Annotated in this window: 51 protein-coding genes; 10 read left to right on the forward strand and 41 right to left on the reverse strand. The window is 31.0% G+C overall.

Annotation, left to right across the window (positions count from 1 at the left end):
* Window positions 1–764 precede the first annotated feature (764 nt).
* On the forward strand, window positions 765–1955 hold the full coding sequence (locus tag KPL55_RS18705) for a macrolide family glycosyltransferase (protein ID WP_216308269.1): 1191 nt from the start codon (window positions 765–767) through the stop codon (window positions 1953–1955).
* Between the two features lie 453 nt (window positions 1956–2408).
* Here the strand turns inward: KPL55_RS18705 and KPL55_RS18710 are convergent, their stop codons facing one another.
* From KPL55_RS18710 to KPL55_RS18750, 9 genes are all read right to left on the reverse strand, one after another.
* Window positions 2409–2615 carry a spore photoproduct lyase family protein gene (locus tag KPL55_RS18710; protein WP_216308270.1) on the reverse strand — a complete coding sequence of 69 codons (207 nt, stop codon included), beginning with the start codon at window positions 2613–2615 and terminating at the stop codon, window positions 2409–2411.
* A gap of 347 nt (window positions 2616–2962) precedes the next feature.
* A complete protein-coding gene (locus KPL55_RS18715; protein ID WP_216308271.1) occupies window positions 2963–4096 on the reverse strand; it encodes an aldo/keto reductase in 1134 nt (377 codons plus the stop codon).
* Window positions 4087–4713: a hypothetical protein gene (locus KPL55_RS18720; protein ID WP_216308272.1), complete on the reverse strand. Its 627-nt coding sequence runs from the start codon at window positions 4711–4713 to the stop codon at window positions 4087–4089. The genes KPL55_RS18715 and KPL55_RS18720 overlap by 10 nt, the downstream gene beginning before the upstream one ends.
* A gap of 69 nt (window positions 4714–4782) precedes the next feature.
* Window positions 4783–5205, reverse strand: a complete 423-nt coding sequence (locus tag KPL55_RS18725; protein ID WP_216308273.1) for a MarR family winged helix-turn-helix transcriptional regulator — start codon at window positions 5203–5205, stop codon at window positions 4783–4785.
* A 115-nt stretch (window positions 5206–5320) separates the two neighbouring features.
* Window positions 5321–6025 (reverse strand): FAD-dependent oxidoreductase, encoded by a 705-nt coding sequence (locus KPL55_RS18730; protein WP_216308274.1) that lies wholly within the window; start codon window positions 6023–6025, stop codon window positions 5321–5323.
* Between the two features lie 16 nt (window positions 6026–6041).
* On the reverse strand, window positions 6042–6605 hold the full coding sequence (locus KPL55_RS18735; RefSeq protein WP_216308275.1) for a flavodoxin family protein: 564 nt from the start codon (window positions 6603–6605) through the stop codon (window positions 6042–6044).
* Between the two features lie 35 nt (window positions 6606–6640).
* Window positions 6641–7321 carry an MBL fold metallo-hydrolase gene (locus KPL55_RS18740; protein WP_216308276.1) on the reverse strand — a complete coding sequence of 227 codons (681 nt, stop codon included), beginning with the start codon at window positions 7319–7321 and terminating at the stop codon, window positions 6641–6643.
* Window positions 7322–7327: 6 nt separating this feature from the next.
* On the reverse strand, window positions 7328–8182 hold the full coding sequence (locus KPL55_RS18745) for an SDR family oxidoreductase (protein ID WP_216308277.1): 855 nt from the start codon (window positions 8180–8182) through the stop codon (window positions 7328–7330).
* Window positions 8182–8598: a MarR family winged helix-turn-helix transcriptional regulator gene (locus KPL55_RS18750; protein WP_216308278.1), complete on the reverse strand. Its 417-nt coding sequence runs from the start codon at window positions 8596–8598 to the stop codon at window positions 8182–8184. Before KPL55_RS18750 ends, KPL55_RS18745 begins: the two co-directional genes overlap by 1 nt.
* A gap of 523 nt (window positions 8599–9121) precedes the next feature.
* On the opposite strand from KPL55_RS18750, the gene KPL55_RS18755 reads away from it, so the two are divergent.
* Window positions 9122–9604: a nucleotide disphospho-sugar-binding domain-containing protein gene (locus tag KPL55_RS18755; protein ID WP_216308279.1), complete on the forward strand. Its 483-nt coding sequence runs from the start codon at window positions 9122–9124 to the stop codon at window positions 9602–9604.
* A 178-nt stretch (window positions 9605–9782) separates the two neighbouring features.
* Here KPL55_RS18755 and KPL55_RS18760 read toward each other — a convergent pair whose 3' ends face one another.
* The 10 genes from KPL55_RS18760 to KPL55_RS18805 all read right to left on the reverse strand — a co-directional run bounded on the left by KPL55_RS18760 (window position 9783) and on the right by KPL55_RS18805 (window position 23484).
* On the reverse strand, window positions 9783–10358 hold the full coding sequence (locus KPL55_RS18760; protein ID WP_216308280.1) for a recombinase family protein: 576 nt from the start codon (window positions 10356–10358) through the stop codon (window positions 9783–9785).
* A 638-nt stretch (window positions 10359–10996) separates the two neighbouring features.
* Complete coding sequence (locus KPL55_RS18765) at window positions 10997–12394, reverse strand: glycosyltransferase (RefSeq protein ID WP_216308281.1); 1398 nt, start codon at window positions 12392–12394, stop codon at window positions 10997–10999.
* A gap of 141 nt (window positions 12395–12535) precedes the next feature.
* The gene (locus KPL55_RS18770; protein WP_216308282.1) at window positions 12536–13624 is read right to left on the reverse strand and encodes a glycosyltransferase; all 1089 of its coding nucleotides are present in this window, start codon (window positions 13622–13624) and stop codon (window positions 12536–12538) included.
* Window positions 13625–13844: 220 nt separating this feature from the next.
* Window positions 13845–15314: a hypothetical protein gene (locus KPL55_RS18775; protein WP_216308283.1), complete on the reverse strand. Its 1470-nt coding sequence runs from the start codon at window positions 15312–15314 to the stop codon at window positions 13845–13847.
* A gap of 131 nt (window positions 15315–15445) precedes the next feature.
* Complete coding sequence (locus tag KPL55_RS18780; RefSeq protein WP_216308284.1) at window positions 15446–16561, reverse strand: clostripain-related cysteine peptidase; 1116 nt, start codon at window positions 16559–16561, stop codon at window positions 15446–15448.
* Window positions 16562–16720: 159 nt separating this feature from the next.
* Window positions 16721–19873 (reverse strand): hypothetical protein, encoded by a 3153-nt coding sequence (locus KPL55_RS18785; RefSeq protein WP_216308285.1) that lies wholly within the window; start codon window positions 19871–19873, stop codon window positions 16721–16723.
* A gap of 1284 nt (window positions 19874–21157) precedes the next feature.
* A complete protein-coding gene (locus tag KPL55_RS18790; RefSeq protein ID WP_246599651.1) occupies window positions 21158–21394 on the reverse strand; it encodes a DUF2922 domain-containing protein in 237 nt (78 codons plus the stop codon).
* A 56-nt stretch (window positions 21395–21450) separates the two neighbouring features.
* Window positions 21451–21675: a DUF1659 domain-containing protein gene (locus KPL55_RS18795; RefSeq protein ID WP_216308286.1), complete on the reverse strand. Its 225-nt coding sequence runs from the start codon at window positions 21673–21675 to the stop codon at window positions 21451–21453.
* A gap of 82 nt (window positions 21676–21757) precedes the next feature.
* Window positions 21758–22291 (reverse strand): sigma-70 family RNA polymerase sigma factor, encoded by a 534-nt coding sequence (locus KPL55_RS18800; RefSeq protein WP_216308287.1) that lies wholly within the window; start codon window positions 22289–22291, stop codon window positions 21758–21760.
* A 68-nt stretch (window positions 22292–22359) separates the two neighbouring features.
* On the reverse strand, window positions 22360–23484 hold the full coding sequence (locus KPL55_RS18805; protein ID WP_216308288.1) for a DnaD domain-containing protein: 1125 nt from the start codon (window positions 23482–23484) through the stop codon (window positions 22360–22362).
* Window positions 23485–23736: 252 nt separating this feature from the next.
* Here KPL55_RS18805 and KPL55_RS18810 point away from each other — a divergent pair, with 252 nt between their 5' ends.
* Together KPL55_RS18810 and KPL55_RS18815 are read left to right on the forward strand one after the other, a co-directional pair.
* Window positions 23737–24156, forward strand: coding sequence for a helix-turn-helix domain-containing protein (locus KPL55_RS18810; protein ID WP_216308289.1), 420 nt, complete (start codon window positions 23737–23739; stop codon window positions 24154–24156).
* A gap of 24 nt (window positions 24157–24180) precedes the next feature.
* Entirely contained in the window at window positions 24181–24603 is a 423-nt protein-coding gene (locus KPL55_RS18815) for an ImmA/IrrE family metallo-endopeptidase (protein WP_216308290.1), read from the forward strand.
* 226 nt (window positions 24604–24829) lie between these two features.
* Here KPL55_RS18815 and KPL55_RS18820 read toward each other — a convergent pair whose 3' ends face one another.
* From KPL55_RS18820 to KPL55_RS26610, 3 genes are all read right to left on the reverse strand, one after another.
* Entirely contained in the window at window positions 24830–25228 is a 399-nt protein-coding gene (locus KPL55_RS18820) for a hypothetical protein (RefSeq protein ID WP_216308291.1), read from the reverse strand.
* A gap of 128 nt (window positions 25229–25356) precedes the next feature.
* On the reverse strand, window positions 25357–25992 hold the full coding sequence (locus KPL55_RS26605; RefSeq protein WP_312887342.1) for an aldo/keto reductase: 636 nt from the start codon (window positions 25990–25992) through the stop codon (window positions 25357–25359).
* Window positions 25964–26362 (reverse strand): aldo/keto reductase, encoded by a 399-nt coding sequence (locus tag KPL55_RS26610; RefSeq protein WP_312887341.1) that lies wholly within the window; start codon window positions 26360–26362, stop codon window positions 25964–25966. The genes KPL55_RS26605 and KPL55_RS26610 overlap by 29 nt, the downstream gene beginning before the upstream one ends.
* Window positions 26363–26753: 391 nt before the next feature.
* On the opposite strand from KPL55_RS26610, the gene KPL55_RS26090 reads away from it, so the two are divergent.
* The 3 genes from KPL55_RS26090 (at window position 26754) to KPL55_RS18840 (ending at window position 28379) form a co-directional block, all read left to right on the forward strand.
* A complete protein-coding gene (locus KPL55_RS26090) occupies window positions 26754–27062 on the forward strand; it encodes a MarR family winged helix-turn-helix transcriptional regulator (RefSeq protein WP_246599655.1) in 309 nt (102 codons plus the stop codon).
* 16 nt (window positions 27063–27078) lie between these two features.
* Complete coding sequence (locus tag KPL55_RS18835; protein WP_216308292.1) at window positions 27079–27945, forward strand: SDR family oxidoreductase; 867 nt, start codon at window positions 27079–27081, stop codon at window positions 27943–27945.
* A 68-nt stretch (window positions 27946–28013) separates the two neighbouring features.
* Window positions 28014–28379, forward strand: coding sequence for a VOC family protein (locus tag KPL55_RS18840; protein ID WP_216308293.1), 366 nt, complete (start codon window positions 28014–28016; stop codon window positions 28377–28379).
* Between the two features lie 104 nt (window positions 28380–28483).
* Here the strand turns inward: KPL55_RS18840 and KPL55_RS18845 are convergent, their stop codons facing one another.
* The 18 genes from KPL55_RS18845 to KPL55_RS18935 form a co-directional block, all read right to left on the reverse strand.
* Complete coding sequence (locus KPL55_RS18845; RefSeq protein ID WP_216308294.1) at window positions 28484–30538, reverse strand: beta-galactosidase; 2055 nt, start codon at window positions 30536–30538, stop codon at window positions 28484–28486.
* A gap of 57 nt (window positions 30539–30595) precedes the next feature.
* Complete coding sequence (locus KPL55_RS18850; RefSeq protein ID WP_216308295.1) at window positions 30596–31432, reverse strand: carbohydrate ABC transporter permease; 837 nt, start codon at window positions 31430–31432, stop codon at window positions 30596–30598.
* A complete protein-coding gene (locus tag KPL55_RS18855; RefSeq protein ID WP_216308296.1) occupies window positions 31429–32382 on the reverse strand; it encodes a carbohydrate ABC transporter permease in 954 nt (317 codons plus the stop codon). The genes KPL55_RS18850 and KPL55_RS18855 overlap by 4 nt, the downstream gene beginning before the upstream one ends.
* Window positions 32383–32585: 203 nt before the next feature.
* Window positions 32586–33959, reverse strand: a complete 1374-nt coding sequence (locus KPL55_RS18860) for an ABC transporter substrate-binding protein (protein ID WP_216308297.1) — start codon at window positions 33957–33959, stop codon at window positions 32586–32588.
* Window positions 33960–34166: 207 nt separating this feature from the next.
* Window positions 34167–35210 (reverse strand): LacI family DNA-binding transcriptional regulator, encoded by a 1044-nt coding sequence (locus tag KPL55_RS18865; protein WP_216308298.1) that lies wholly within the window; start codon window positions 35208–35210, stop codon window positions 34167–34169.
* A 371-nt stretch (window positions 35211–35581) separates the two neighbouring features.
* Entirely contained in the window at window positions 35582–36208 is a 627-nt protein-coding gene (locus tag KPL55_RS18875; RefSeq protein WP_216308299.1) for a hypothetical protein, read from the reverse strand.
* A 60-nt stretch (window positions 36209–36268) separates the two neighbouring features.
* On the reverse strand, window positions 36269–36622 hold the full coding sequence (locus KPL55_RS18880; RefSeq protein ID WP_216308300.1) for a hypothetical protein: 354 nt from the start codon (window positions 36620–36622) through the stop codon (window positions 36269–36271).
* Between the two features lie 153 nt (window positions 36623–36775).
* The gene (locus KPL55_RS18885; protein ID WP_246599656.1) at window positions 36776–37261 is read right to left on the reverse strand and encodes a GNAT family N-acetyltransferase; all 486 of its coding nucleotides are present in this window, start codon (window positions 37259–37261) and stop codon (window positions 36776–36778) included.
* A gap of 504 nt (window positions 37262–37765) precedes the next feature.
* Window positions 37766–38206 carry a hypothetical protein gene (locus KPL55_RS18890; RefSeq protein WP_216308301.1) on the reverse strand — a complete coding sequence of 147 codons (441 nt, stop codon included), beginning with the start codon at window positions 38204–38206 and terminating at the stop codon, window positions 37766–37768.
* 50 nt (window positions 38207–38256) lie between these two features.
* Complete coding sequence (locus KPL55_RS18895; protein ID WP_216308302.1) at window positions 38257–38436, reverse strand: DUF4177 domain-containing protein; 180 nt, start codon at window positions 38434–38436, stop codon at window positions 38257–38259.
* Between the two features lie 273 nt (window positions 38437–38709).
* Window positions 38710–39150, reverse strand: coding sequence for a hypothetical protein (locus tag KPL55_RS18900; protein WP_216308303.1), 441 nt, complete (start codon window positions 39148–39150; stop codon window positions 38710–38712).
* A 103-nt stretch (window positions 39151–39253) separates the two neighbouring features.
* Window positions 39254–40360 (reverse strand): alkaline phosphatase family protein, encoded by a 1107-nt coding sequence (locus tag KPL55_RS18905; RefSeq protein ID WP_216308304.1) that lies wholly within the window; start codon window positions 40358–40360, stop codon window positions 39254–39256.
* A gap of 56 nt (window positions 40361–40416) precedes the next feature.
* Window positions 40417–40629 carry a hypothetical protein gene (locus tag KPL55_RS18910; RefSeq protein WP_216308305.1) on the reverse strand — a complete coding sequence of 71 codons (213 nt, stop codon included), beginning with the start codon at window positions 40627–40629 and terminating at the stop codon, window positions 40417–40419.
* Between the two features lie 50 nt (window positions 40630–40679).
* Entirely contained in the window at window positions 40680–41201 is a 522-nt protein-coding gene (locus KPL55_RS18915) for a P-loop NTPase family protein (protein ID WP_216308306.1), read from the reverse strand.
* Between the two features lie 58 nt (window positions 41202–41259).
* On the reverse strand, window positions 41260–41943 hold the full coding sequence (locus tag KPL55_RS18920; RefSeq protein WP_216308307.1) for a hypothetical protein: 684 nt from the start codon (window positions 41941–41943) through the stop codon (window positions 41260–41262).
* 124 nt (window positions 41944–42067) lie between these two features.
* Window positions 42068–42415, reverse strand: coding sequence for a hypothetical protein (locus KPL55_RS18925; protein ID WP_216308308.1), 348 nt, complete (start codon window positions 42413–42415; stop codon window positions 42068–42070).
* A 64-nt stretch (window positions 42416–42479) separates the two neighbouring features.
* The gene (locus tag KPL55_RS18930; protein ID WP_216308309.1) at window positions 42480–42683 is read right to left on the reverse strand and encodes a hypothetical protein; all 204 of its coding nucleotides are present in this window, start codon (window positions 42681–42683) and stop codon (window positions 42480–42482) included.
* Between the two features lie 41 nt (window positions 42684–42724).
* Entirely contained in the window at window positions 42725–42985 is a 261-nt protein-coding gene (locus KPL55_RS18935; RefSeq protein ID WP_216308310.1) for a hypothetical protein, read from the reverse strand.
* A gap of 309 nt (window positions 42986–43294) precedes the next feature.
* Here KPL55_RS18935 and KPL55_RS18940 point away from each other — a divergent pair, with 309 nt between their 5' ends.
* The 3 genes from KPL55_RS18940 (at window position 43295) to lpdD (ending at window position 45231) form a co-directional block, all read left to right on the forward strand.
* Window positions 43295–43915: a LysE family translocator gene (locus KPL55_RS18940; RefSeq protein ID WP_216308311.1), complete on the forward strand. Its 621-nt coding sequence runs from the start codon at window positions 43295–43297 to the stop codon at window positions 43913–43915.
* 124 nt (window positions 43916–44039) lie between these two features.
* Window positions 44040–44813, forward strand: a complete 774-nt coding sequence (locus KPL55_RS18945; protein WP_216308312.1) for a DUF554 domain-containing protein — start codon at window positions 44040–44042, stop codon at window positions 44811–44813.
* 40 nt (window positions 44814–44853) lie between these two features.
* Window positions 44854–45231, forward strand: coding sequence for a prenylated flavin chaperone LpdD (gene lpdD / locus KPL55_RS18950; RefSeq protein WP_216308313.1), 378 nt, complete (start codon window positions 44854–44856; stop codon window positions 45229–45231).
* Window positions 45232–45370: 139 nt separating this feature from the next.
* On the opposite strand, the gene KPL55_RS18955 is transcribed toward lpdD, so the two are convergent.
* The gene (locus KPL55_RS18955; RefSeq protein WP_216308314.1) at window positions 45371–45736 is read right to left on the reverse strand and encodes a RidA family protein; all 366 of its coding nucleotides are present in this window, start codon (window positions 45734–45736) and stop codon (window positions 45371–45373) included.
* Between the last annotated feature and the right edge of the window lie 142 nt (window positions 45737–45878).

A 45878-nucleotide genomic window follows, 5' to 3' on the forward strand; every position in this document is an offset into this window, starting at 1 on the left:
TTGCATGCCCAAAAATAATAGTTGTAAAAGAAAAAAGCCAATTAGAAGCATACATACTTTCAATTGGCTATAATTCTATTTGTCACAAGATGGTTAACTTAATGACATTGGTGTTAACCCCCTCTTACATTGTATTTTCTCCCGCCTCTTGCCCTCTATATAAGACAAGAAGTTGATAAGCATATTGTTTATGGTATAGGCTAGTTTGTTGCCTCTTGTGCTTACTAAAGGGGTATCAAGTATTATTATTTTATACCTCTTTCAAAGAAGCTTTATTATAATGTGTATCAGAAAACATATCAAGTCACATGATACACTTTTACAACCTATTGAGTGGGTTTATGACGCCTATTTTCTTTATTTATTCATGCATCATATAACTATAGTTTTTTGATGCACTCATTTTTCTATAACTTTTTGTTAAATTTGCAGTTAAATTTAATTGAATTCTTACTATATTTCTTCCCTTGCCTTACCTATTGACCTAAATATATAAACGCTTTACTTCTTTTATGAGTTAAAACTATTTAGTATTTCTAGGTCAATGTTTTGAAAAAAAGTCTTTTTGTAATAAGTGTCTTAACGTATGTATTCTGCGTTTTGCGAGCACTGCCTCAACAATCGATAAATCACCAATCATATGGAACACTTATTCTTAAATTTAAGTATAATAAACATTATACTTAATTATATTGATTAAGTACTAAGTCATAATTTTTTATACAAATTAGTATCACTGTAATAAGATAAAAAGGAGAAAAAACATGGTGAGAATATTAATAATAAATGTCCCATTTTATGGACATGTAAATCCAACAATTGCAATTACAAAAGAACTTGTTGATAGAGGATATAAAGTAACATATTTAATTTCAGAGGAATTTAGAGAAGAAATAGCACTTACTGGTGCAAGAACAATGCTTTATGATTATGACGAAAAAAAAGCAATGTCATTTAAAGGTATGAAATTAACTATGAGTAATATTTATGAAGCTGCTTTACGTATTGGTAAAAATTATGATTTAATTATTTATGAATTCATGTTTTTTATGGGAAAAAATCTAGGTGATATTTTAAAAAAACCAACAATACGATTAATTTCAATGTTTGCATTTAATGACAACACAATTAATCCTAAAAACTCTGGTAAATCATCGCTTCAACTTAAATTAATTCAAAATAAATTCGCAAGAAATATATTTACACAGTTGTTTTTTGGCAAAAAAAAAGTTAAAAATAATGATATATTTACGGACGTATTGGAAAATGTACCAGAATTAAATATAGTCTTTACTTCACGTAAATTCCAGATTCATAGTGAAGAATTTGAACATTCTAGGTACAAATTTATTGGTCCATCTATTATTAAAAGGGCAGTAAAAAATAACATTCCATTAAATAAGTTAAAAGAAAAAGTAATTTATATTTCTTTAGGCACTCTATTTAATAAATCATTAAACTTTTTTAGAATTTGTATAGAAGCTTTTCGTGATGTTGATATGACAATAATTATGTCAATAGGTAAAAATGTAAACATAAAGGATCTTGGAACTATTCCGGACAACTTTTTAGTCTATCAAATTGTTCCTCAATTAGAAGTTCTTAAACGTACAACTATTTTTATTACTCATGGGGGAATGAATAGTGTAAATGAAGCAATTTATTATGGAGTTCCAGTTATTACCATACCCCAATTCGCAGATCAGCCTGCTGTCGCTAGAAGATTAGAAAAATTAGGACTAGGAAAAGTAATTGACAAAAAAAATGTTTCAGTTGAAACTTTGAAAAAAGCACTAAATGATGTTCTTTATAATGCAATGTATAAAAAAAACATGAATATTATGAGCGAAGATATGATAAACAGTGGCGGCTATAAAGCTGCTACTACTGAAATAGAAAAATATATTGGTCTAAACTTTAGCATAGGCACTAAGTATAATACTTACTATACTTAGTATGTATTCATAGAAAACTTATTCCCTATAGGGTGACCAGAATGGTAACAAATATGTTGTGCTAATATATATGATTAAACAATATAACTTATAGTAGCCTCAGGCAAATATTTTTGAATTAATTCTCTAATGACTTCCTCAGCTGGATTTCTATATTCATTACGATATGTATACTTTCCTGGTCCCTTTGGTCACATCTTAACCTTATCAAGTAAATTTACTGCTTTTGGCATGCTTTCTGTATTAATAATATAATAATTAGGTAACCCATAGGTCATAAATATTACCTCTATAAATAATTGATTTTTAAGCTTAAATGATAAAGTCTCTTAACTTCCTTAAACATATTGTCATACACTATTTCCCATACGTTTTCCAAAATTATAGGGGTGATATTTAATCCTATTTTATATCAAGCTTCAAACATCTTATTTACTGCAATAATTCTCTCTTTTAGCTACTAGTGCCAAACTCTACTTTTTCTATAATCTCTTGTGGTTTAATGGAAATTCGCATTTGTGTGTGACCATTGTGATTCGCCGTTAATAAATCGTCCACAGCATTAAACTTTGTTGAAGAAGTGGCTATCGCTTTCTCTAGCTTTCCAAACTCCTCAATTGCCCATCTTGAATTTCCAGTAATAGTATTTTCAAGGACCATATCTGATAGTAGCATTGGTTATAAATTGGGTACAGCCGACATACTGTCGTGAAATTAGTAGATTGTTATATATAATATATGGCTATAGTAAATGTCGTGAAAAATACTTAAGATTTTACTATCAAATAATATTTACAAAAAAGGTGCTGAAAACCTTTTATTTCATATATATTTTGCCTTATTAATAGAATAACTAAATTAATATCTTGTTTCGTATTTGTGTTACTTTAACTTTATTTGGTAACGTTGGTTAATTGGAGTTACTGCATTTTTCAAAACATTCTACCTTTAATTATATTTGTAGTAAAAGGTCAATATCTAGGTGATCTATACCTTTAACAAAGACACTAATTGTAATTTTCAAAGTTTTTAGATGTTATATTTAAGTCATTCATAAATTTCTCAACGGCTCTTAAGTTTTTACGTATGGGAGTACTATGTGAACACTTTTTCTCGCATAATCCACAGTTTATACAAGCTTTTTCGATACTTCCTCCAACTTTATCTTGATATTCTTTAAAAACTTCAAGTGCAATGTTTGACATACCATATTGATTATAATAAGCGTAAGAATTAAAAATTTTATTTATTTCAATTCCCTTAGGGCATGGAGAACAATATCCGCAATTACAACATATAACACGAGGATTTGCTGGGTTAAATTCCGTTTGCTTGAAATACTTTTCAATTTCTGTATAGTCATATTTTTTCGAATTTCTAGAAACCTCGCAAACTATATCCAAGAAGTCTTTACTCTCTAATTGAAAGATTACCTCGTCAAAAACGGATTGTGACATAAAATACCTGGTTGCGAGCTCACTGGCAGTAATATTTTTAATCACATGTGATTTACTTAATATATTGTTCGGGAGTTGTTTATTTCCTGCATCAACTAGACCTCCGCCGACTATTGTTATACCAGAGTTTTTAAGTTCGCTCAGCAATTCTTTTTGAGCTTCAAGTGTGGGTATAAAGTAGATCATTACTGTATCTATAATATTATTTGTGCCTTTTAAAACTTCCTTTGCAGAAAAAAGATTAAGTGGAGTGAAAATAATTCCTATGTGATGCACTCTTCCTTCTTCTTTTGCCATTTTTGCTTGCATCAACTGTTGTGGCAGCAAGCCCTCCTCAACACTATCCGCATATAAATATAAACAATCTAAGTATTCCGTTCTTAGATCCATTAAAGAACGGCTCAAACAAAATTCAAAAGCATTTTCTACTGGTAACGTTTTATCAAAATAAGGGTAATTAGTTGACAGATTTATAAATTTTCTTACTGGTTCTAAAACCCTCCCTAAGAAACATTCACATGTTCCTCCTATATATTGAGGTGATGTTGTGAAGCTTCTAATGCCTTGAGAGTATGCGTCTTTTACTAAACTTTCTGCCAGTGGCTCATTCATTACTAACTTACCATTATCGTAGTAAAAAGGTAATGAAATTGTTGTTGCTGTTAATTTGTTGTTTATATGCATATTTCTACACCTCCCACTCTGTATTCTGTTAATTCATATCCAGGTTTCATATCTGAATAACTCAATCTTTTTACATTTACGCCTAACTCTGATGAAAACCATGATATTGAGTCTAATTCACCAGAGTTATTATAAGCATTAATCACATAGCATTCAAATTTACCTAGAGCTGTTGTGATTTGCTCTATCTTCTCTACAATATTATGCAAATTAACTTCTGTTAATTTACCTTTAGATTCTTGTACCTGAAATTTATAGTCCCATTCATATCCAACGGTATATAATCCTGGATAATTAAGACACCTACCCTCAGCAGGTTCTATTACCCATTCTTTTTTTATGATATTTTTTTCATTTACCGGCTCCTTTGAGAAGATACTTCCATAAAAATAGATATCATTATTTTCTTCTTGTTTAAATGCGAAATACATCATTGGCGATTGACCTACCATTCCAAGAGAATTTAGTAGAACAGTTTCTCCCTGTGGTGTAATAATTTGAACATCAGTCATTCTTTCATAGTAATACATTTCAACTGGAGATGTATTGTTTGTAAGTATTTGTCGGAACACCAGTTCATCACCTTTGTTTAATTTTTTTGTAACTCCTTTTTCCATATTATTATTCCTCCTTTGTTAACTAGGTTAACTATATTAAATATTTTAAACGGCGTTTACCACCGTTCGTTAATAATACTCATTCAATACATTATTTGCAAACTCCATTAAATGAATCAACTGTAGAAAATTATCTTCTCCCATTCCATTACTTAAAGCATTAATCAATTTATAATAATCATTGTCTGTTAATCCTACTAAATGTTTTGCTTTCGGTGTCAAGTGAAGGGTATAGCTCCTTTTATCTACTTTTGAATATTTTTTATAAACATATTCCTTTTCTACCAATGCCCTTATTTTTACCGTAACAGATGGTTTGGATATTTTCAAAAATTCTGTGATAGCATTGGGAGTAACTTCTCCATCATACTTGTCAACGAAAATAATAACACCCATTTCGCTATTTCTAATTGGCAAATCCCTTTTAACGTTTATATACATTCTACAAAATAAAGCAATAGTCTTAGCTGAATTGTCAAACCAATCTTTCATAAGTTACACCTCAATATAGTTAGCTTGTATAACTATATTGCACTAAGTAAATTGAAATTGTCAATTAAAGTGTTAATATTTTAAAATTATATTCACAAGCTTTTATTTCATACATTTAATATCCTAAAAATGTATCTACCCTAATATTTTTCTTATTGACAGACTGACCTAACAAAGTGGACTTTATAGAATCATTCATTAGCTTTGGTCCAGCTAAATAATATTTTATTTCCTTATTATTAATAGCAATTTCTTTTATACCTTTTGTCAACTCTTCATCATCTGTGAAAAAGTCAATTTGTATATGATCATCATTTATAAATGTCTTTAGCTCATTTTCATATAAAAACTTGCCTGTTCTATTAACATATAACAAATTTACTTTACCTTTAAAATCCTTTTCTCGCATGACTATATCCTTAATCATAGATCTAAATGGCGTTATACCTATACCTCCTGCTATTAAACAAATTGGTTTAGAAGTGTCCATATAGAAACCACCTATTGGGCCCCTAATTACCATTTTCATACCGCTTTTAATTTCTAATAATGCACTCTTATAGTCACTAGGCTGCTTACCTATTTTCATCGAAATCATGATTTTATTTTCTAAAGGACTGGATGCTATACTAAATGGTCTTATACCCCTTTTAATTTTTGTATGTTTAATAACAAACATAGCATGTTGACCTGCCTTCCACTTTAAAGGTTCACATGTATCAAATAGAAAAGTGTAAACTTCTTCACTCTCTTGAATTACTTCTTTAAAAATTATTTCTTTTGGCGTTAATACTGCTTTGATATCATTAAATAAACTCATAGTTCCCTCCATTTGATTAATTGTTTGCTAAATTCTTTCCAACATTATAGGCTTTGTTTAAAATTTTTTTTTTCTTTTGTATGGAATCTTTAGTAAAGGCACCAAGTACAGTAATTCTCTTAATAGGTTTTATCCCCATAGCTTTTAATGATTTTTCAGTATATCTAAAATATCTATTAAATATTAAAGGGATTGGTGCTGCTTGAGAATAAATAAAAATTGTTTTTTTAATACCAAACCGTGGTTTATGTTTTTCATTTGTCAATGGATAAAACCGATCCAGAAGGTTTTTAAGGAGTCCTGACATTTGGTGAATGTATACTGGCGAGGACAATATTAAGTAATCTGCTTCCTTTATTTCTGCATAGATTTGTCTAAGATCATCCTTTATTACACAATGATCATGCTCTGGTTCTCTACAATACATGCAAGCTTGGCAAGGTCTTATGGTCATATCATTAAGATAATAAATTTTAGTTTCAATCTGTTTTTCATTTGCACCTCTAATAACTTCTTTGACAACTGTGTCAATATTACCATTTTTTCTAGGACTTCCGACAAAAGCAATTAATTTACTCATATTTATTTTCTCCTTTTAATATCTAGTGTGCTACACTATATTCCTTTATCTTTCTCAAGCAGATTTTTAATTGAAGTGTCATCACAAACATCACCATGTGAATTATAAAATACCTTTGCCCCTTTGCTTAATAACATGTTAATACTATTTCTTAGGTCATTAATATTATTCCATATAAATGGGTACTTAGCTGTAGTAAATTTTTTCTTGTCTTTCCCACTAATCATATCCCCCACAATGGTTTCTCCGTTATTTAGTAAAACTGACAAGGAACCTGCAGTGTGGCCTGGGGTGTGAATAACTTCTCCATTTACACCAAACTCATTTAAATTAAAGTTATCTTCTATTAATAAATCAGCTTTAAAACTTTCTATTATTGGATCTTTCATTACTATAATTATCAATTTTGCAAAAACACTTCTAACCTGTACTGGAGTTGAAATACCTTTTTGAAGGTAATCTCCTTCTATTCTATGAATTAGGACTTTAGCGCCTGTTAAATCTTTCATTTGCATAATTCCGCCAGTATGGTCAATGTGGTTATGTGTCAGTATAATTAAAGAAATATCTTTAGGGTTTATTCCATTTTTAATGAGAAACTTCTTTATTTTTTCAAAGGATTTCGGTAATCCTGTATCAACTAAAATATATTTTTCACCTTTTATTAAGAAAGCTTTTACCATTCCCAAATTAATTGTAATTACCTGTTTATCCAATTATCTTTACCTCCATACTTCAATATGGTCTTTTATAAAGACATCTATTGTTCTAGGTTTTCTTTTTAATAGAACTTCAGCAGTATTCGTAACATGGTTTGCCATACCTAATTTTGTTGTAAGGTATAATATCATCATTACAGTAGCAAATTCTTTTTTGATCCCTCTATCAATCATTTCTTTTCTAAATTTAAACAAAGGTGGGTTTGAATATGTGATTTTACGTCCAAGTATTTTTGTCATACTATCTGCAACTTGCATATAAGTAATTGCCTCTGAACCTGTAATAGTATATGCCTTATTTCCATGGCCTTTTTCTGCGAGCGTCCTTCCAATTATTTCACCAATATCTCTTGTATCTATAAAACTAATCTCAGCTTTTCCTGAAGGTATGAAAAGGTCACTCCGCTCCTTAATATCTTCTGCATGTGTTGTGGATAGATTTTGCATAAAAAAACTGGGCCTTATAAAAGTGTAAGGAATTTTAGATTCTAAAATAGCTTTTTCAATTTTGTGGTGTGGTGGAAAAGGATTTTTCTCAGCTCCTAGTATAGATAAAAACACTATTTGCTCCACACCAGCTTTTTTGCATTTTTGAATAAAAGGTTTAAATATTCCATTAACATCTGTAAGTTGTGGTGGTCTTACTAAAAACACCTTTTTAACACCATGTAAAGCAGTTACATAGGTATCTATATCTTCAAAATTAAAATTAATGTATTCCATAGAATCATCTTTTTCAATGCTTTTTTTTATGTTTCTTACACCAGCTAGAAAGTCTCTATTTATGCTTTTTAAATAGTCAACTACTGCACTTCCTACATTCCCCGTTATTCCTGTTAATAAAATTTTTTCAACCATTATTCTTCAGTCCCTTCATTTAATTTACAAATCATTTCTGTAAGTTTCTCAGCTTCTTCATTTGAATAAATTGAAAATATATCAATTGTTAATTCATCACTTACTGTTTTCATTTTATCAACTAACTTATTATATTCTTTACATATCTCCAAGTAAGATGATCTTTTATCATTTGGGTTGGCAACTTTAAGCACTATACCTTTTTTCTGTAACCTATTTATAATCCCTGATATAGTTGGCCTATCTGAACCCAACAGCTTAGATATTTCTGCTGCTGTAATTGGAGCGTCTGAATAATGTATCTGAATAATAACTGAGAACTGCGCAGCAGTAATATCAAATTCCATTAATGCTTTATCTAGTTTGTTTTTTAGATGTCTTGATGCCTTAATTATAAGGTAAGATAAGTTCTGCATATGGTTCCTCCTTATATAATTAGTACACTAACCATATGATTAGTGTACTAACTTTATTTATATTTGTCAATTGTTTATTACAGTTTACATGTTTTAAACAAATTATAAAATTTTCTTAAATTTAAAGGGTTTTGCTCAATAATTTAACAATGCTACAAATATTGTCATAATATTGGTACAATAGTCGTATATTTGTACTTGAAGAGGTGAGAATAATGGCAAAAGTTTTATATATAAATGGTCCTGCTCATGGTCATATTAATCCAACTCTTGGTTTAGTTGAAGAATTAGTCCATAGAGGCAGAAAAGTCGTTTATTTTACAACGTAAAAATTCAGAGATAAGATTCAACAGAAAGGTGCCGAAGCAAAAACCTATAGAAAAGTAAATACCAATCAAAGTCGTGAAAAACATGGAATATATTTAATCTAGCTGCTGATGTTTCAAGGACAGCAAAGAAAATAATACCTGATATTTTAGATAAAATAACGGGTGAAAAGTTTGATTATGTTATACATGATGCTATGTTTGGTGCTGGAAAGCAGATAAGTGATATATTAGGGTTACCCTCTATATGCAGCTGTGCTGCATTTGGTCCATCAGAAACAGTAAGGAGATTTCTATCACGAAGCAAATTTAATATGTTTAAAACCCTTATAAAGGGCATACCTGGTTTAATAGAGTTTAAGGAAACTTCAAAATATCTTGAGGAAATCTATAAGAAATGCTTCGCTGCTTTTAGAGGCGAAAATGTGAAAGTAGTTCTTTCAATGGGAAGTATAGTACCTATCACAGCCATAGGAGAAATCCCCGAAAACTTCATAGTCAGAAAATATGTACCACAACTTGAATTACTAAAATATGTGAATTTATTTATTACGCATGGTGGAATGAATAGTGTAAGTGAAGGACTTTATAATAATATTCCATTAATAGTTATTCCCCAATTTGCTGATCAGCCTGCGGTTGCAGCAAGGGTGAAAGAGTTAGGTGCAGGAGTACTTTGAATAAAAAAAATATTGATCTAAATATTTTAAGAAATGTTGACGAAATATTAGCCTTTAGGGATAATAAATGTTGCTAAAAAAATTAGTATTTTAAGTGAAGTGATTTTAATGTTACAATTAAGCCACAAGGGGAGATTACGGTTAAAGGTCATTCACTTAATGTTGCAGCAACTTCGCCTTAATTACTCTCTTCATATTGATTAATTAATTTATAAAATGTAGTTTTCTTTAATTCCAATATTTTCATAACATCAATCGCTTTTATAGTGTTTTCCTTATACATCCTGTAATACTTATCCCATAACTTTGGTACCTCAATAGATTTACGTCCTTTATATTTCCCCTCTTTTACTGCAATTGCTATACCTTCTATCTGTCTATCTTTTAGATAGTCACGTTCAAGTTGTGCAACTGCTCCGAATATAGTTAACATAAACATGCCTGTTGGTGTGGTAGTGTCTATTGCTTCTTTAAGAGATACAAATATAATACCTTTATTATTTAATTTTTCTATTAATTCTATAAGATCTTTTGTATTCCTTGCAAATCTACTAATACTATCTACAACTAATTTATCACCACTTTTTAGTATAGCCATCATATTATTTAATACTGGCCTGTCTGTTACATTCTTACCGCTAACCTTCTCAATATAAACATGATTCAATGGAACATGATGTTCTTTAGCTTTTACCTCTTGTCTAATTGTATTTTGTTCTTTACTTGATACTCTAATGTAAAAATATATTTTCATATAAACACCTCATTAGGTAATTATATATAACGGTTCGTTTAAAGTTAATATCTTTACCGAACTGTTTTTAGGTGTTTTTAGCACGATATAATGCCCCTTTGAAGGCTATTAGTTAACGTTCGTCTACGGTATACTCCAGACGAACTAAATTTCAACTATTAGCTTGCTTTAGTTACTCAAAGCTTTGATATTATGTAGTTTAATTTACCATTCAGTACAGTTGAGTTATGGAACTAACAAATAATTCAAAAGTATTATATACTCATATTAAAGAACTAATTTAAGCTGAGATTATATTTTTTTACTTTCTATCATCCCTTATTATATTGAAGAACTTAGTATCTTCTCAAAGGGACTACGGAAAAGTTGGATATCTCCACTAACAATTGCACAAATATCCTTTAATGTGAACCAAGCAACATTTGAAATTAATAAATATAGCATGTAATTAGTATAAAAGCATTTATGATTATATACAAATTTAATACAAGATTTGAGGTTTGATCACACAATTTTACAACGTTCACTACAAAATTATAATATCCACATATGATCTTAATTTCCCAATGACGATTGGTCTGAACAGCATCTTAAATAGAACTTAATTTTTATATTATTCATCAGTTAATATCCGTACACTATAAAATTCTCTGGAACTTAGCTAAATATTTATAAGATAATGAGTTTTTTTTCATTTCTTCACCAAAAACATTACAAATATTATTTAATACCTTATCATCTTCCGATGTTAAATTAGTATTATAGTAATGAAATATAATTGGATTAATATATCCACATTCATCGAATATTCTATATATATCTGTTAAAGTAAAAAACTTATTATTGCTTCTATCTAAAATTGAGTTTTTATTGTACATAAAACTTCCACTTAATAGCCCTTTTAAAACTGAGTGGTGCATTATGTTAGGAATAGTCACAATTATATATCCACCAGGTTTTAGGAATCTTTTTATCTCTTTTAATAGTTTCCAAGGGTTTTTACTTTGTTGAAGTTTATTTCCAAGAATTATATAGTCAAAAAAATTTGTTTTGTCAGTTTTAAAACTCATATTATAATTCTCTTCAAAATCATAGATCATTAACTCTAATATTTTCCCACCTAAAATTGTTAGTTTCTCATTTGTCTCTATACCATATATATTAGAATTTGGATACATGTATTTTAGTTTAAATAATGTAGCCCCTAATCCACAGTCAAATTCAAGAATATTTAATTGTTTCTCTCTTGGCTCATTTATACGCTGTAATATGTCAAGTTTTAATGCACTAACTACGTTAGAATTAAAACCCCACTTATTTTCAAACTTTATACGATTTGAAGTTAAAATATTAATGAAATTAGTTTGGTCTTTATTAAAAGACGAACTGCCAAAATGATGTATGAAGCTATCATTGCAAAGCATCATCTTATATCCAGACTCTATAATTCTCATACATAAATCATCATCTTCAAAGTTTCCAGGTGTAAATCTTTCATCCATAATTCCAATTTTATTTAGGACATCTCTTTTTATAAGCATACAAAATGCTACAAGTCTTATTCTTTCCTCCCATTTCTGGGGATTTGAAATATTATTAGCATCAGCAAATGGAATCATATCTTCAATACCACTATAAGGAACACTTATAGATTGATAATTAGAGCAATAATTAGTGATAGAGCCCGTAGCTCCAACCTTTACATCGCTATAAATGCAAGCTTTAAGATTATCAAGCCATCTTGGAGTAACTACAGTATCATTATTTAAAAACAAAATATCATTCTCTTTGTCAGATGCAGCTATTCCAATATTACATCCCTTTGGAAAGCCTACATTTTCATTATTAAATATAGCCAAAATATCATCCTGATTTTTAAGCCATTCCTTTGTTCCATCAGTAGAATTATTATCCACTATAATTATTTCATAGGTATTCTCTTTAGTATATTTCCTTATGCTATCAACACAGATGTGATTATAAGTAAGATTGTTGTAAGTTAATATTATTATTGAAGTTTTTCTATTTTCAACCATTTTTTATCACTTCCCCTAACACTTAGTGCACTAATTATATTTAATTACATATTATTCGTAGTATTAAAAAGTGTACCTTCCTATTACCAAATGAATATTTAAAGTTTTTAAAAGTAATTGACATATTGATTGTAAAAACTTCTAAGGTTGTTTTCTTTCACAGTTTAATAAAGAATTAAAATATTTTCTATTATTGTTTACTACAAATGAATCTGGTTTAAACTCTGCAGCTTTTTCGTTGTATTTAATTGCTTGCTGAATGTTTTTAAGTTTAAAATAACATATACCAATTGATGCATATGGTATATAATCATAGAAATTATGTATAACTGCACCCAATGTATTTTCTGGTTTACTAAGTTTTGTAGCAATGTCATACCATGATATTGCCCGTTCATAGTCTTTCATCTCTTCATATTGAATTCCCAATTCACAGCATATTTCTGCTCGTAGCACTCCAAATTCAAAACATCTGAGCAATGTTTTGATTGCACTTTTTGTATCTCCTTTCTTAGTATATATTTTCGAGAATTCAATACAAGCATCCATATAATTTGAATAAAAGCCTCCTTCCTGAGATAAAAATTTTTCAAAATAAACCATAGCCTCATCATATCTTCCATTAGCATTAAGTTCCCTTCCATAATAGAAACAGTTTCTATGTGATAACTTCTCTCCGCTTTGTATCATTTTTTCAAATATCTCTAAATTTCTAGAAGATCTTTGTTTTAACTTCTTATGCGTGATACCAATACCCACAGTGATAATATTTCCAGTAGGTTTTATATACTCATGAACAGGATCATTCCATTTAAAATTTTTATTTCTCTTAATCAGCCGCTCCCTGTAATAAGTGCACGCAGCCCTCTCTTTGTTATCAACGCCAAGGTTATATTTCATCATCACCACATCTACAGATGGCTCCATATGTTCCTTCAAATATTTGAACTTTTTTCTATCTTCTTCTAAAAGTACATCATCTGCATCTAACCATAATATATATTCTTGTGTTGCTTTAGAAAAAGAATAATTCCTTGCTGCTGCAAAGTCATCTATCCATTTAAAGTCATAAATATAAGCAGTATATTCGGTTAGAATACTCTTTGTTTTATCAACTGACCCAGTGTCTACAATAATTATTTCATCCACAATGTCTTTTACTGTATCCAAACATCGTGCTATCGTTTCGGCTTCATCCCTAATAATCATACATAAACTGATAGTAATCAAAGTATCTCCTCCATGAAATATTACATTACATACTATTAATAATCTGCTTTAGTGGTGCCTGCTTTATTGATTATTATTTTATTTATCTGGATGTTTAACATATCATTAAACTTTAATTCTCAATAATTAAATAAGTGCCCGTTCAAATAAAATATAAATGAGCACCTATTTTAATTTATCCTTAGCTTAAATCGTGTTGTACAATTATTTAATAAGAAGTTTATGGCATCAAAATCTGTAAAATTTGATTTACAACAACAAGAATTGAGTCAACTTCCCCTTTAATTCCTGCGAGTCCAAACGTTGAGTTTAATACAGCACTCTCTATAGCAGCCACTTCTATTTTTATCTCAGCCAATCCATAGGTTGGACTTTCTATACTATTAATAATCTCTATTACTTCTGCTTTTATTTCAAAAATACCACCAGTACTGCTATTTATTACACTAGCTATCTGAATAATTTCTGTCTTTATTTCAGCTAATCCAAAAGTAGGGCTTAATACTGCACTTTCTATTGCAAATACTTCTGTTTTTATTTCCTCTAGTCCAAAAGTAGGACTTAAAACAGCACTCTCTATTGCAAATACCTCTGTTTTTATTTCTTCCAGTCCAAAAGTAGGGCTTAAAACAGCATTCTCTATTGCAAATACTTCTGTCTTTATTTCTTCTAATCCAAACGTTGGGCTTAATACAGCATTTTCTATAGCAGCTACTTCTGTCTTTATTTCCTCTAATCCAAAAGTTGGACTTAATACTGCACTTTCTATTGTAAATACTTCTGTTTTGATTTCAGCTAACCCAAACGTTGGGCTTAAAACAGCGCTCTCTATTGCAGCTACTTCTGTCTTTATTTCCTCTAATCCAAACGTTGGGCTTAATACAGCACTTTCAATTGCAGCTACTTCTGTTTTAATTTCTTCTAACCCAAATATTGGGCTTAGAACAGCGCTCTCTATTGCAAATACTTCTGTCTTTATTTCTTCTAGTCCAAAAGTTGGACTTAGCACAGCATTTTCTATAGCAGCTACCTCTGTTTTAATTTCTTCTAACCCAAATGTTGGGCTTAAAACAGCATTTTCTATAGCAGCTACTTCTGTCTTTATTTCCTCTAGTCCAAACGTTGGACTTAATACTGCGCTCTCTATTGCAAATACTTCTGTCTTTATTTCTTCTAATCCAAAAGTTGGACTTAGCACAGCATTTTCTATAGCAGCTACCTCTGTTTTAATTTCTTCTAACCCAAATGTTGGGCTTAAAACAGCGCTCTCTATAGCAGCTACTTCTGTCTTTATTTCCTCTAGTCCAAACGTTGGACTTAATACTGCACTTTCTATTGCAAATACTTCTGTTTTGATTTCTTCTAACCCAAATGTTGGGCTTAAAACAGCGCTCTCTATTGCAAATACTTCTGTTTTGATTTCAGCTAATCCAAAAGTTGGGCTTAATACTGCATTTTCTATCGCTGCAACTTCTTTTTTAATTTCTTTAAGCCCAAAGTATGGATTACACAATATATAATATATCGCCCTCAGTTCTTCATTTATATCATCTTTACATTTTGTTTTTTTACAATCACATTTCGGTTTTTCACAGCTCCATTTCGGTTTTTCACAACTCCATTTTGAATATCCACTTCCACTATCTCCCACACTACCCATACTCCTTTGTGATAATTTAATTTTATTCATACTTTTTATGACCTAACTAAATCCTATGATCGTTACATAATATGACCTTTCAAACAAAAGTTGCAATTTATGAATGCAATTGCATAAAAAAGTTACCTGGTTTATGCTTAATTGTTTCAATATATTACATATTAATTAATTTCACGAACTAATTTTACCCATCCGTTATCCCTGCAAAAGGACATTTCAATATATAAATTGTAATATTTAGAATATACTTGTGAGTTATGTGGAAGAAATAATTTAAGCCCTACATCTTTTACGTTTAACTCAGGATAAATAATAATTTTATTAAGAACTTCTAATAACTCAATCTGGATTTTGCCTAGACCGGGATAGTAGGGCGGAGTTTGATTAAGTAAATTTGATAAATCAATAAAGTCTTCATTTAGTTTATAAAACTCCAAATTTGTTATCCTACATTTAAACTTATTACTATCTCTTTTAAACGCTTCTGACATAGAATCTATTAATTTTTTTAGTATGATAAAATCGTCTTCTAAGAGATGGATTGCATGTAATTCACTATCGCTTTTATTAGAATTAACTGAAGTGGTTAGTAGTTTTATTATTTCATTAATGTTCAATTCATGTACATTCTCTCTTTTTATTATTTCTATAATTTCGTAATACGGCAACCCTTGTACCCTGAGGTTGTTTTTAGGTATTATAGCAAAATCAACAGCCGCATTTGAGTTTATCGCAATCTCATATAAGATTTCGATAGTATCCATAAAACACGTATCAAATACTAAAACATCAATTGTTTTCTTTGTGATTTTTTTAAAAACTGCCAATACTTCCGCGAATCCTTGAATCCCCATAATTGTTGCACCTTTATCCGTATTCTCCTTCATAATACCAACAAAGCCTGCACCGTGACCAGATAATATTAACATTATATTTCTTGATGGAAAGATACTTGACCCCCATATTAAAAAATCTAAAAGTGTATTAGGCCGTGACATATTAATTTCTCCCAAATCATTAACTAATACAGCAGTCTTATTTTTTATAATATAACGTCTAGTACCATGCCATACTTCGTTAATATCCCCTATATTATAATGCTGTTGTCCTACCCTTGGAGCTCTTGATATTTGAACTATTACATTTATATTTTCCGCATCAATTGAATTGATTATTAATTGAAATTGTTGATATATATAATATTCTAAATCATTATTACCAGCTGCATATATTAAGACAGTCCAATTGCTATGTGCATAACTTTGTTTATAATCCATTACACTCCTTCTTTCAACATAGGCTTTTATGTTTACCATATCTTATAAATATTCATAACGTTTAAATTATTACAATAATGATGTGTATTATAATATAAGTCCCAAGTACTATCCCTTGAGACTTATATTCTAATTTCTATTTTTTATCCAAGTAATGTTTTAAAAGCCTTTTTTAAATGCATCGTTGTTATTAAATGTCTCTATAATTATATCCTCGTTCATTAAATTCGATAAACTTAGACCCCTTACTCCTGCTTGAATTAAAATATTAACTATATTCGAGTTTTCAGGGGGATAAATAAATGTCAAATTTACATTTGAATACGAATTAGTTGTGCCAGTATTGAATAAATTTGCCCCAGGGGATGATCCTGGTTTAATACGAACTCTAAAAAGAAGTTGCAATGAATTTCCTACTGGCAAAAATGGAATGTTCCATTTTACTAAATTATTAACTACATCATAACTAGCTGTTGTTCCCATCGGTGCAACTATACTTCCACCTATAAAAGTTGTACCTGAATCTAATCCCCCAAGTTGATCAACTATTTGGATTATATAAGCATCCGCACTGCCACCGTTATTTGCAATTAATCTATATTCGATAACATCATTTGAAATAGCATTTGTGAAGTTTACAAATGTTGCTTCTCCGTTTGATACATTTCTGACTCCTTTTGAAAGAAGAACATGAGGATTTCTTACAAAAACATCTACGATACCATTTTCTTGCATAGGATCTGCATTAGGCGATGAATTATAATTTACCGTACCGATATTGGTTTGTATTTCTGTATATGGTGGTATAGAAACTGAACTATCAATATTAGCTCTAAATGAATATACAAGAGTTACTACGCCTCCTGTAGCATCAACACTCGGGATAGTGGGCCACGTAATGATCTGTCCTATAACTGAGGCAGGCAAAGGAGAAGCATTATTGTCGTATGATTGCCCTGTGGGAAGAACATCACTTACCACTACATTATAGGCTATAAGACCTTCTGGAACTGTAAAAGATATTGTGTAATTAACTTTATCTCCTACGACCCTATCATTAAAATCTACAACTTTGGTAAGAGGAGCACCGCTACTTGCTAATGTTACATCTGCATCACGTTCCAAATCAGGATATTGATAATTATCCCCAATAGGATCAAATGGTTGTGAGAATGGAGAGGTTGTATGTGCTTGATTTGTTAAGTTAAGTCCTGGTCCTATTCCTGCGTCTACAGTCACGGAATAAGTCACAGTTATCTCATCATCAGGTTTTAATCTCGTAATATGCATGGTAATTTGATTTAACGGGGTAAATACTGGTGGAATAAATACTGGTGTACCTCCTGTGGCTGTAGCAAGAAGAGTCCCTGGTGTGAATGTTAAGAAATTGGGTATTACGTCAGAAAAATCTAGGTCAAAAGCATCAACTACAGTACCATCGATGTTTTGAGGATTTTTTATTACCGCCGTATAGGTATAGCTCTGACCAGAAAGTATCGCATTTGGAGTAGGTCCTAAAACTGTCTTTGTTAAAATCATATTAGGTTCCCCAAAGTCGACAGGTACTTGATCTCTTGCACTAAATACTATTTCATTTGTATTTTTTATTGATAATTTTGATAGATTATTATCTATTCCTACAAAATTTACATTTGCCATTGGTACTCTAAAAATAACATTCCAGAAAGTCTGACCAGGAACAAATGGCGCCAAGAACCACTCTACTCCATCATTTCCAGTAGGTAATGGACCTGTTGTAGGCAAAAATGGATTGTATATGATATTTGTTATACCTGACGCTAATAAGGCTAAAGGAAAAAAATCATCTATAAAAACATCCTTTTGATCAGCAGAAAAATTAGCAACATAGGTTATAGAAAATTCAGCAAAATCACCTGGTGCAACTGCAGTTATACCAACTGGTTTTAATGTACCATCTTTATAATAAATGTTTAGCAACTGTTTTGTGATAATTGGTATAAATATTGGCCCTGTACTTAATGAATTGTCAGGAGTTGGCGTACTAAAATTATCATTAATACCATCAATATTAACGACATTGTTTATTATGTCTCCTGCTACTACTGGCCTATTTACTGGTGGAGCTGTGTAGAATGCATCTACTACTGTGGAAAAAGTTATACTACTTGAAGTCGAACTTAAAAGTGCACCCAGATCCCAAATTACAGTTGTTTCCCCTGTGAGTGGATTTTTTATTGATACCGAAGTTGGTGGAGGTGCCCCTACAACAAATGTTTGACCATCGCTAATTATATCTGTAACCACTACACTATTTAAACTATCATATTGATTAACTTTATATGCTAGCGTATAGTTAATGTTTATTCCTACATCAGCTGACGTAGGATTTTGGCTTTTATCTATTGTTAAATCCATAGCTAAAGTTGTTCCTGTTGAAACAAGTGGTCTTGATGCACCAGTCATAGTTACAACATTGTTCATAGGCGTTTGATGAAGTATACGGCTTCCTGAATTTTCGATACCTCCAACCGTATAATTATTCCAAAAGGCCACATCGTAGTTTACTATATCAACTGCTCCTGCACTTAAAGTGATATTATTCCAAGTTATACTTACGAAATCCTGTCCACCTGGAGTAGGAGTCACAACAACAGGATTTGGGGCAATTAATTGTATTGAATCAGGTCCAACAGCGGTTATGGGACCAATAACCCGAATTCCATTATCCATGATATCAATAATGTTTACAAGAGATGGCTGCCTCGTATTATTATCTATATTAATCATATGTGCAAAGGGCCATTGAGGACCTACTCCTAAAGGTATCCCTGCACCTTTTGGATATTTACCTGGAACCGCCTTACTAACTAAATAACGTACTGGAATTACACTTGTAGAATCAGTTTTAGTATATTGAATATTACCTGGTTCACCAAAACCTCTTGGTTTTGTATCAACAGTAGCACTTAAAGTAACTGGAGTAAGAGGAATATCAAATGGAACATCCAGATTAGGAAGTGCTCTAAACTTTTCATCTGCTTTCAAAGTAACTGGGAATGTGTACCCTGTTTGATTGGGTGCAAGATCAGTTATACTTACCCAAGTAAGAGTTATAGTGCTATCAAGATTAAGCACCTGACTTGTGGGAGGAACACCTGAACTATCAAAAGATACTCCATCAGGTATAGTCATTGTTAGTGTTAAATTATATCCCGAGTCACCAGGATTATTGTTTGATGCTGTAACAGTTACTGTGCCAGTTTTTCCAAGGACAATATTAACAGGTTGAGGACTTATATTTACTATAAATAAATTTGGATCGAATGCCATATTCTTCTCCTTTTATACAATAATTTTAAATAGATAATCAATTATTAATTACAATTGTAATCATATAATATTTTTATTTTTTATTACAGAACTATATTTTGTTGTCGCTATATATTATGGAATTTACAAATAAAAGTTACAATTCGTCAATTTCATATGTTAATAAATTGGATCAATATCCACGGTATTTTCAACAATAGTTATACTAAACTGTACGCAAAATGGTGTAAATATTCTCAACTACATATTTTAAGATTAATACCTACATTCAAACGCTTATAAATAAGCTGAAGATTAATAATCCAGAAAGTGTTTAAGGTGTAGTCAAAAACAAATGCTTTTGTGCACACTTAATTATTCACATATCTCACGTCATCTTATACTTACCGAAACTACAGTGCATTAGTTCCTTAAATCTCTTAACGCATTAATACTATTTAACAGAAAGTATATCAATACTTTAAAATGGTACCTAACCTAATTACAGGAACCACAAATAAAATTGATTAATATAATGGTTTTTCTAAAGTTTTCTTATTTGGTGATGAGTATTGTAACTCCCAACCTATTAAATTCGTTTTTTCTCAACTCTTACTATTTATAGAAGTTATTCTATAAATATACTAAAAACCCTTTAAGATATTATAAATCATCATAAAACATTTGAGTTTTTGTTAATAAAGTTTCAAAATAATATATTGAAACTACTAAATTCAGAAAGTTAACGATATAGTTTTAATTTTCTGCCTCGCACTTCCGAACTTCTGTAACTAATTTTTTAATCTACACACAAAAAAAACCAGTTTTAGTTCACTGAGATTTTAAGTGCTTAATGCTATGTTTGTCTTTAAATCATATTTATTATTCTAAGACTTTGAAAACTCATACAACTTATTTACACCTTCTGTTTGATTATAATTTTGCCTAAATATATTTCAATTAAAAAACTTATCCACTAAATAATTTATTACTTTTAAAAAAACCTACGTTATACACTTGTAACTCCATTTTTGTTAATAACTTATTAAATATTTCATCAAACTCCTTTAATTTAATCTTCATATGTTTTTTAATTAAAGCTTTTTATCTGATACCATACAACATATTGATTTCAAATACAAGTCGTTTAATTTCTACTGATGCAGCTGTACTCCAATTAATGTCTTCTATTAAGTATTTTTCAATATCTTTAGTATCAATTTAAAATAGTTTGTTAGCTAAATATAATTATTCTACCAAAAAAAATAGAGCCAGCAGATAATTATCCGCCGACTCCATATTTTTCTAAGCTACATCAACTATACTAGTATCTGTAGTAACTATTTTAGCATCTTTCTTTCCAGTTAAGTTACCATTCGCTGATGCGAAAATATTGTTTGTAATAACTAAATCCATAAGAGCATTTACCTCAGCTTCCGTTACTACTGGTACTCCTGACTCATCAGCTTTAATGTCATCAACTGTTAGAGTGAAATACTTACCTTCTATTGATGTTAAAAATCTTAAAACTAAATTATGCATAATACTTGTCCCCCTTTAAATTCTTTAATTTTAATTTTTAATTCTTAAGCTGCGAGCTATTCTGTAACTAGGCTGTATTGATCTTGTCTGTCAAGGCCGAATAATGGATAAGTTTTCATGTTAGAGATTGCTTGTCCTATTGCAAATATGTCATCGTCTGTTGCAGTAACTTTTAAGTTACCCATTGTTTTTGTTACAAATTTGTCTTTGCCATTCTCGTCAATACCTACCTTCATTGTAAGTTTTAATGCACTGGCTACCTTTGTGGATACAACTGCCATATCAAATCACTCCTTTCAATTTGTGTTCACTGAATATATATGATGTCTAGATATTTTGTGCGGGGGATTTAAGTATATATATCTACATAAGTACTTTTAATTTCCTAAGTGCTTTTTTCTTGATCCTTGCAAAATAATGGTAGCTTTTATTACTATCGCAAGCAATTTCCCCTAATGAATGTCCTAAAATATAAAACCTTTCTAGTATTGTGCGTTCAAATGGTTCAAGGGTTTCTAGAGAAAGATATAATTTCTTTACCTCCTCATGTGCAATGACCTCATCTTCTAAGGTGAATTCATAATTAGAAGCAGTATCAAAATCCAACATATCATTATTTGGAACTTCTCGGAAATGTTTTATTTCTCCTTTTAAAAGGGCTTTATAGTTCATTCTTATAGAATTTATGCAATAGGCGTTGAAGCTGTTACTACCAAGCTTATACATTGCTACAGCTTTTAAAATGCTTAAATATCCATGCTGAATAAGGTCCTCCACGTCATAACCTGGAATGTGGTACCGTGAAGCCTCTTTATATACGAGATATTTGAATTTTTCTATTATTTCCTGAGAAGCTCCATCTTTGCTGGTTTTTGCTTTTTCAACTAGCTTTTCCATAATAAAAACACCGCCTTATATAATTTATTTATAAGTTTTGATAAATAATATATTAAAGTAATTCACCTTTATAATTGACCTAATAGCCCTTTTTCTAAAAGATCAAAATCATAAGTTCTTTGTTCATAATCACAGAAGCCACCAGGTTTAACGGTTTGGGTAGCTGTACTTTTCTTTTTACTTGACCACTGTTTTTGATATTCTAGAACCTGCTGTGCTGTATTTATGCCGTTACTTATCCAGCTGTTTAGAATTTTAGATATATATTGCATGTTTTTCACATCAAAATTAACAGCCTCATCTATTGCCATAAGGATAACCTTATTACTTACATGTTTTGTAAATTCTAATATTTTTTCGTATATCAAAGGCGTGATAGCATGTACATTTTCTTCAAATACTTTAATCACACCTTTAATCCCATCACAATTACTAATAGCTGCAGATTTACTTAATACCCCTTTTTTACTTGTTACTACTTCTTCTTTATTTATTAGTTCTTGTTTTTTATTTATTACTTTTTCTTTCTTACTTCTTATTCTATTACTACCTAGGACCTGGTAAGGCCCTTGTAAATCTCCAGTAAAAGGTGCGTAAAGCAGGTAATTCCTAGATAGCTCTAATACTTCTTCTTTTCCAGAATTATTATTTTCTTGGCTTTTTTCATTTTCTGATTTTATGTCGCACTCCTCATTATCGCTATTTAATATAACATCTACAGGTAGCTCGTCCACTTTTATTAAAGAATCTACATCATCATTTTTATCGTTCTCATCTATAATAATGCCCTCAAATATTTTATCAACATCTAATTTAGTAACTATACATTTATCATATAAGATTTCAAGGAATTCTTTATATTTTACTCGTAGTAATTCTCTATTAACGCATATTTTTGCATTGATGTTATTGGGTACATTGTATTTCATCCAATTGAGTATCATGATCTCCTTTGTATCCGTGGAGTATAAAATTTTATTATACTCTTTGAATTTATTAAGTAACTTCTCAATAACTTCATTGCTAAGACCTGTTTCTAACTCTATAAACTTTTTGGATATTTCATAAATACCACTTTGTGTTGTTTTAGTATTTGTTAAAAGATATAAGTAGAAAAATTTTTCCTCGTGTGGTAATTCGAGCACAAAGCTATCGCTCCAGAATTCTGTATAAAGCTGTCTGTATTTTGCCATTATTATTCCTCCCTTAGCATTTAGTATTATTTTAGTGAAGGGTATTATTTCAAATATTTAATTCGGTGTCGCATATTTAAGACTTATTTTATATGTTTTGTAATTTTGTAGCATATTTGGTATAATATTATTATATAATCGCCTGTATGTTATTGTCAACCTAAATATGATACTTATTTTACCTATTTTTAAAATATTTGTTGCATAATTAAAATTATATGGTATAATATTACTCAAGAGGGAGGCTTTTATATGAAAAAAATAGAAACTAATGAAATAATAAAAAGAATTAAAGAGAGAAGGATTAGACTAAATTTATCTTACCAAGACTTAGCAGATAAAACAGGTATAAGTAAATCAACACTGCAGCGTTATGAAACCGGGTTTATTAAAAATTTACCCATAGATAAACTAGAAATATTGGCTTTTGCTTTAAATGCTTCACCTAGCTATTTAATGGGTTGGGAAAAAGAATCTGGTACTTCATCTTTAGAATTCAAAACTATAAAAAATCCCGAGGATGCTATTACGTTTATACTAAAACAACCAACATTAATGGCTTATGGTGGTTATGATATAAACAAAATGACAAATGATGAGATAGTTGATTTTGCAAACGAACTCTTAAGACAATTAGAGTTACTAAGCTATAAGTATAAATATAAGAAATAAACACCACTAAGGGGGATGTGCCAATTGACGGGAAATGAGATTGTTGAGATTGCTATTAAACTTAAAATAAAGTATAAGTCAACTGATCCGTTTAAAATAGCAGCAATGTTAAAAATTGATTGTAATTTTGTTTCTTTTAGTAAACATGTGGTACAAGCCTATATACTAAGACCTCATGAAAATCTAGAACCTTTTATATTTATAAACTCTAACTTTGATAAAAAATCACAACAGATTTTTTGTGCACACGAATTAGGGCATGCTATTTTACATAACAATCCCTGCAATCATTTTGATGGAAATCCCCTATCAAATTCAACTGAGCATGAGGCTAATCTATTTGCTATAGCTTTGCTATTTAATCCTCAATTATTTAATACCGATATAGAAGAAATGAATAACTATACACTGAAAGCTATCTTAGATCATAATGTTAGTTATACTTAAAATTAAGTATAGTGTAAACCTTGGCTTGATGAATTAAATATCTATGTAAAAGAAAACTATGAACTCTTTGAATCCTATATAGAAAAGAATACTTTATCTCATAGATAATCCACCTGAAAATAAGCATCAGCAGCTATTCAATAGCCACTAATGCTCATTCAAATTTTTTAGCTTCTCTGGAAAATTTTATACTCCTAAGGTATTTGTGAAGGATTGCCTAAGATTGCTATTTTTTAGATTCGTTAACATAGACCGCTGTAGCTAATCCTTGTGCAGGATTAGACTCTTTTATTTCTCCCTCAATAAAAATCTCTACATGATTGTGAACTGCAAATTTACGGCTTACATTACGATAAGGAATTGATGTTCCTTCTTTAATATCTTCGAAAAAATTAGTTTTATCATCAATACTTACCAAAATCTTACCTTTTACATTATCCGCAATAGAGTCTACTAAAATTACTGCGCCATCTTCCTTTACTTCTAGAACCTCCCCAATAACCGTTGGAGCCATTAACTTAGCGTTTATTACTGGTGGGGTTTCTTTTACCTCTTTATTTTGGCATGCAACAAGAAGTACAACCGTCAATATAGTAATCATAGAATAAATAATAATATTTTTCATTTTATCGCCCCTTATTTTTTATATGTTATAACTCTACATTCATTAGACGATATACTACCTAAAAAAGTTTTATATTTATTAAGATATTTATTTAGGGACTCAAAAATCCAATGTTCCATGTCATCCACTTATTTTCCCGTTAATTTTTCCTGTTCCTCTGGATAACGCTCACCAATAATCTCAATAGATTCTAGTTTTTTACGGATATTCATCAGTTCTTCTGTAGTAAATGTCACATCCACTGCTCCTATATTTTCTTTTACTCGCTCCAGTTTCTTGGTTCCCGGAATAGGAACAATCCAAGGTTTTTGAGCAAGGAGCCAAGCTAAAGCTACCCTTGCTGGAGTTGTATTCTTATTTGCAGCAATGCCTGCAACATAATCTACCAATGCAATATTAGAAGAAAGATTTTCAGGATTAAATCTAGAAATCTGACTTCTAAAATCTGTTTTGTCAAACTTTGTGTCCTTGTTAAAACGTCCTGTCAGTACTGCTTTTCCCAAAGGGCTAAATGTCACAAACCCAATACCAAGTTCTTCAAGGGTTGGCAGAAGTTCTTCTTCAGGCCTGCGGTACCACATAGAGTATTCACTCTGCACTGCAGTTACTGGGCAAATCGCATGAGCCCTCCGAACCGTACCAGCAGCAGCTTCTGAAAGTCCCCAGTATAAGACTTTGCCTTCAGCCATAAGTTCCTTTATAGTTCCGGCTACTTCTTCTATTGGTATATTGGGATCAACGCGATGCTGATAATATAGGTCTATGTGATCCTGTCCTAAGTCTTTTTAAAGAGCCCTCAACTGCCTGACGGATTGTCTCTGGTCTGCTTGACAGAGCAATTGGACGACCACTAGAATCATTTTTACTATTTACAGTATCATAACCAAACTTCGTGGCAATAACCACGTCATCCCTATAAGGTTCTAATGCTTCTCCCAATAATTCTTCATTTATAAATGGTCCATACACTTCGGCTGTGTCAAAAAAGGTTACTCCTAATTCTACTGCCCGACGAATCAGAGCAATGGATTCACTTTTCGGAATATATGGCGGATAACTCTGCGTCATCCCCATGCAGCCAAGTCCTATGGCAGATACACTTAGTCCACTGTTTCCAAGAATTCTTTTTTTCATTATTGATTTCCTTCCATATTCTTATTTTTTGATCTTGTTATTTCTTATAGCCTACTCCATGATTGCCTATAATTAAAGTATCATTAAATTTCTAGTATGTCTAATACCTATATTCCTTTTTATACTAATATATATCTTTACAAATGAAGTAAGGTGGCTTACTATATAAATATGAGGGGGTTTTATTATTAAAGGATATAAATTTAGCCTTAGGGATATTCCAAAACAGGAGATTTTAAAAGAATACTCTAGCCATTATTCAAGCCTAAATGTAGAAGCAGTTGAAACTTGTATAACACTTCTCAGAACGGCTTCTGATATTTCAGTAATATTTGATGGACATTTTTCTAAGTATGGCATTTCGGAAGGGAAATTTACTATTTTAATGCTTTTGTATAGGCAGAGTGATTATCAATTATCTCCAATATCGCTTAGCAAAAAGGCTGAGGTTACTAAGGGAACTATGACAGGATTATTAGCTGGTCTTGAAAATCAAGGATTCATAGATAAAATCCCCAACCCTTGTGACCAGAGAGGTTATTTGGTTCACCTTAGCTCAAAAGGATTACAAATACTGGAGGAGATTCTGCCAGTGCACTACACCTTAATTACTAACCTAATGTCTGGTCTTGAGGATGGTCATTTGAAGGAATTAACCTCTTTACTAAATTTACTATCAAAGAATTTAGTAAAATATTGAAAGGTGTGATATATTTATGATACTTATTACTGGAGCAAATGGCCAAACTGGCCGTGCAATCATTAATGCTTTATTACCTAAAGGAGAGCGTATTAGGGCTTTCGTTTTTAGGGCCCAGCAAGTTGAGGAAATTAAATCCTTAGGTGAGATGGAAGTAGTTGTAGGAAATATGATGGATCAAAAGGCTGTTGATGAAGCATTAAGCGGAATCAGTACGGTTTATCACATATGTTCTGCTGTAAACCCCGATGAAGTCGCGATAGGAGAAATGATAATAAACGCTGCTCGCAAGGCTAAAGTGGAGCATTTCGTATACCATTCAGTCTTACATTCTGTACTTCAAGATATGCCACATCATCAGAAGAAACTCATGGTAGAGGAACTTTTAGTGAATTCGGGAATCCCATATACTATTATTCAGCCAGCAGTGTTTATGCAGAATATCCTCGAGTCTTGGAAGTCACTAACACAAAAAAGTATATTTCAACAAAAGTTTTTTACAACACCTGAAACTCGCATGTGTTTGCTTGATTTACAAGACTTAGCTGAGGCTGTTTCTATAATTCTCACAAGTCCAGCTTATAAAGGTGCTACATATGAACTTTGTGGACCTGAAAATTTATCTTTGTCTGATATGATAGCAACTATGGAACAACATTTTGGTCGTGAAATAATAGTTGAAACGCCTCAGGACGAAATGTATGCAGCACAATTAAAAAAGTTTGGATTAGGGGACTATAAAGTAAATACACTATTAAAGATGTTTAAGCATTATAATGAACATGGATTTGTCGGTAATCCAAATGTTTTAACTTGGATATTAGGTCGAAAGCCAAATAATTTTTCATCATTTATTCTTAGAACAATACAAAGTAAAAGATGATAGTTTACAATTATAACTAAATAAATATTATTTACTTTTACACTATAATAATTTTGTGAGGTGGTTTTATGAGATTTTGTTGGAGTACCCTAAACGTAAAGAACTTGGAAGAATCAATCAGGTTTTATACAGACGTCATAGGGCTTGAAGTGGTTAGAAAATTTAACGCAGGGCCTGGAATGGAGATTGCATTTTTAGGAAAAGGAGAAACAAAAATTGAGCTCATTTGCGACGATGAGAGAATGGATACAGTTGTCGGCAACGATATTTCCTGGGGATTTGAAGTCGAGTCTCTTGATAAGATGCTTGTTTTGGTTAAAGAAAAAGGTATAAATGTTGACAGCGAGCCGACCCAGCCAAACCCGCATGTTAGATATTTCTTTATAAAGGATCCAAATGGTATGAGAATACAGTTGGTGGAGAATATTGAGTAAAATGGAGGTTAATATTAATCTTTAAACAAATAAAAAACACTCGCTTTATGAGTGTTTTTTATTTTAAGGCTATTTAAAATCATTCTAATTGCTTGGAGGAGTATTCATATTTCATAGACCTTAGTTTCATAAGCCTTCAATTCTACTTTTCCACATACCTTTTTATTTTCATATTTATCTAGCATTTCCTGTCTTAACTCTATTTCAACCTCATGTTTTGAATAGTTTAAAACAAATATATACTGTATTCCCTCTTTGCTTCTCACTGTTATTTCACACTCAGCCGGCAATTGTATTTTATCTGCATAAGGGTTTATAATTTCGAGTTTTCTTAAAAATACTTCGACAGTCTCCTTAGTAAATGCTCCTCCAAAATAATACACGCTACCTTTCCCATACGAATTCTTAATAAGCCCAGCCTTTTCTTCATAATAATTTGAAGTGTAATTACCAAGTATTTCTTGCTTATCAGTAAGTGTTTCTAATATATCATTAAATACCGCTGCTTCTAACTTATCTCCATCCCAATCAACATATACTTTGTCATCAGCAGGACTCACAAATGTATATTCTGGGATATCCGTACCGGAAAGTTCCTGTACGAGTCCTGGAAGTTTAGCCATTACACACTTGCCAGTGGCATCCTTATATCCTGTGCGACATCCAAATATTAGACATCCACCTTGCAATACATACCCTTCCAACACTTCTTTTACCTCATTTGTCAATATAGTAGCATGTGGATAGAATAATACCGGATACTTCATTAAATCGGTTATCTCTGTATTATCCAGAATATAAACATAATCCATTGGTGTGTGAGTTAGCTGAGACGCTTGGAACAACCCCTTCTGACTAACTTCTTCTACTCTCTGATGCCATTTATCTAACTGCGCATCCCATATGTTATTGTAATCTCTAAGCACACCAAAACTTGCCATATATTTAGAACCAGCTATGTCAGCAATTTTTTCAAATTTACCATCAATATCTTTTATTTCAGCAAGTCGTCTATTATCCCTACTGGAATAATCTAAAATTCCATGCCAGTATATTTCCGTTCCCATAGTACTAGTTCTCCAACGAAAATAACTTACATAATCAGCTCCATGACCAACACTCTGCATAGTCCATAATGTCATCTGTCCAGGTTTTGGTGAAGGAGCCTCCATAGATGTGTTCCATCCATTTGCTCCAGACTGTTGCTCCATAATTCCAAAATTGCTTGAAATAGATCGAACTTCTGTAAGCTTCCTACTCCACTCTCTATCTTTTAAATCAGTAGAATGTATTGGTTCAATTCCCAACATATAAGCAAAATTCGGATAAGAATCATACATGATAAAATCTAAAGATTCGTCCACCATACGATGATTATCAAGATTACCAAATAATCCATTGGTGGTAATATAATCACCCTTCTTAATATATTTATGAAGGATTTCACTTTGAAGTTTTACATACTTACAAGCACTATCAGAAATAAACCTTGTATAATCCATAACTTGATGAGGATTTACATCATTACTTATAGTCGGTCTTGGCACAAATACTTCTTCCCAGTCTGTATAATCTTGATTCCAGAAAACTGTTCCCCATGCCTTATTTAAATTGTCCAGAGTTCCATACTTATGTTTTAAGAATATACGAAAAGCAATAGAATCACTTTCTGAGTAGAATTCATTCTTTTCACAGTTAACCTCATTATCTATTTGCCATCCCACAATATTTGGGTGAGGACAATAATGCAAAGCAAGTTTCGTTACAATAATCTTTGTAAGCTCATTGTATTTGGGTGAATTGTAATTATAATGACGCCTTGCACCATGGCGATACAAAACACCTTCCATATTTGCATTTAACACTTCTGGATATTTAAAAGTCAGCCATGATGGTGGAGTCGCTGTAGGAGTACAAAAAATCACATTTATTCCTGTTTCTTTAGCAACATCCATAAATCTATCAAAGAAATCAAATGTAAAATCACCTTCCGTTGGTTCAAATTTACTCCATGCAAATTCAGCAATACGAATTGTCTTAATTCCATGTTCTATCATTCGTTTCAAATCACTTTCCCATAAGTTATCATCCCAATGTTCTGGGTAATAACATGTTCCTAAAGATAATTTGTTTACCTTCATATTTCTATTTGTGTTCATTTTATTCACTCCTTACATATATTTTTATTACATTAATAACACCAATTTCAAATAAAACTACTCTTTTATAGCACCAGCAGTAAGCCCTGACATAAAGAACTTAGACGCACATAAGAATACTATTAGAAGTGGCAATACTGCGCAGGAACTAGCTAGCATCATTGCGCCCATATCAGTCCCTCTAGTCGGATCTCCTAGCATATATTTCAACATAAGAGGTAATGTCTGAACCTCAGTAGAACGTAGGATAAGTAGTGGCTGCATAAAGTCATTCCATGTATTTACGAACTGCATAATGCCAAGTGCTGAATATGCTGGCAACAGAATCGGCGATATAATCCTAAAGAATATAATCCATTCACTGCATCCATCAATCTTTGCCGCCTCTATTAATGTCCTTGGTACATTGTTCTGGCAATACTGTCTCATCCAAAATATTCCGAATGCATTAGCACAACCTGGAATAATTAGTGCTAAGTAATTATTAATCCATCCGAATTTTGACATCATGAAGAACCAAGGAATAATTCCTGCTGTCCATGGAACCATCATTGTAATTAACAAAATTCTAAATAAAACATTTTTCCCAGGAAAATCATAAACTGCAAATGCATATCCACCCATAGAGCAAAATAGAAGTACTAATGACGTATAAGAAATTGAAATAATACAACTATTTAAAAAAGCTCTTGGAACATTAACTGAGGCTACCATGCTTTGGAAGTTTTGAATTAAATTATGTCCAAACCAGAATGGAGGTGGAAATGAAAATATAGCCTTCGTTGACTGAGTTGAGAGAACGAACATTTCATAAAAAGGTACAATCATAATCAAGGCTATTAATAATAAAACAAAATACATAATTACTTTGTTAATTCCTCTTGAAACATTCATGATTTTCTCCCCCTTCTCCTTTTAGGCTTGTCATCATTTTTTTCAGATATGCCTAAAGTCATCATAGATATCACTATTATTATTAAGGTAAGAACATATGCACATGCAGAAGCAAATCCATATTGATTGTTACCTTGTGGAGCTTTATTTAATAGGTACATCATAACCGTCATACCATTATGATTACTCCCACCAAGCAAGCTATTAGTTAACACAAAAGGTTCTGTAAATAAATTTATTGTACCAACTGTAGATTGAATAATAGTGAACACTATTATTGGCTTTAACAATGGAATTGTTATTTTTCGAAATATAGTAAACTGTGAAGCTCCATCTACAACGGCCGCTTCGAAGATATCAGTATTAATTCCCTGCATCCCTGCTAAGTAAATTACCATGTTCCATCCTATCCATTTCCATGCAAACATAATTATAATAGCTATGTTAATATAATTACCACTTCCACCAAACCAGTCTATTTTATTTAAGCCCATAGACTTAAATGCATAATTTACAAGACCGAAGTTATATCCGAACATATTTTGAAAAATAATTGAAACGGCTACTGCACTAGTTAGCATAGGTATAAAATACATGGTTTTGAATATATTAACACCTTTTATTAATTTTGAATTCAAAATAGATGCTAATCCTAAAGCACCTAATAAAATAGGAATATGTGCTATAATACCAATAAAAAAAGTATTATATAAAGATTTCCAAAAGAGAGCGTCTTGCAACAATCTATAGTAATTTCTTATACCTACGAAGCGCATTGAACTTAGACCATCCCAGCTGAAGAAACTGATGTAAAGTCCTGATACTATTGGAAATAATCCAAAAATTGCAAATAGAATAAAGAACGGAGAAATATATGCATAAGCAACTTTATTCCTCTTTATCTTTTCCCATGTAGACCTTTTTAAAATTACATTGTCATCCTTTCCCATATAAACCCTCCTACATATGAATATCTATATTCTGAGAACGTAAAATGATAGATTATCTAACATACTCTAAAAATAAAGGCTGTTATTAATATCTAAATACGTGACAAATCTGCCTATAAAAAATGTATTTATAACAGCCTATACAAAAATATTGGAATTATACTTTACCTTAGTTTGTAATTAAACTTAATTTGCAACTAAACTTAATTCGAACCTTTCCATTTTCCTGCATCTTTTAGGATATCAATATTTTTTTCACGATCCTCTGATGTAGCATCTGAAACTGCTTTCTTTACCTTGTTAACAATATCTGTTGCCGACTTATTTTCATTTAATCCAGTATTAACTGTTGTTGTAATAGCTGTTTCTGTATCGCCATCCATTAATGTTGAAAATACAGGCTTAATATTCTTAGCAATATCTACCCACAATGATTTTGTCTTCTGTCCATCAAAGTATGGATCTGCTGCTTCATAAATTGCTGTATCTTTCCAAGCTGGAGTGAAAGCTGGAAAGTAATCAACGGCTTTAAACATTGTGTTCTGTGAATTTGTGTCTGTTAATGCATATTTAATAAATGCCCAAGCTGCCTCTTTATTTTTACTTTGAGTAGGAACAGTCAAATAAGATCCACCCCAGTTAGAATCTGCAATTCCTGCTGGCAATCTTGTAACACCCCATTTCCCAGAATTATCTTTAGATACCCAAGATTTTAGGAACCCGCCATACCAAGCTCCTGCTGCCACAGATAAAATAGTTCCATTCGCTAGTCCAGCATTTGCTTCGTTAGTCCACATATCTGCAGTTTTTGCATCCCATCCATTTTGACGCATCTTAATAGCTGCATTTAGACCTTCTATAGCACCTTTCCTATCTAACTGCAATTCTAAATTCTCATTATAATAGTCTCTGTTAATAAAATTCCAAGTATATAGATATAATGCATTTGGAAGTAACCACCTCTTGCCTTTAATATTTACCTTCTTAGCAACCTCCAAAATTCCATCATAGGTACTCATTTGCTTATAAACATCATCTGGCTCTGATGGTAATCCAACTTCTTTAAATATGTCTTTTCTATAGAAATATGTCGTAGGTCCAATATCCCATGGTATACCGCTAATACGTTTACCATCAGCCGAGATAGCTAAATCCCACTTCATTTTTACAAAATCATTTTCCATGGTTTTAGCATCGTAAGGAGAATCATATAAATTTTCTAGTCCAGAACCTTCTTTATATTTTCCCATATTAGCACCTTCAACCATTGCTACATCGGGTGCTCCACTTCCAGCTGCAAGTGACGTCTGAAACGATTGTGTAAAATCAGCCGTACTAGCAAATTGATATTTAATCTTAACATTCGGATATTTAGTTTCAAATCCCTTTTGAATCGACTTAAATGCCTCATCTCCAGCTGGCCAACCGCCTAACACAATTGTTCCTGATAACTCTTTTGGTGTACTAGATGTGGGTTTCTTATCACTATCACTACTACCACATCCAGATAAAATAGAAACTACCATTGATACACCTAACAAAAACATCATTGGTCTTTTTATCATTTTCTTTTTCATGAATATTCCCCCATTCATTTTTGTATACCCTGCTGTTTTATAAAAATCATTAGAATATACATATTTTTTTACTATATGTCATCTTCGCTCATATCACGAATATTAACATCACTCTCAAGGATATTATTTAATATAACTATTTTTATATTAGCTAAATTAAAACGTTTACATACAATCCGTACTATTATATTTACAAATTCTAATATTCTATTTTCTAATATTTTTTACAGTTTCACCTTCAATTAGTTTCACTGGAGAATGTACTATATATTTATTGTTATTTCCTTCAATGACATCTAATAATACATCTATACATTTTGCACCTATATTTGCTGGAAATAACCCAATTGTTGTAATTAGTGGGTCAAAATATTTACGTGTGTAGGTACCATCAAATCCAACTATGGATAAATCCTCGGGAATTCGAACACCTGCTTTTTTAAATTGCCTGCACATACCTAGTGCAAATTGATCGTTGAAGCATACAATTGCGGTTGCATCTGGTTTTCTTTCTACAAATAGCTGTGCAGCAATTGCACCTTTTTCAAAAAAGTCTTCATCAACTTCCCAGATATTCGAAATAACTTCTCTTTTGTATAGAAATGGTTTTGCATCAGTAAATATATAGTCCAAGATTTTATCTTTAAATACTGGTTGTAACATTTCTTTATATGCAATACATCTCGCAGTATCAAAATTATAGTCATCACTTGGTACTCCAAAGGCTATTTTAAAGTGGCCATTTTTATTTAAGTAATCTACAGCTAACCTCATACCTTCAAACAAATTAACATCTATTAAAGGTACAGATTTACTTAAAGGAATTGAATCAGAGTAGCTTGCAGTCACCAATGGTAAGAAGTAATTTTTACCAAAGAAATCCAAATAACGTTTTGTCGTCTGCTGATTCGGCATGATAATACCATCCACCATCATGCTTTTTATTCCATCGAATTCCAGTCTACCGCATAAGACAACCATGTAATCCCTTTTTTTTGCCTGCTGCATCATCCCATGATACATTTCGATATTAAAAGAGTTAATTAAATCTTTACAATAAAATGCAACTTGATTAGTCTTTCGGGTTTGAAGTGACATAGATACTGGATTAGGATAATATCCCATATTTTCTGCAATACGAATAACTTTTTCTTTTTTTTCTTTCGCAACATATCCACTGTTATTCAGGGCTCTTGATACTATTGTAACTGACACACCAGCTTTTTCTGCAATATCCTTCCTTGTTATCATCCAATTTTCACCTCAATACTTAAAATATAAAATGTATTTTTTTAGTAATTATTGTTAACTTCCCTATAAATATCATGATAATATATTGGCACATATTAATCAACAGTCAAATATATGCACACGCGTGCACATTACATATTATTCCTATTAATGCTACCTAATTAATGAACAGAATTGCATCACTTTGAATCTAAGCAGATGATTATATTGTTAACAAACACCGTTTTAATGGATTTTATAATACACAACTTGAAGATGTGTTACGTAGTATAGGTATTTCAATTCACCCTAAATGTACACTTATTGATAGAATCTTTATTTTATTTCTACCTAAATATAATATCCTGTTAAGTACGGATGAAATTATTATCTTAATTATTAAAATTCCTAATAATCTTTTCATAATTAACTACCTCACCAATTGAAGTGTATTCCTCCATATCATCTCCAATTAAATACACCTTTAGACGCTTAAACTTAACATCATGATGGATATTATTAATAAAATTCTCCATCTCTTCCTTTGTATAATTCTTTCTTTCTAATAACAATGTCTCTTTAACTTCATTGTGACTAACATAAGATACTACAAACATTCTACAGGTTTTATACAAGCATATATATTCTTTATCTACTGTGGATACTAACATATTCTCAGTTGTAAATCTTACCTTTACACTGCTTTGTATTGAAGAAAACAAAAACTCTTCTAAGAATCTTTTTTCTATCAACTGAATATCATCAGGAATTGCAACAAATATTTCCTTCAAATAATTTTTTCCAAATAATTTAGATTTATTTAAAAGTCTGTTTTCTATCATAAACTTCTTTAAATTCTTAGAGTTTACACTAAGTTTTTCAAACAAGCTTGAAAAACAATATATTCCTGGAATAGATTCCACTGTATCAAAATTATACTGATAAATTGAACTATTACCACTTATCATAAAATAAAAGCATTTATCTCTAATTATTAAAAAGCATTTTTTATCTTTCATATTTTAACCTCTCTTACATTATTGTTGTTTATTTACGGTATAAGATACATTCCCCACCTATTAAACGTCCTTACTTCCACTATTTAATTTTATATACTGCTTTCCTAAGTTATCGATTATAAACTTTATTGATCCAAATGTAAATCCAATTAATACTAAAAATATTCCATCAGATTGTGTTATTGATGATATTGATAAACATACGTAAAATATTGCATCTGACATGAATATAATCCTCTGTAGATTTAAGTACTTCTTTTCATTTAATACTTCATATTTGCCTTTCACGTAAAAGAGTGAGTCCTCTACTATTGTATTTCTATATTTGAATGCTCTGTAAAACCCTTGAATTGCTGCTGGTATGCATAGTATGCCTAAACCTATTTCTACCTTACTCAATAATGTCTCCAACATATAATCAATCCCCTTTTACTGTATATATTTTCATACTCACCAATTGAGTAATTGACCCAAAACAAACACTTATTTTAAATATGGTATCTGTCAATAAAATCAATATACCGGATATTTAGAGCATAAGTCCCTCAGTAATTAGTTCCATATAAATTACAAAACAATTTCGTTAACTTCAAACCCAATTTTTCTATATAAATTTATTGCTGCATAGTTATCAATATCTACATTCAGAATAAGGTTTTTATAACCCATATCTAATAACGAATTAACACTTTTCTTTATAATGTAACTTGCCATACCTAAATTCTGATATTTCTTTTTTGTAAATATTTCTGACATTAGTGGATATCCCTCATAATAACTTATCATAATAGCAGATGCAATTTCTCCATTCAAGATTATTTGGTAAGAGGCATCAGAAATGAAGGGTGCAAAAGACCCTCCAATGACACTCACTATCTCTTGTATTACATCCCCTAAAGTTTCATCTCTATCTTCAGATGTATCCTTTAAAGAATTTAGCATAACCGTTGCCAATTCTATTACATCATCAGTGCCCATGAATTCGAAATCATAATTACTTTCTAACGTTTGTGGAAACAATTTATAATTCATTCTTGCTCTTTTGCTATTCAAGTTTATCCCCCCTCTCAGTACACATTTTCTTAAAACTGTAAAATAACTCAAGATATATTATTCCTAATTGTTTATTACTTTAAAACCATTCAAACTTTATTTCAGCTTTATTAAACTATAATTCTACAGTAATTTCCAATTTCCTCTAATTTCGCTTTTATCAGCACTCGCACGTTTGATTTTTGCTTTTGCACATGTTGTATCTGTAGCAGAAATTTTAGCTAAATTAAAAAAGTAGTGGAATGTTGGTGCTCCTCTGCGGTCACTACCTTTCTACTACTTTTAATTAATAATTTCATAACAATTTATGCAATTCACTTTACCCTAAATTGCACCTTACCGCCCTCTGCGAAATCTTTTACAATTATACGGAGTTAACTAATAAATTGATATTAACCATCTAATATAAATACTCTCTATAGCTTCTTATTATACTATTTAGACATAACTTATAAATAAATTCTGACTCTATATTCAGTTTAAGATAACATGAACTTAACGCTGTCACTTTTTAACCAAAAAAAGTCCTTCTTTATTTTGCTCTATTTGAATTCTCGCTTCTGATATTACTTTTGATGAATCAATATCTTCAATTATTAAATATATTTTAAATGATTTCTCTATTTTTTCATTTGGAACTACTGACCAATATAGCGTTTGTTCATTTGTTTTAATGTTTTTTCCTAAGATATTAATTATGCCATTGTCTTGTTGCCATTTTAGAAAAGTCCCTTGCTCAGTAACCCAATGGAATTTAACATTTTCATTCTTTATGTTTGTTTTGAATATAGCATTAAGAGGTATACCCGGTACAGATGATGTCGTAGGACTGTATTCGATAATTCCAGAATTTATAGATACTTTAATCTTCTTATCACTACATCCCGATAAAGAAAGAAACGCCGTAAAAATCAAAAGCAATGAAATGAACTTCTTTATTTTCACAATTGTCATCTCCAATCTATATTTCAAAATATTATTACATTAAATTAGACTTACTGCTTTTCTCTTTTAAATACAAATATCATCATAGAACCGAACATATCCGCACATTGAAAATTAACAAGTTCCCAGCTCTCATTGGCATATTTTTTAAGAATAGCATCGCATTTTTCTTTTAAAGAACGTTTCGTATCTAAACTTGAACCAAATATCTCAGTTTTGTATTCCCACATAGTATCCCCCCATAATAATCTAATATTTGCAATTCAATATTTTTTTTTATGTATCGTCTTTAAAGTCTAAATTATAAATCTATTTTATATAATTTTTCAGAAGACCAAATACTTTTTTAAAATCTAAGAATTTGTAACTTAAAAGTATTATTACAATAGGAAGTATTGAATATAACCCAAATAATAAAAACAAGCCTATACAAAAAACTATAATTAAAAAAATATTCATTTGCTCTCACCGCCTTAATTCTATAAGTTAATTATACTATTTTTTTACTTGATTTTAATTTCCGCTAAATTTTTTACACGTTCTAAAGCTCTAGGAAATTGGGTGTTAAATGTTTCTTCCTGTTCGAGAGGAACATCTGTTTTAACAGTCAAAGTTGTAACTCCATCTGTTTCTGCTAGAAAATAACTCTCTTTTCCAGCAGTCCATTCATTTTCCCTTTCTTGAGTTCCACTCTCCATCGTATCAGTCATATGCCGAAACAATACAAATTCGAAGGGAATATGTTTTTCTATCATACTTGTTACACCGTAACCAGATACAGCTGAAATAAATTGCACTTTGTTACCTTCTCTTATTTCACCTACCATGTAGGTACCTTCGTCAATAATACTTACCCAATTTCGCAATGTATTATCATCCCATAAGGTGTTCCAAACTTTTTCTTTTGACCCTTTAATTATGATTGAAAATAGTAGTTCTTTCATTTTATGCCTCCTAATCTTTAATCTATATATATACGTTCTTCTTGATAGTATTGTTTATTAAATCATATTTTACAGTTGTGGTGCAAAATTAGAAATATGTCAACTAACAATGACTCTCAAACACAATAAATGGTATCATCATCTCCTGCTTGGTCATTCCCGCATGATTTGATAAGAACTGTTTTGATTTATGGCTGTAGGCAATGCCTTGGTCGCCAATGGCAACTGCCAAAAAATCACCAATAAACTCCTCAAATTTTTTATGGGCTTTACCCACTCCAAATAATGTTCCTTCTAAGACTTCCGCTTTGGAAAACAATAAAAAATTCTTGCCAAAGGCATTGTAAAATTCCTCTTTAAACATTTCTCTAAACTCCTCTTTTACATAAAAACATGTGGCTCTACTTTCAATAGAAATTGGTCTTATTAGCATCTTTAAAAGATGAGGATAATCACTAACAAACTTATAGTTTAAATTAATATGTCCATGGTCTGCGGTTACAATAACAATAGTATCCTTTAGCACCTTGCACGTTTTTTCTACTCCCTCATTTAGTTCTTTCAACCATGAAGTTACTTCACTACTATAGCAGCCATATTCATGCATAGCAGCATCAGGTTGTGGGAAGTATGCATAAATATACTTGTTTCCATCAAGATAACAAAGCCTTTCTACCTCTTTAAACATTTCAATATGTGATGAAACTTTATTGGTGCCAAAAGGTGATACACTGTAAGCTTTAGCATTACACGTTTCATTGATAATATCATATACACTTTTATAAGGTATTATTTTTCCAGCCACATGATAATCAGCAGCTTTTTCATCACTACCTTCCAGCGTGTTAGTAAAAGCATTCACAATCTTATCTATTTCGCTAAAATATAAACTCCAGCCAAGCCACCCATGTTCCTTAGGCGTCAATCCACTTTCAATAGAAGTTGTTGCTGCAGTTGTGGTGGGTGGAAACACTGTAGATATTTCTGACACAAAATGCCTTCTCAAAAAACTTCCTTTATCTAGATGGTTTTCTAAGGCATCTACGCCTAGACCATCTAATAACATGACCACAACATTTTTATAATTTTTCTTTAAATAGTTATCAAATATTGTTAAAGTTTCATGATAGGTTTCTGCTCCGTAATGTTTCAATACTGAGCAAGCCAAATTCACAATAGAATTATTATAATCAGGATATTTTATGCCCATAAAGTGCCCCCAATAGTCTTCTTAAATCTCAATATTATCCGCAATATCTATAGTTATTACTTAGGATTCTTTTTTAAAAAATGTACTGTGATAAATGTATTAACCAAAAACCAGAGAATAATTAATCCAAATACTGTCATAACTAAATTCCACATATTACCTACCACACCTGAAGCATATGCTATAAGTACCATAATAGCAACTGTCCATATAAAAGTTGATAGAATAAAATCTTTAAGTATTTTATCTTTAAGTATTTTACCTTTCATAATTAGTGCCTCCCCTATCTAATTTAACAACTACATTATTCATATATAAACTATGATTTTATATTGTTTATTTCGTATGTATTATAGCAAAAATTGATAACATCATTTGCATTTTTAAAACTTTTATATCTTAACCCACATTGCAATAATTCAGATATTAACTGTTTCCTATCTTTATTAAATTCATGATGCCACTTTATATTCATCAATAAAAACTTTAGTGTTGGTTTGGTATTATATAATTCTTTCCCCGTTTTTTGCCGAATCCAGCGTCTTAAAATTCTATACAATCGTATAAATGAATTTGTATCTAAAAAAATAATATAATCACAATGTTTATAACGTTCTTTTAGATATTTTCTTGGTGAACCTTCCATTACCCAGTTTTTACTCGTCAATATATCCATGAACATTCTTTCTCTTTCTTCACTTGGACGCATAACATCGCCTTCTCTTGTCCTCATCCAAACTATATTATCCTGTTCATAACAAGGAATATGAAATTCTTCTGCTATTCTACGTGATAACGTGGTCTTTCCACTCCCAACAGCTCCGATAATATCAATTTTCAAATTACACCTCCCAATAATTAAATAAATAATCCTTGTATCGAAGTAATTGGAATGTTACTCATTCCTTATCCTCTATAAAATCCAGTATATAGTCTTCCAAAAATATGTTTGTTTTTTTAGCCTCACTTATTGAACTATATATAACAAAACCAGGTGAACTTCTGATATTTGATATAAGAAGTTCAATTGATTGGAGGTTCTTGGAAAGTTTAAGTGTTTCTGCAATCTCACGCTGGTGTGCAAAATATTGTGGAATATCCTCTCTATGTTTCGTATCCATATCATTTATATCATACGCTACACCCATTTGCTCATATTTAATTATGTCACTCCAGTACGGATAAAAAGTGACAAGTTCCAAAAACTCTTTTAAATCACTTGATATTCTTCCATTCATTCCTTCTTTATTTATATACCCAACTGGGTAATCATCGCATTCAATGTCATCCATGCCACCAATTGTACCAAAACAATTTCCTTTACTATCATAAGCAAAAATAGTTAATGTCGGCACAGGATAAAATGGAAAATCACCCATTTTACATGTGGTACAAAAAATCACATCACAATTCTCTTCTAATAGTTTGTAAATTTTATTGGTACGTTCATTATCAGAAACAGCAACAATTATCTTTCCTGAGATAATATACGCAATTCCTTTACCTTCTACCGTCATAACAGGATGTCCTGCTACATTATTTGTTTTTTCAGCATCTATTAATAGTTCGTCGGGAATTTCCATTTACTTTCACTCTCCTTTATATAAAAACTTATCTTCGCAATAAATCACAAACCCGACATAAAATTGGTATGTTACATAATACAACATATAATTTCTTTTTTTTACATATATTGCTTATTTACTTTTATATAATTGTAACCTTGAAATAATCATTTATATATTTTTTAATATCATTGAATTTAAATATAAATACTTCATTAATACCATTTTCATCACATATCTTCTTTATTATTTCACAACCATAATAGTATCCCATTCTAGAAAAAGTAAAATCTTCATATTTAGTAACACAAAATAACCTGTCATAAATTCTCTTATCGAATTTTTTATTAGAAACTAGTTCTTTAAGGTTTATTCCCATACTTGTTTTCATACTTTCACAATTACGAATCCATTGACTAATTTCATCATTTCCTAAAAAGCCGACCCAATATCCTAGTTTTTCTGATATACCAAATAAAAGCATACTCATATATGTTGCCATGCTGCTAAATTTAATATATTATTTTCCATAAAACTCCTATCCAAAGACTTCATTATTTAAATAACTTTTTTAATAAATCGAAAATGCTAAAACTTGTACGATTATAGACACGGTTATACGCAGCCTTTTTAGGATTCGTAATCCAACCATATCCACGCGGAACTTTCACCCCTAAATTGTGCCTTACTAATCTTTTTACACTTGTCCTACTACTAATCATTTTCTTTAAGCTTGGTGTTCTTAGACCAAATTTCATTATTACTGCCCCCTCATTCTACCAACATTAATTTTATTACTTTAATCTTTCACTTTCTTATAAAGGTTTTTCAGTTTTTCAATTCTGCTCTTCACCCACATATACTTTGCTGCACCCGACATTTTCTCAAATTCATAACTTTGCCCGAGTTCCCAATATATCATATCTAAATATGCCTCACTGTTTATAGTACCTTCAATCTCCTCTAGAAATCCAACTATGTAACTAGGATCAATATTAATTATTTCTTTAACAACCTTCTCATTGTCTAGTAACCAGTTATTGAACTCCTCATCTTTCATACATCAGAACCTCCTTATATTATCACTCTATTTTTAACTTAATTTTATAACAAAAACCGTTTACTATATATAGAAGTTATTCTATATATATACTTGAATTCCCTTCAAAATATTTAAATCTAGTTAGAAATTTTCCTCTATGCAACCTAAAGAATCTCAGTTTTAAGTTCACTGAGACTTTTAGTATCTGTATTAGTTTTACATAATCAATTAATTAATATATAATATATAACATCCTATAACTAAAGGAATAAAATTAAACTTATCCCCTGCGGAATTTTTTACAATTATAAGGAGTGAACTAATAAAGTGATCTTATTATTAAAAGGACTAATCATAGGTATATTCATTTCTTTTCCCATTGGTCCACTTGGTCTGTTGTCACTACAAAGAACCATAGCCAACGGGTGGAAAACAGGTTTTTTCTCAGCTGTAGGTACAGCTACATCAGATTTAGTTTATTCTTCTTTAGCAATTTTAGGGATAAGCTTTATAGATGATTTTGTAAACAAGCACATATATATTATTAATGGACTAACAGGAATTTTGTTTTTAATCGTTGGAATTAATATAGTAAGTAGCAACTTATCCTCCCCAAAGGTGAAAGGAGAAGCTACAGTTGATAAAGTACCTCCTTTCTTTGTGCATTTTTTCATAGGGTTATCAAATCCTATGACATTTTTACTCTTCTTTTCTATCTTTACTAAAATAGGTATATATGTTGATGACAAGACGTTGCTACAGCATATATTGTTTGTTATATCTATCCTTGCCGGATCCTCCATTCAATGGTTGATCACCACTAATTTAATAGATAAATCCAAGAAAAATTATAAATTTGAGAGCTTTATATTTATAGATAAAATAATTGGCATAGTTGTCATTTTATTTGGTGTTTTTAGCATTATAAAAGGAATAACAAGATTCTAATTTCTCCATTTTATATTACCTAGCTTTATGGCGCTCATTTAAATCTATATTCTCTGGAGTTTTAATTATAATATTCTTATGCTTAGTGTTTAATAGTATAATAGATTAACAAGGAGAGGATAAAATGCCTATTGGAGTTATAGTTAATTGTTTTTCAGTATTACTAGGTGGATTAATCGGGGCACTTTTAGGTGATAAAATTCCTGAAAGGTTACGTAATTCTTTACCACTAATTTTTGGTGTGGCATCAATGAGTATGGGTATAAATTATATAATAAAAATGCATGCCTTGCCAGCAGTAATCTTAGCTTTAATACTTGGTTCTGCTATTGGTGAATTAGTTTATTTAGAAAAAGGAATTGAATGGTGTGCAAGTCATGCACGCGGACCAGTTGAAAAATTATTCTCTCGTAAAGAAACTAATCAAATGGATTCTGAGGTAGCTGCATCAATCGAATCAGAAGAAAAATCTTCACTAGATCAACATAAGGGGTTTATGGAGAAATTTGTTGCCATAGTTATTCTGTTTTGCGCAAGTGGCACTGGAATTTTTGGAGCATTAACCGAAGGAATGACAGGTGATCATTCAGTATTAATCACAAAATCAATTCTCGACTTTTTCACTGCTGGAATATTTGCAACAGCTCTTGGTTATTTAGTTTTAACTATCTGTATTCCGCAATTTATAATATTAATGCTATTGTTTTTAAGCGCATCCTTTATACTACCAATGACCACTCCAGCGATGATAGCTGACTTTACTGCCTGCGGTGGTATGATTATGCTAGCAACAGGTTTTCGTATAAGTGGAATTAAATCATTTCCAATTGATAACATGTTGCCGGCTCTAGTGCTTGTAATGCCTATATCTTATTTATGGTCTACATTTATCCATTAAAATAAATGAATTTAACTATTGAATCTAAGGGGCTGAGACTGTGCAAGATATAACTGTAGAAAGAGGAAGATTAAAAATCAATATGAAAACCTTCTTAATAGGGAAAGATTTATGCGTAATAATATCAGGAGGAGATACTCCTCATATAGGTTGTGTAACTTTAAGTGTTCCAATACCAAGTTTAGCAAGTGACACCCTCACTAGTTCTACAACCTCAGCATTAACTTTATTAGGACATAAGGATGATGAGCCAGCAAGATATGTATCTTCTTTTCTCTCTTCAAAATTAAATAAAAACGTGGTGGTTACTTGTGGTATTCATCTTGATAATATAACTCCTGAAGAAATTGATACTAGTTGGGAACTTATAGATGAATTAATATATACATCTTTTATGTCAAACACGAAAAGCATTTAATAATCTATTGAATTATTTATAGGTACTTTTGAATGGTTTTTGCTCTGCATAATAAGGTGATATATCACCATCTATCAACAAGCCATATTTTTGTTCCATTGGAATTAATAATTCTACGGAACTCCGCTTATACCAGCGGCTATCCTTTAAATGCTATGGCATCAAGTTGAAATTGAAGCCCATCTTGTCCACCACAATGAGCAAATTCTGTTTGTATCGATTTTCTGGCTGGATACTTGCCCTTAAATCTTTCTTTGATTACCTTTTCCATTATAGGTATATTCCAAACATCTCTAAACAAGCAATCAATCTTTACGACTGATTCTAAAGTTAAACCGATAGTTTCTAGTCGGTCATTCAGATGGTCAAATGCTCCATTAATTTGATTTTCAATGGGTTGACCAATGTTACCCACACAATAACTTATAAAAACAAAATCACCAGCCTCAACAATTCCAGAATGTCCCCATTCCTCACTTACATCAGTTCTTATAATTTCTCTCATGTAATTATCCTCCTTATATATGTATTGTAAATTAGCCGATTGCACAATTCTGCAATCATTGAATTGCCTAACTTTTAAGCCGTTAGGCTTTTATATTTTCCTCCACTGTGAGAGAATAAATGTAACGACACAAAATATTATC

This window comes from Clostridium lacusfryxellense (assembly GCF_018861735.1).
GTDB lineage: Bacteria > Bacillota > Clostridia > Clostridiales > Clostridiaceae > Clostridium_AD > Clostridium_AD lacusfryxellense.

Bases quoted from the DNA above. Each gene is read 5' to 3' on its own strand.
- KPL55_RS18895 (WP_216308302.1), bottom strand. From the start codon at position 38,436: ATGTGGGAATACAAAACTGAGATATTTGGTTCAAGTTTAGATACGAAA.
- KPL55_RS18910 (WP_216308305.1), bottom strand. From the start codon at position 40,629: ATGAAAGGTAAAATACTTAAAGATAAAATACTTAAAGATTTTATTCTA.
- KPL55_RS18850 (WP_216308295.1), bottom strand. From the start codon at position 31,432: ATGAATGTTTCAAGAGGAATTAACAAAGTAATTATGTATTTTGTTTTA.
- KPL55_RS18745 (WP_216308277.1), bottom strand. From the start codon at position 8,182: ATGGTTGAAAAAATTTTATTAACAGGAATAACGGGGAATGTAGGAAGT.
- KPL55_RS18840 (WP_216308293.1), top strand. From the start codon at position 28,014: ATGAGATTTTGTTGGAGTACCCTAAACGTAAAGAACTTGGAAGAATCA.
- KPL55_RS18705 (WP_216308269.1), top strand. From the start codon at position 765: ATGGTGAGAATATTAATAATAAATGTCCCATTTTATGGACATGTAAAT.
- KPL55_RS18835 (WP_216308292.1), top strand. From the start codon at position 27,079: ATGATACTTATTACTGGAGCAAATGGCCAAACTGGCCGTGCAATCATT.
- KPL55_RS18860 (WP_216308297.1), bottom strand. From the start codon at position 33,959: ATGAAAAAGAAAATGATAAAAAGACCAATGATGTTTTTGTTAGGTGTA.
- KPL55_RS18925 (WP_216308308.1), bottom strand. From the start codon at position 42,415: ATGAGTATGCTTTTATTTGGTATATCAGAAAAACTAGGATATTGGGTC.
- KPL55_RS18935 (WP_216308310.1), bottom strand. From the start codon at position 42,985: ATGAAAGATGAGGAGTTCAATAACTGGTTACTAGACAATGAGAAGGTT.
- KPL55_RS18930 (WP_216308309.1), bottom strand. From the start codon at position 42,683: ATGAAATTTGGTCTAAGAACACCAAGCTTAAAGAAAATGATTAGTAGT.
- KPL55_RS18820 (WP_216308291.1), bottom strand. From the start codon at position 25,228: ATGAAAAATATTATTATTTATTCTATGATTACTATATTGACGGTTGTA.
- KPL55_RS18715 (WP_216308271.1), bottom strand. From the start codon at position 4,096: ATGCATATAAACAACAAATTAACAGCAACAACAATTTCATTACCTTTT.
- KPL55_RS18760 (WP_216308280.1), bottom strand. From the start codon at position 10,358: ATGAAAATATATTTTTACATTAGAGTATCAAGTAAAGAACAAAATACA.
- KPL55_RS18780 (WP_216308284.1), bottom strand. From the start codon at position 16,561: ATGGATTATAAACAAAGTTATGCACATAGCAATTGGACTGTCTTAATA.
- KPL55_RS18785 (WP_216308285.1), bottom strand. From the start codon at position 19,873: ATGGCATTCGATCCAAATTTATTTATAGTAAATATAAGTCCTCAACCT.
- KPL55_RS18875 (WP_216308299.1), bottom strand. From the start codon at position 36,208: ATGAAAGATAAAAAATGCTTTTTAATAATTAGAGATAAATGCTTTTAT.
- KPL55_RS18710 (WP_216308270.1), bottom strand. From the start codon at position 2,615: ATGGTCCTTGAAAATACTATTACTGGAAATTCAAGATGGGCAATTGAG.
- KPL55_RS18805 (WP_216308288.1), bottom strand. From the start codon at position 23,484: ATGGCAAAATACAGACAGCTTTATACAGAATTCTGGAGCGATAGCTTT.
- KPL55_RS18920 (WP_216308307.1), bottom strand. From the start codon at position 41,943: ATGGAAATTCCCGACGAACTATTAATAGATGCTGAAAAAACAAATAAT.
- KPL55_RS18735 (WP_216308275.1), bottom strand. From the start codon at position 6,605: ATGAGTAAATTAATTGCTTTTGTCGGAAGTCCTAGAAAAAATGGTAAT.
- KPL55_RS18790 (WP_246599651.1), bottom strand. From the start codon at position 21,394: ATGCATAATTTAGTTTTAAGATTTTTAACATCAATAGAAGGTAAGTAT.
- KPL55_RS18730 (WP_216308274.1), bottom strand. From the start codon at position 6,025: ATGAGTTTATTTAATGATATCAAAGCAGTATTAACGCCAAAAGAAATA.
- KPL55_RS18765 (WP_216308281.1), bottom strand. From the start codon at position 12,394: ATGGTTGAAAATAGAAAAACTTCAATAATAATATTAACTTACAACAAT.
- KPL55_RS18775 (WP_216308283.1), bottom strand. From the start codon at position 15,314: ATGAATAAAATTAAATTATCACAAAGGAGTATGGGTAGTGTGGGAGAT.
- KPL55_RS18755 (WP_216308279.1), top strand. From the start codon at position 9,122: ATGTTTGGTGCTGGAAAGCAGATAAGTGATATATTAGGGTTACCCTCT.
- KPL55_RS18750 (WP_216308278.1), bottom strand. From the start codon at position 8,598: ATGCAGAACTTATCTTACCTTATAATTAAGGCATCAAGACATCTAAAA.
- KPL55_RS18795 (WP_216308286.1), bottom strand. From the start codon at position 21,675: ATGGCAGTTGTATCCACAAAGGTAGCCAGTGCATTAAAACTTACAATG.
- KPL55_RS18725 (WP_216308273.1), bottom strand. From the start codon at position 5,205: ATGAAAGATTGGTTTGACAATTCAGCTAAGACTATTGCTTTATTTTGT.
- KPL55_RS18880 (WP_216308300.1), bottom strand. From the start codon at position 36,622: ATGTTGGAGACATTATTGAGTAAGGTAGAAATAGGTTTAGGCATACTA.
- KPL55_RS18955 (WP_216308314.1), bottom strand. From the start codon at position 45,736: ATGAGAGAAATTATAAGAACTGATGTAAGTGAGGAATGGGGACATTCT.
- KPL55_RS26610 (WP_312887341.1), bottom strand. From the start codon at position 26,362: ATGAAAAAAAGAATTCTTGGAAACAGTGGACTAAGTGTATCTGCCATA.
- KPL55_RS18945 (WP_216308312.1), top strand. From the start codon at position 44,040: ATGCCTATTGGAGTTATAGTTAATTGTTTTTCAGTATTACTAGGTGGA.
- KPL55_RS18800 (WP_216308287.1), bottom strand. From the start codon at position 22,291: ATGGAAAAGCTAGTTGAAAAAGCAAAAACCAGCAAAGATGGAGCTTCT.
- KPL55_RS18810 (WP_216308289.1), top strand. From the start codon at position 23,737: ATGAAAAAAATAGAAACTAATGAAATAATAAAAAGAATTAAAGAGAGA.
- KPL55_RS18845 (WP_216308294.1), bottom strand. From the start codon at position 30,538: ATGAACACAAATAGAAATATGAAGGTAAACAAATTATCTTTAGGAACA.
- KPL55_RS18900 (WP_216308303.1), bottom strand. From the start codon at position 39,150: ATGAAAGAACTACTATTTTCAATCATAATTAAAGGGTCAAAAGAAAAA.
- KPL55_RS18855 (WP_216308296.1), bottom strand. From the start codon at position 32,382: ATGGGAAAGGATGACAATGTAATTTTAAAAAGGTCTACATGGGAAAAG.
- KPL55_RS18720 (WP_216308272.1), bottom strand. From the start codon at position 4,713: ATGGAAAAAGGAGTTACAAAAAAATTAAACAAAGGTGATGAACTGGTG.
- KPL55_RS18865 (WP_216308298.1), bottom strand. From the start codon at position 35,210: ATGATAACAAGGAAGGATATTGCAGAAAAAGCTGGTGTGTCAGTTACA.
- KPL55_RS18905 (WP_216308304.1), bottom strand. From the start codon at position 40,360: ATGGGCATAAAATATCCTGATTATAATAATTCTATTGTGAATTTGGCT.